The following is a 57,671-nucleotide window of genomic DNA, read 5'->3' on the forward strand; positions in this document are numbered from 1 at the left end:
GCGCGTGAAAGTCTGAATCTCTACAAATACTTGATTCTCAGCCGGTTATTTCGTCGATTTTTGACTCAGTAGTACTAGCTCGGGGCCTGACGGAGTTACTTATGGGCAGAACACGTAGGGAGGATTAGCGGAGCATCATACGCGATTCCACCCGACAAAACGCGGCGGCTTACGCTGGCGGCTAAGCCGCCCGACAGACCCTCGAGCAAGCGGCCCGTCCGCGTAGCCCAGATGAGCGCAGCGACATCTGGTGTCGCACAAGCTTTAGACATTGAACCCGGATATCGCTGCGCTCATCCGAGCTGCGACCGCTGGCGTCCGTTCTCACGACAAGCGAGACGACGTCTGGTTACTAGTTGTACGTTGCCTTTGCTCGCGCGCGTTGCGGTCGCTCACTTCCAGAGCGCGTGATACATGATGCCGCCAAGGATACTAACAGTGCTGGCTACGCCAAAGTATCCCGGCCGAGCCTTAATGACCGTTACTACGACTACGAGAGCGCCCAGGTAAGGCCCGAACGCTTGGCGACACGCGTGAGCGTGGGCGAGAATCTGGCTCAACTCGGATTCACCCAGCGGAGGCTTCTTCGGTTTAGGTACAGTTTCGCTGCTCATGCTTCACCGGGACGGGGCCGAACTTGCGGCTTCATTGCAAGGCGCTGAGTTCGCGAACTTCCTGGCGGCCAACTCTCAGCAGATGAGGCCTCGCGATTTGGTCATAATAGCGGCCACGCCCGCGTCATCCAAGAGGATATTACGCTATGAACAATTTTTACGCGATAAGTTTCTTGAAGGATAACATTGACGATAACTAGAGATTACTGTAGGACGTTTGCCGTCACAGGAGGGGCCAATGGCCAAAGCGCGCAGTCCTCAGTATCCCGCTATCGGCTTAAAGGAAGCAATTGAGAGGGCTACTGAGGTTTATAATAATGATTATCAGAACCCCATCCCGCGCTCAGTGGCAGCTGCTCATATGGGATACCAGAGTTTGAACGGAAAATCCCTGGGCGTTCTCTCTGCGGTGCTCAAGTATGGATTGCTTGAGGGGCGCGGTGACCAAACTAGAGTATCTGATTTGGCTGTATCGATCATCGCTCACCCGCCCGGAAGTGGCGAGCGCGTTGGGTCGCTTCGCGAGGCTGCTTCGAATCCCGAGCTTTTTGCAGAACTTGATGCGCGGTTTCAAGGCGGCAAAGCGAGCGACCAAGCACTTCGCTCCTATCTCTTAACTCAAAAATTCATTCCAACTGCCGCTGATGCCGCTATTCGTTCCTATCGCGAAACAAAGCAGCTCTTAGAAGCGGAGTCTTCGGGTTACGATATCGCCGATATAGCCAGTTCGCCGGTTTCTGCGCCGAGTGGTGAAGAGGTTTCCCGTAGTATCCTCGTCGCCCAACCGACTCTCCCAAACGTTCCGACAACGCCAATCGTTGCAGGTACGTCTGGAAGGCAAGCCGTGACGATAAGTTGGGTTGGAGAGAAGGGGGTAAGCGAATCCTCGATTGCGATAAAGGATGATCGTTTAGAACTCGCTGCACTACTGTACGATCAGGCCGGAGTACAAAAGGTGATTGACAGACTTTCTGCGATGAAAGCCCTACTTCCGGAGAAGACTCCGGATGCTAAAGAGGAGGCCGCCGATTGAGGCGGCCTCTAGTGATCTCAGTCTTGGGAGAGGAGCGCTCTGGTCTTGGTCGCTTCAATTTCTTCAACTTCGGTCATTTGAATAACAATCTGACCTAGCAGTTCGGCTGGCAACTCAATTTTACCCTCGAGGACTAAGCTACCAAGCTTACGTTTTGCAATTCCGAGCTCATACTCTGCACGGTTGCGGAGCTTTTGCTCCAATCTTGTCAGCTCTCGCGCTTCTCTTAGCCACTGCCGTAGTTCATTTTTTGTTGGTTGGATCATTGGCGCGCCGGATCGGCCCCATGGGTTAGACATTTACCTTCTCCTGTATGTCAGAACCCCCAGCCGTTCCAAAATGGGAACTTTTTCCTATGGCGAAAGGGCTGCAATCCAATTTTTCAAGTTTTCGTTGCAGGAGAGAGCTTGGGGTCTAAGCTCACGTGATAGCCGCTATAATCACGGACGTCGGTTTTGATAAGCATACAAAGAATTCCGAAAAACAAAAATCCTCTTGCCCTCTACCCCAAATCACCCGTATCCTCCACCCGTTCCGTACCGCTGAGGGAGCGTATCGCGATCGTCACGGACGCGGGTTGCGGAATGCGATGGATGCGGGCGGCCGCAAGCGGGGTTTGGGCCTCGCCGACGAACGGCTGACTGCGGACAGGAAATCGTGTCGTCCTGGCCTCCCGGTGCCGAGGTCAAGCTGGTGGTGATGATCCGCCGGCGACGGGGTCAATGAGCCGGTCCCCGGGGAGAACTCGTATAAATGTTAAAACCATCGCGCAGGGAAGGCCGGGTGCGTTCGGCCAGACCTGTGGTGACTGCCGCCTGCTTTTTTGTTTGCAGGCGGGCCACGGGCGCGGCCAGCGCCCGGCCTTCCCTGTGCCCTCTGCTTAAGAGGGTGCGAGTTGATGGGCATAACTCGGGCGCGGGATGCGTCGCGAGAATGTGGAGGCTCGGGTTGGTGTCGGGTCGCTCCGGCCGCTGTTAGTTCTCTCCAAGGGCTGTTTGACAATGTGGATCGGGATGTTGCCTCGCGTGTCGTCGCCAGCAAAGCGCGCTACGCTCGCAATATCGCAGCTTGTTGGAGGCGTGGCATTCGACAAACACAGTGTCGTCCCGGCGAACGCCGGGACCCATACCCCCAGGGAGCGGTTTGAGGCAGGCTGGCCATTGGCTTTTTCGCCCCACAAGACGGCTGCGGCGTATGGGTCCCGGATCGGCGCCGTGCCGCGCTTTGCGCGTCACGGCTTGTCCGGGACGACGGCGGTGGGGGCGGCGGCTTGCGCCACCGGGGCAGGGCGGTGAAGCCGCATGTCGCTTCCGCCTTCGCCCTTCAAGTCGCTCATGCGGGTACGGGGGCGGTCGCTGTGGGGCCGGTGAAGGGCGGCGGGTTACGCCTGCGGCTCACCCGCGTACGGGAGTTCATACTTCTGGATGGCGGGCCACAAAGATGGTCAGCCTTGGGGCAAAGGAGGCTCCAGCAACCCATTGCCCGTACACGCCTTTTCCCACTCACTCCACCACCTGCGCCATTCTGCCGCAGTCTTCGTGTCCATCCATTACAGAAGTTTAACGCCGCAGCCAGCACGCCGTAAGGCGGCAAGTCCCATGTTCACTGGCGAACGGGGCGAACAGCCCGGGACACACGTTTAGACCTTGACCAAAATCACTTGCGGAGAAAACCGTATGACCGACCGTCCGATCGACCTGTCCTCTCTTCCGTCCTATCGCAAGTCCCGGCCCGGGCTGTTCTCGGCGCGCAAGTTTGCGCTGATGGCCTCCGTGGTCGCGGGCCTCGGCATCGCCGGATATGGCCTGTCGCCGCAGGGCGCGCCGCTCGATCTGTTCTCGACCGCGGCGCATGCGCAGGTCGCCAACGAGGTCAGCAAGGTCGCGCGTCCCGTCGGCTTTGCCGACATCGTGGAGCGGGTCAAGCCGTCGGTGATTTCGGTCAAGGTCAACATCGCCGAGAAGGTGGCCAAGAACGACAATGACGACGACACGCCGTTCCAGCCGGGCTCGCCGATGGAGCGCTTCTTCCGCCGCTTCGGCGGTGAGAACGGCATTCCCGGCATGCCGGGCCGCGGCGGCCGTGGTGGCGGTCGCGCGGTGACGGGGCAGGGCTCCGGCTTCTTTATTTCCGCCGACGGCTATGCCGTGACCAACAACCACGTGGTCGACGGCGCCGACAAGGTCGAGGTGACGACCGACGACGGCAAGACCTACAGCGCCAAGGTGATCGGCACCGATCCGCGCACCGACCTCGCGCTGATCAAGGTCGAGGGCGCCTCGAACCTGCCGTTCGCCAAACTCGCCGACGGCAAGCCGCGCATCGGCGACTGGGTGCTGGCGGTCGGCAATCCCTTCGGCCTCGGCGGCACCGTGACCGCGGGCATCGTCTCGGCGGTCGGCCGCGACATCGGCAATGGCCCGTATGACGACTTCATCCAGATCGACGCGCCCGTGAACAAGGGCAATTCGGGCGGCCCGGCGTTCGATGTCGACGGCAACGTCGTCGGTGTGAACACCGCGATCTATTCGCCGTCCGGCGGCAGCGTCGGCATCGCGTTCTCGATCCCCGCCTCGACGGTGAAGAGTGTGGTCGCGCAGCTGAAGGACAACGGCTCGGTCAGCCGCGGCTGGATCGGCGTGCAGATCCAGCCGGTGACGCAGGACATCGCCGACAGCCTCGGCATGAAGAAGGCGGAAGGCGCGCTGGTCGCCGAGCCGCAGGCCAACGGCCCGGCGGCGAAGGCGGGCATTCTGTCCGGCGACGTCATCACCGCGGTGAATGGCGAGCCGGTGAAGGACGCGCGTGAGCTCGCCCGCACCATCGGCGGCATTTCGCCGGGCTCGGCCGTGAAGCTGAACGTGCTGTCGAAGGGCCAGGAGAAGACCGTCAATCTGACGCTCGGCAAGCTGCCGAACACCGTCGAGGCCAAGGCCGACACCGGTGGCGACAGCGACAGCGGCAACTCCACCCGCGGCGCCGACGTGCCGAAGCTCGGCATGACCGTCGCTCCGGCGTCGAGCGTGGCCGGCGCCGGCAAGGACGGCGTCATCGTCACCCAGGTCGACCCGAAGAGCGCCGCGGCCGATCGCGGCTTCAAGGAAGGCGACGTGATCCTCGAAGTCGCCGGCAAGTCGGTGACCTCGGCCGGTGACGTGCGGGAAGCGATCAACGCCGCCCGCAACGACAACAAGAACAGCGTGCTGATGCGGGTGAAGAGCGGCGGCCAGTCGCGCTTCGTCGCGGTGCCGCTGGCCAAGGGCTAAAGGCTCTTACGAGATGGGAGACCGCCGGCATGTTGCCCCCGCGCCGGCGGCTCTTCCTGGGGGCGGGCTTCAAGTTCCGCTCCCATCAACCTTCCGTCAGGACAACGCCCCCCTCCGTCGGAAGGAACTCGGGCGGTGAGGTCCCCCAGCCTCACCGCCCACTTTCCTGTCGATCACCCCTGCGCCGATGCCGCCTTGCACGGAAACGGCAGCCGGGCCATGTAGATGGACATCGAACCGTGAGTGTCGCCCCCGTTTCCGCAATGCGCCTGCTGATCATCGAAGACGACCGCGAGTCCGCCGACTATCTGGTCAAGGCGTTCCGCGAAGTCGGCCACGTCGCCGATCTCGCCGGCGACGGCGAGGAGGGCCTCGCCATGGCCGAGAGCGGCGATTACGACGTGCTGGTGGTCGACCGCATGCTGCCCAAGCGCGACGGCCTGTCGATGATCGGCGCGTTGCGCGACAAGGGCAACCGGACACCGGTGCTGATCCTGTCCGCGCTCGGCCAGGTCGACGACCGCATCAAGGGCCTGCGCGCCGGCGGCGACGATTACCTCCCGAAACCTTACGCTTTTGCCGAACTGCTCGCCCGCGTCGAGGTGCTGTCGCGCCGCCATGGCGGGCCGGCCGAGGAGACGACCTACAAGGTCGGCGACCTCGAGCTCGACCGGCTGTCGCACCGGGTGGCCCGCGGCAAGGACGAGCTGACCCTGCAGCCGCGCGAGTTCCGGCTGCTCGAATATCTGATGAAGCATGCCGGGCAGGTGGTGACGCGCACCATGCTCCTGGAGAACGTCTGGGACTATCACTTCGATCCGCAGACCAACGTGATCGACGTCCATATCTCGCGGCTGCGCTCCAAGATCGACAAGGGTTTTGACCGTCCCTTGCTCCATACCATCCGCGGCGCGGGGTACATGATCCGTGACGGCCTTCGGTAAGCTGATCCGCACCACGGCGTTCCGGCTGACGCTGGTCTATCTGCTGCTGTTTGCGCTGTTTGCCGCCTCGCTGCTCGGCTATTTCGCCTGGAACACCCGCCGCCTCATCACCGAGCAGATCTCCACCACGGTCACCTCTGAGATCAGCGAGATGACCGACATCTTCTCCCGCTGGGGCCTCCGCGGCATCGTCGGCGCGATCGAGAGCCGCGCGTTGCGGCCCGGCGCCAATCTCTATCTGATCACGACGCCGACCGGGCAGGCCATCGCCGGCAATGTCGGCTCGCTCGCGCCCGGCGTGATGGGCTCGTCCGGATGGTCGGAGACGTTCTATCGCCGGCTCGACGACACCAGCGAGCAGAACCATCGCGCGCTGGTCTATGTCACCCAGCTCTCCAGTGGCTTTCGCTTGCTGATCGGCCGCGACCTCGAAGAGCGCCGCCGCCTGTTCGGCATCGTCGCCAAGGCGGCGCAATGGTCGGTGCTGGTGGTGGTCGTGCTCGGCATCGGCGGCGGCATCTTCGTGTCGCGACGCGTGCTGGTCCGGATCGATGCGATGACCGGCACCACGCGGCGGATCATGGATGGCGATCTCTCCGGCCGGTTGCCGGTCGGGCGCAGCGGCGACGAGCTCGATCGTCTGGCGGAAAATCTCAACGCGATGCTGGAGCGCATCGAGGCGCTGATGACCGGCCTCAAGGAGGTCTCGGACAACATCGCCCATGATCTGAAGACGCCGCTGACGCGGTTGCGCAACCGCGCCGAGGAGGCGCTGGCGATGTCGCGCTCCGAGGACGAATATCGCGCGGCGCTGGAACGCACGATCGAGGAATCCGATGGCCTGATCCGGACCTTCAATGCGCTCTTGATGATCGCGCGGGCGGAGTCCGGACAGGCGCGCGGCGACATGGTCGAGTTCGATGCGGCCGAGGTCGCCGGCGGCATCCACGAGCTGTACGAGCCGCTCGCCGAGGACAATGAGATGACCCTGCGGGTCAAGGCGGCGGCCGCGCCGGTGCATGGCAATCGCGAGCTGATCAGTCAGGCGCTCGCCAATCTCGTCGAGAACGCGATCAAATACGGCAAGCCCGCGGCGCTGCCGCTCGATTCCGCGGCGGCCGCGGCCAGCCGCGAGATCCTGATCGAGGCGCGGCGCGAGGGCGGCCAGGTGCTGCTCAGCGTCACCGATCATGGCGAGGGGATTCCTGAGGCCGAGCGCAAGCACGCGGTCGAGCGGTTCGTGCGGCTGGAAGCATCGCGCACCCTGCCGGGTTCCGGCCTCGGCCTGAGCCTCGCCTCGGCGGTGGCGACGTTGCACGGCGGCGAACTCCGGCTCGGCGACGCGAAACCCGGATTGATCGCGACGCTGGTGCTGCCGGCCGGCGCGGGCCTGCCCGCGAAGCTTGCGGCGCCGACACAGGATGTGCCACAGAAGGCCGCATGACCTCATCCGCGCCGGGAAACGCGGACGGGCAGAATCTGGCCGGGCGTTTCGTTGCCGGCCCGCATGTCCGTGCGCCCGACAAAGCCGAACAATTCTTGCAAGACTGGCTCGCCGAGCTCGAGCCCGCCCAGGCCGCCAGCCTCGCGGCCCTGCTGGGAGACGGCTGGGCCAGGACGATCCTGCTCGGCATCGCCGAATGCTCGCCCTATCTGTTCGATCTGATCCGCGCCGACGCCTCTCGCCTCGACCGCCTCCTGCGTTGCGAGCCGCAGGCGCATCTCGACGACCTGATCGCCCGCACCTCGCACGAGGTCTTCGCCGCCACCAGCGAAGCCGACGTGATGAGGTTGCTGCGCCAGCTCAAGGCCGAAGCGGCGCTGTTGATCGCGCTGTGTGACATCGGCGGCGTCTGGCCCGTCATGCAGGTGACGGCGGGACTGACCGATATCGCGGTATCCTCGGTGCAGATGGCGCTGCGCTATTTGTTGCGGCAGGAGGCCGCGCGCGGCCGTCTCTCGCCGCCCGATGCCGAGCAGCCGGAGCAGGGCTCGGGCCTGTTCGTGCTCGCGATGGGCAAGATGGGTGCGGGCGAACTGAACTATTCGAGCGACATCGATCTGATCGTGTTCTTCGATCCCGAGAGCCATTCGCTCGCGCGGGACATCGAGCCGCAGCCGTTCTTCGTCCGCGTCACCCAGGCCATGGCGCGGCTGCTGCAGAGCCGCACGGCCGACGGCTACGTGTTCCGCGTCGACCTCCGGCTGCGGCCGGACCCGGCCTCGACACAGGTGGCGATGTCGACCGAGGCCGCGCTGCATTACTACGAGCGGGAGGGACGCACCTGGGAGCGCGCCGCGATGATCAAGGCGCGGGTCTGCGCCGGTGATGTCGCCGCAGGCGAAGCGCTGCTGGCCGAGCTGTCGCCCTTCGTCTGGCGCAAGCATCTCGACTTCCAGGCGCTGACCGACGTTCACGACATGAAGCGGCAGATGCAGGTCTATCGCGGCCACAGCGAGATCGCGGTCGAAGGCCACAACGTCAAGGTCGGGCGGGGCGGCATCCGCGAAATCGAGTTCTTCGCCCAGACCCAGCAGCTCATCGCCGGCGGCCGCCATCCCGAATTGCGCGTGCGTCCGACCCTGCAGGCGCTCGACGTGCTCACCGCGAGCAAGTGGATCACCGAGCAGGCGCGCGATGAGCTCACCATCGCCTACGAGTTTCTGCGCCGCGTCGAACACCGGCTGCAGATGATGGCCGACGAGCAGATCCACAGCCTTCCCGACGACGTCGAAGGCGTGGCTCGCTTCGCCTGCTTCTTCGGCTACGACAGCCGCGAAAGCTTCGCGACGGACCTGCTGTTCCACCTGAATATCGTGCAAGGCCATTATGCGCGCCTGTTCGAGGGCGATCCGACCGGCACCGTCAGCCTGCCCGCGGTGAACTACGCGGCCGGTCCCGACGATGCGCGGCTGATGGAGCATCTTGCCGGGCTTGGCTTCCGCGATCCGGTGATGGTGGCCAAGACCCTGCAGCAATGGCTCGCGGGCGAGTATCGCGTGTTCCGTGCGGAGGCGACGCGCTCCGCCTTCAGCGATTTCCTGCCGGCGCTGATCGATGGTCTCGCGCATGCCGACGAACCGGATCGCGCCGTCGTCGCGTTCGACCGCTTCCTGCAGGCGCTGCAGCTCGGTGGCCGGCTGATCACCTTGCTCGGCCAGAACCGCGATCTCGTCGCGCTGGTCGCGCTCGTGCTCGGCACCGCACCGCGGCTCGGCGACATGCTGGCGCGGCAGCCGCGGCTGATGGACGGCTTGATCGACCCGCGCTTCTTCGGTGCGATCCCCGACAAGCGCGAGCTGTCGGAGCGGTTGGCAACGACGCTGCATGATGCAGGGACCTATGAGGAGTTTCTTGATCGTCTCCGGCTGTTCGGCCAGGAGAGCCTGTTCCTGATCGGCACGCGCATTCTCTCCGGCACCGTCTCCGCGCAGCAGGCCGGCACGGCGTTCGCCGACGTCGCCGAGGGCATCGTGCACACGGTGCACGGCCTGGTCACCGACCGTTTTGCTGCCCAGCACGGCCGCATCGCGGGGCAGGAGACGGCGATCGTCGCGATGGGCCGGCTGGGCGCGCGCGAGATGACGGCGTCCTCCGATCTCGACCTGATCTTGCTGTACGACTTCGATGCCGATGAGCCGGACTCGGACGGCGAGCGTTCTCTGCAGGGCGCGCACTATTTTGCCCGCTTCACGCAGCGGCTGATCTCGGCATTCACGTCGCGCACCAACTACGGCGTGCTCTACGACATCGACATGCGGCTGCGGCCGTCGGGCCGAGCCGGCCCGCTCGCCTCGCACATCGACTCCTTTGCGCATTATCAGGAGCAGGAGGCGTGGACCTGGGAGCACATGGCGCTGACGCGCGCGCGGGTGATCTCGGCGTCGCCCGCGTTCCGAGCGCGCATCGAGGCCATCATTCAGACCGCGCTGCGGCGCGCGCGCGACGCCGCGGCGATCGCGCGCGACGTCGCCGACATGCGCCGCGCGATTGCGGCGGAGAAGGGCGAGGCGGATCTGTGGGATCTCAAGCACGCCGCCGGCGGCATGGTCGACATCGACTTCGTCGCGCAATATCTGCAACTCGTGCACGCCGCGACCCGACCGGAGATCCTCGACGTCAGCTCGCTCGCGGTGCTCGACAATGCCGAGCGTCTCGGCGTGCTGCCGCGCGCGGAGGCCGTGATCCTGCGCCAGGCGGCGCGGCTCTATCACGACCTGACGCAGATCCTGCGCCTGTGCGTCAGCGACAAGTTCAAGCCCGACCAGGCCGGCGACGATCTGTTGCGGGTGCTGGCGCGAGCCGGGGATGCGCCGGATTTCTCGGCGCTTGAGGCGCGGGTGCGCGAGACGCAGAGCGAGGTGCGCCGCGTATTCACGACGCTACTGGAGGAATGATCTGCTCAAGCAGCGCGATGAGGAGTGACGAGTTACGCCTTTTCCTTCGCGACCGCGTCTTGCTTGAGCTTGCCGATCGCGTCCTTCACGGCCGGATCGAGGCCTTCGCCGCCGGCGTCGTGGTGGGCGTAGATGGTCTTGAGCATGCGCGGGTCCCAGAACTTCTTGATGTGTTCGGCGACGCCGGCGACCTCTTTCTCGCGGCCCTGGCTCTGGAAGAACTTGCCGATCTGGTTCGCCATGTAGACGAGGCGGTCTTGGGTGCTATGCGACATGGGGCTTGTCCGTCTGAGGTGATTGCGCGCGCGGCTCGGCGCCCGCGACGATGCGGTCGGGGTGGGTGAAGATTTCGAAGCCGTCGTTGCGGGCCACCGCAATCAGCGTGATGCCCGCAGCCTCGGCCATGCGAATGGCAAGCGCGGTCGGAGCGGAGACCGCGACCAGCACCGGGGCGCCCATCGCGGCGGCTTTCTGCACCAGCTCGACGGAAACGCGGCTGGTCATGATCACCACGCCTTCGCTCGCGGCGCTCCCCACCTGCGCGAGATGGCCGGCGAGCTTGTCGAGCGCATTATGGCGGCCGACATCCTCGCGCAAGCCGACGATGCCGCGGGCCGGCGTCCAGAACGCCGCGGCGTGCACCGCGCGTGTCTCATGATTGAGCTTCTGCAGCGGTTCGATCGCGGCCAGGGCGGCCATGATGTCGCGCGGTGTGAAGCGGCGGCCGTGGGGTACATGCGCCGCCGGCCGCACAGCTTCGGCAAGGGAATCGATGCCGCACAGGCCGCAGCCAGTGGGCCCGGCGATGTTGCGGCGGCGCTCGGCGAGGCGTTCGGCGAGCGCATCGGGCAGCCACATCCGCAGCTCGATGCCGTCGTCTAGTTCGACGACGTCGAGCGAGACGATCTCGTCGCCGCTCGTGATCAGTCCTTCGTTGAGGCTGAAGCCGATGGCGAAGTCGCGCAGGTCCTGCGGCGTCGCCATCATGACGGCCTGGGTGCCGCCATTGTAGGTCAGCGCGACCGCGGTCTCCTCCGGCACGCGGCGGTGGCCCTCGGTGAGGGCTCCGTCGCGCCAGACCAGACGATCCGCGATGCGCACTGCATCTGGCATGCTACTCCGCCGCCTCCACGATCGGGGCGATGCGGCGCGAGTTGCGGGCCTGCTCGTCATAGGCCTTCTGCCAGTCCGACGGTCCGTTGGACTGCGAAACCTGCACCGCGGTGACCTTGTACTCGGGGCAGTTGGTCGCCCAGTCCGAGTAGTCCGTGGTGATGACGTTGGCCTGCGTGAGCGGGTGATGGAACGTGGTGTAAACCACGCCCGGCGCCACGCGCTCGGAGATCAGAGCATGCAGCGTCGTCTCGCCGGCGCGGCTGGTCAACCGCACCCAGTCGCCGTCACGAATGCCGCGCTGCTCGGCGTCGTGCGGATGGATCTCCAGCACGTCCTCGCCATGCCACACCACATTGTCGGTGCGCCGGGTCTGGGCGCCGACATTGTACTGCGACAGGATGCGTCCCGTGGTGAGCAGGAGCGGGAAGCGTGGGCCGGTGCGCTCGTCGGTCGCGACGTACTCGGTGACCACGAACTTGCCCTTGCCGCGGACGAAGCCGTCGACATGCATGATCGGCGAGCCCTCGGGGAACTTCTCGTTGCAGGGCCACTGCACCGAGCCCATCTCCTCGAGCTTCTGGTAGGAGACGCCGGTGAAGGTCGGCGTCAGCGCCGCGATCTCGTCCATGATCTCGGACGGGTGATTGTACTTCATCTCGAAGCCCATCGCCTTGGCGAGGCCGATCGTGACCTCCCAGTCGGCCAAGCCGTTGCGCGGGCTCATCACCTTGCGGACGCGCTGGATGCGGCGCTCGGCGTTGGTGAAGGTGCCGTCCTTCTCCAGGAAGGTCGAGCCGGGCAGGAAGACGTGGGCGTAGTTGGCGGTCTCGTTCAGGAAGAGGTCCTGCACGATGACGCATTCCATCGACGACAGCGCCTGCACGACATGCGTGGTGTTGGGATCGGACTGCAGGATGTCCTCGCCCTGCACGTAAAGGCCCTTGAAGGTGCCGTCGATCGCGGAGTCGAACATGTTGGGGATGCGCAGGCCCGGCTCAGGGTTGAGCTTGACGTTCCACATCGCCTCGAACTGGTCGCGCACCGCGTCGCCCGAGATGTGCCGGTAGCCCGGCAGCTCGTGCGGGAACGAACCCATGTCGCAGGAGCCCTGCACGTTGTTCTGGCCGCGCAGCGGGTTCACGCCGACGCCGCGACGGCCGATATTGCCGGTCGCCATCGCGAGGTTGGCGATCGCGATCACCGTGGTCGAGCCCTGGCTGTGCTCGGTGACACCAAGGCCGTAATAGATCGCGCCGTTGCCGCCCTTGGCGTAGAGCCGGGCCGCGCCGCGGATCGCTTCCGGATCGACGCCGGAAATGCCGGCGATCGCTTCGGGACTGTTCTTCTCCAGGGCCACGAACTCGGCCCAGTCCTGGAACTCGCTCCAGTCGCAGCGCTCGCGCACGAAGGTCTCGTTGACCAGGCCCTCGGTGACGATGACATGCGCCAGCGCGGTCAGAATCGCGACGTTGGTGCCCGGCAGCAGCGGCAGGTGATAGTCCGCCTTGATGTGCGCCGACTTCACCAGATCGATCTTGCGCGGATCGACGACGATCAGCTTGGCGCCCTGGCGCAGCCGCTTCTTCATGCGCGAGCCGAACACCGGATGCGCGTCGGTCGGATTGGCGCCGATCACCATGATCACGTCGCTGTCCTCGACCGAGTCGAAGTCCTGCGTGCCGGCCGAGGTGCCGAAGGTGGTGGCGAGGCCGTAGCCGGTCGGCGAGTGGCAGACGCGGGCGCAGGTGTCGACATTGTTGTTGCCGAAGCCGGCCCGGATCAGCTTCTGCACCAGATAGGTTTCTTCGTTGGTGCAGCGGGACGAGGTGATGCCGCCGATGGAGTCGCGGCCATGCTTGGCCTGAATGCCGCGGAGCCTCTCGGCGGCGAAGGTGAAGGCCTCGTCATAGGAGACCTCGCGCCAGGGCTGGTCGATGGTCTCGCGGATCATCGGCTTGAGAATGCGCTCCTTGTGGGTCGCATAGCCATAGGCGAAGCGGCCCTTGACGCAGGAATGGCCGCGATTGGCCTTGCCGTCCTTGTAGGGCACCATGCGCACGACTTCCTCGCCGCGCATCTCCGCCTTGAAGGCGCAGCCGACGCCGCAATAGGCGCAGGTGGTGACCGCCGAATGCTCGGGCTGGCCGATCTCGATCACGCTCTTCTCGGTCAGGGTCGCGGTCGGGCAGGCCTGCACGCAGGCGCCGCAGGACACACACTCCGAGCCGAGGAAGCTCTCGCTCATGCCCGGCGATACCCGGCTGTCGAAGCCGCGGCCGGAGATGGTCAGGGCGAACGTGCCTTGCACCTCCTCGCAGGCGCGGACGCAGCGCGAGCAGACGATACACTTCGAGGGATCGTAGGTGAAATAGGGGTTGGACTCGTCCTTCGGCAGCCAGGCCGGATTGGCCTCGCCACAGGCGTCGGCGAACACGTGGTTCTCACCCTGGTTGCCGTAGCGCACGTCGCGCAGGCCGACTGCGCCGGCCATGTCCTGCAGCTCGCAATCGCCATTGGCGGCGCAGGTCAGACAGTCGAGCGGATGGTCGGAGATGTAGAGCTCCATCACGCCCTTGCGCAGCTTCTTCAGCCGCTCGGTCTGGGTGTGGACGACGAGGCCCGCGGCGACCGGCGTGGTGCACGAGGCCGGCGTGCCGGCGCGGCCTTCCACCTCGACGAGGCAGAGGCGGCAGGAGCCGAACGCGTCGACCATGTCGGTCGCGCACAGCTTCGGGATCTGCGTGCCGGCCTCCATGGCCGCGCGCATGATCGAGGTGCCCTCGGGAACGGTGATGCTCTGGCCGTCGATGGTGAGCGTGACCATCTTCTCGGACTTGGAGAGCGGGGTGCCGTAATCGGTTTCGTGGATGAGCGACATGGCCGTGTCCTTGTTCCCGAATGTCTATTCCGCAGCCTGCAGGCGCGGTTGCTGAGGACCGAAATCCTCGCGGAAGTGTTTGAGCGCCGAGAGCACAGGGTAGGGCGTGAAGCCGCCGAGAGCACAGAGCGATCCAAGCTTCATAGTGCCGCAGAGGTCCTCGACCAGAGCGATGTTTTCCGCGACGCGCTCGCCGCGGCGGATCTTGTCGATGGTCTCGGCGCCGCGCGTCGAGCCGATGCGGCAGGGCGTGCACTTGCCGCAGGATTCGATGGCGCAGAACTCCATCGCGAAGCGCGCCTGCTTCGACATGTCGACGCTGTCGTCGAACACGACGATGCCGCCATGGCCGATCAGGCCCTCCTTGGCGGCGAACGCCTCGTAGTCGAACGGGGTGTCGAACAGCGCGCGGGGGAAGTAGGCGCCGAGCGGGCCACCGACCTGCACCGCGCGCACCGGGCGGCCGGTGAAGGTGCCGCCGGCGATGTCGTCGACGAGCTCACCAAGCGTGATGCCGAACGCGGTCTCGAACAGGCCGCCGAACTTGACGTTCCCCGCGATCTGGATCGGCATCGTGCCGCGCGAGCGTCCCATGCCGAAATCGGCATAGGCCTTGGCGCCTTCATCGAGGATGAAGGGGATGGCGGCGAACGACAGCAGATTGTTGACCACCGTCGGCTTGCCGAACAGGCCGTGATGCGCGGGCAGCGGCGGCTTGGCACGGACGATGCCGCGCTTGCCTTCGAGGCTCTCCATCAGCGCGGTCTCTTCGCCGCAGACATAGGCGCCGGCGCCGGTGCGGACTTCGAGATCGAATGTGTAGTTCGAGCCCGAGATCTTGTCGCCGAGCAGGCCGGCCTTTTTGGCGATGTCGATCGCCTTGGTCATGGTCGCGATCGCGTGCGGATATTCCGAGCGCGTGTAGATGTAGCCCTTGGTGGCGCCCACCGCGATGCCGCAGATGGTCATGCCTTCGATCAGCACGAAGGGATCGCCTTCCATCAGCATGCGATCGGCGAAGGTGCCGCTGTCGCCTTCGTCGGCGTTGCAGATGACGTATTTGCGATCGGCCGCGGTCTGCGACACCGTCTTCCACTTGATGCCGGTCGGGAAGCCCGCGCCGCCGCGGCCGCGCAGGCCCGACGTCGTGACCTCGGCAATGACGGCATCCGGCGACAAGGTCAGCGCGCGCGTGAGACCCTTGTAGCCGCCATGGGCGCGGTAGTCCTCGAGCGACAAGGGATCGACGATGCCGCAGCGGGCGAAGGTCAGGCGGGTCTGCCGCTTCAGCCACGGGATCTCCTCGGTCAGGCCGAGCGAGAGCTTGTGCGACTTGTCGTCGATGATGGCGTCGAGCAGCGACGGCACGTCGTCGGCGGTGACGGGGCCGAAGCCGAAGCGGCCCTGCGCCGTCTCCAGCTCGACCAGCGGCTCCAGCCAGTACAACCCACGCGAGCCGTTGCGTACGATTTCAATATCGACCTTGCGCTCGAGCGCCGCCTTGTGCAGCGCGTGGGCGACCTCATCGGCGCCGACGGCGAGGGCGCCGGCATCACACGGGACAAAAAGACGCACGCTCATCGCTGGGCCTCCGAGACGAGAGCATCGATCCGGGCCTCATCGAGCCGGCCGACCAGCCGGCCGTCGATCATCGCCGAGGGCGCGGTCGCGCACAGGCCGAGGCAGTAGATCGGCTCGAGCGTGACGCGCTCATCCGATGTGGTGTTGCCCATGGCGATCCCAAGCTTGGCCTCGGCGCGCGCGGCGAGCGCATCGCCGCCGGCGGCCTGGCAGGCCTCGGCGCGGCACAGCTTCAGCACGTGACGGCCGGCCTTCTTGGCACGGAAATCATGGTAGAACGTGAACACGCCGTAAACCTCGGCGCGTGACAGGTTCAGGGCGGATGCGATCATCGGAATGGCATCCTCGGGGACATAGCCGAACGTCTCCTGCAACGCATGGAGGATGGGCAGGGTTGCTCCCTCCATCTGGCTATGTTCGGCGATGATTTCGGCGCCGCGCGCCGCGTCCCAACTTTCGTACATCGTCGTCATCTTGGGCGTCATCCTGATCCCGATTCTGCGTTGCAAGCGTTTCGCATATCAGAATTGGAATTCCTCCAGATATCAATAAAGCTGTCCCGTGCTGCGATTGCGAAACGCTATCGTAACATAGCTAGAAGTTGACGAAAAACCGGCGTTCGCGTGACCCGACTGCGGCGTGTTTTACCGTGTCCGGGACCCCTTCGCCGTGATAGGATTTCGCCCTGTCCGGAGGCGCTCAAAACGTGCGGAACCGGGCCATTCAACCGCTGGAAGGCCGCTCTCTTGATCGACAAGCTTGAACTGCTGCTGGCGCTGGCCAAGGAGCGTCATTTCGGCCGCGCGGCCGAGGCCTGTGGCGTCACCCAGCCGACGATGTCGACCAGCATCAAGCAGCTTGAGGAGATCCTCGGCGTCATGCTCGTGCAGCGCGGCTCCCGGTTCCAGGGGTTTACGCCCGAAGGCGAGCGCACGCTGGACTGGGCGCGCCGCATCGTCGGCGACTTCCGCGCGATGCGCCAGGAGATCAACGGCCTCAAGGACAAGCTCTCTGGCGAGATCCGCATCGCGGCGGTGCCGACGGTGCTCGGCATGGTGGCGTCGCTGACGACCCCGTTTCGCGCCAAGCATCCGGAGGTGAGGTTCCGCATCATGTCGTGCACGTCGGCCGACGTGCTCGGCCTGCTGGAGAACCTCGAAGTTGATGCCGGCCTGACCTACATCGAGAACGAGCCGATTGGCCGCGTCCGCACCATCCCGCTCTACAACGAGAGCTACCGCCTGCTGACCGCGCCCGATGCGATGTTCGGCGATCGCGAACAGGTGACGTGGCAGGAGGTCGGGCAGGTGCCGCTGTGCCTGCTGACGCCGGACATGCAGAATCGCCGCATCATCGACCGCGCGCTGAAGGCCGCCGGCAACGAGGTGACGCCGACCCTGACCTCGAATTCGCTGCTGGTGCTGTACACCCATGTGAAGACGGGGCGTTGGGCCAGCGTGATGCCGGCCAAGCTCGCCGAGACGCTCGGCCTCGCCGACAAGGTGCGCTCGATCCCGATCGTCGATCCCGTGATCAACTACCAGATCGGCCTCGTCATCCCCCAACGCGACCCGATGACCCCGCTGATCGCCTCGCTGGTCCAGATCGCCCGCGAGGTCGCGCCGAGCCTGCAGGCGTAGGCGCGCGGCGGCGTTCTCCGAGTAGGGTAGGCAAAGGCGCGCCCGAGCGGCCAGCCGTATCCTCGAACTCTCGCCCGCGCCGTGCCCACCATCCGCGTCCGCCGCTCTGCCGAACGACGGTGGGCACGCGCCGCCTGCGGCGTCGCTATCCCCAGCCTAGGTTTCGCGTGTTGCTGCTGGCTCAGCCCGCTGCCATCGATGGCACCCGGACGTGGTAATGCACGGACTGCGCGTCATAGCGACTGAGCAGCGCCTGCGCCGCTGCCGGCACGACGGCCTGCTCATGCGCGGCTCCTGCGAAGCGCTTGACGGCGTTGTCGTCGCCGAACGTCATGATGGTCATGAACTCGACCTCCGCCTCCAGCGGCCGCCGCAGCAGCTCGATGGTGATGAACCCGGGGATGGCCCGATCCTCGATCCCCGGAAAGATCGTGGACCGCAGCAACTCCTCATAGGCATCGGCATTCGCCGGCGTGGTCCAGCCGTGCCAGATACGCTTGAGCATGATTGATCCCTTCAGGTGCGCCAGTGGCCCCTGGAATCGCACAGCCTGCGATTTTGGACTTGCTCAAAATTGCGATTCTGAGTTTTGAATCTTAAAGCGACGCGTCGCAGAGCAAGGCACGCCAGGCTGCGATCAATACGCCGCGAATGTCTCGTGCATGATCTTCTCCTCCTGCCGGATGCGCAGCGTCAGCGGCACGGCATAGATGATCAGTCCGATCACCAGCGTCACATAGGCGTGCAGGGTCAGCGCGTAGCCGATCAGTTCGGGCAGGATGTTGAGGAAGTAATTCGGATGGCGGACGATCCGGAACAGCGGGTGCGTCACCAGGGCATGGTCGCGGGCGATCATCAGCTTGACCGTCCAGAGCCGTCCCAGCAATTGCGACACCACCAGCAGCATCACCGCGCCGAACAGGTAGATGACGAAGCCGGTGATGCTGATGGCGTCGAACGGAGCATCGCGGACGAGGCCTTCGGCCGTCGCGGCGAGATAGAAGGCGACATGGGCAATCGCGAGCCAGCGCGACACCGAGGCGCCGTATTCGGTCGCGCCGTCGGCGCGCAGCCGCTTCTCGTTGCGGATGGAGACCGCGAGCATGGCGAAGCGGTAGACGAAGGCGACGACGATGAAGGCGATGATCACACCCGGCACTCCCGTTTTCGGAGCGCTTGCCTTAGTTGGCGATCAACGGGTGCGTCAATACCTTCAGCGTGAGTGTCTCCATTCGCAGGCCTGCGACGACGCTTATCGGCACAAATGTCCGACGTAGCCGCCCTCACGCCGCGACCGAAATGCTCACCGTGGCCTTGTAAGCGTCGCGGGGCAGGGTGACGCGGACGACGGTGCCGTGTTCGAGGCGGGAGCGCAGACGCATCGAGCCGCCGTGGAGCTGGGCCAGCGAGCGGGCGATGGCGAGGCCAAGGCCGGAGCCGTGATAGGTCTTGGTCATCTGGCTCTCGACCTGCTCGAACGGACGGCCGAGCCGCGCCAGCGACTGGGCGGGGATGCCGATGCCGGTGTCGGCGATGATCAGCACCACCTTGTCCTCGAACACCCGGCTGCGCATCGTGACGCGGCCGCCCTCGGGGGTGAACTTCACCGCGTTGGACAGCAGATTGACCATGATCTGCTTGGTGGCGCGGCGGTCGGCGATGACAGGGATGCTGCCCTCGATGTCGGCGTCGAGCACCAGGCTCTTGTCCTGGGCCCGGCCGGAGACGACGCGGAGCGACTCCGCGAGCGTCTTGGCGAGGTCGAGCGGCTCCATGTCGAGCTTCATGCGGCCGGCCTCGATCTTCGACATGTCGAGGATGTCGTTGATCACCTCCAGCAGGTACTGACCGGAGGTCAGGATGTCGTGGCAGTATTCCTGGTACTTTTCCGAGCCGAGCGAGCCGAACATGCCCGAGCCCATGATCTCGGAGAAGCCGATGATGGCGTTGAGCGGCGTGCGCAGCTCGTGGCTCATATTGGCGAGGAACTTCGACTTGGTCTGGTTGGCTTCCTCGGCGCGGGTCTTCTCCTGCGAGTATTTCTCGGCGAGGTCGGCGAGCTCGATCGCCTGGCGCTCCAGCGCCGTCTGCGAGCGCTGCAGGTCGATGACGGTGGCGCGCAGGCGCAGGTCGTTGTCGACGAGCTTCTGCTCGTGCTCCTTGATGCGGGTGATGTCGGTGCCGACCGAGACATAGCCGCCGTCCTTCGTTCGGCGCTCCGAGATGTGCAGCCAGCTGCCGTCGTCGAGCTGCGCCTCGAAGGTGCGGCCGCCCGGCGACTGCGGGCTGTGGTCGTGCAGCCGGGTGCGGATCTCCGGCATCTTGCCGACCTCGATGACGGTCTCGTAGGAGGTGCCGGGGATGACGGCGGAATCCGGCAGCTTGTGTAGCTTCTGGAAGTGCGAGTTGCACAGCACCAGGCGATTGTTCGAATCCCACAGCACGAAGGCTTCCGAGATCGTCTCGATCGCGTCGCGCAGCCGCAGGTCGGCCTCGACGGTCTTCTCGACCAGGCTCTTCTGCTCGGTGACGTCGACCGCGATACCGATCAGGTGCAGGCCGGAGTCCGTGGTGCCCTGGCTCAGTTCGCAGCGGACGCGGAGCCAGATCCAGTGGCCTTCGGTGTGGCGCATGCGGAAGCTCTGGTCGATCTGGTGGATGTCGCCGGCGACGAGTTGGTCGGCGATCGCGAACAGGTCGATGTCATCCGAGTTCACCAGCGCGTTGACCTCGCCGAAGGTGAGCAGGTCGGTGCGGTTCTCGAGGCCGAGCATCGCGAACATCGAGTTCGACCAGAAGATCCGGCCGCGCGACAGGTCCCAGTCCCACAGCCCGCAGCGGCCGCGGTTCAGCGCGGTGTCGATGCGGCCGCGCACGGCGTCGTTGATCAGGTCGCCCTCGCGGGCGCGGGTCGACTGCCAGTGGAAGGCGAAGCCGAGGATCAGCACCACGAAGCCGGTGGTCGCCGACAAGGTCACCGACAGCGCGGCGTCGGATCCCCAGATCGGGTCGAGCTTCTCCTGGATGATGACGACGCGGCCGGGCAGGGCCTTGATGAGCTGCGACACAGCGAAGGCCGGGCGGCCGTTCGGCAGGGTGATCTCGGTGACCGCGCCCTGCAGGCCCGGCGTCGCCAGCAGCTGCGCGGTCGAGATCAGGTCGAGGATGCGGTCATTCTCGCCGAGCGCGGCGTCGACGGGCACGCGGGCCAGGATGCGGTGGTCGGCGCCGGTGACGATGACGTGGCGGCCGGCGGCGGCCCCCCAGCTCGGGATCAGGTCCGGCAGCAGGCTCTGCAGATGCTCGATATTGGCAATGCGGTCGGCGCGCATCGCCAGGTAGCCGATGCGATCGGCGAGCAGGTCGGAGATCGCCGCGAGGTCGCGCTTGGTGGCGGCCCGCTTCTGCCGGCTCTGGTCGAGCACCTGGACGAAGGCGCCGAGGCAGATGGTGACGAGAAAGGCGATGATCAAAGTGGGGACAGCACGACGCAATACCGGCTCAGCAGTCAGCAGCCTTTGATAGGCCGGTTTCGCGATCGATTGCGCCAACCCCTTGATGGAATCAGAAGATTGGACGCACGCGTTCGCGGCATGCGCACGCGCCATGCTGTAGACCCCCGAAACTTCTTGGATTACCCGAATTTCGAAAGAGCCCCAGCCGCTTCCGAATCAAGTCAATTTGAATCCAGATTTGTGGGGCTGTCGAGAGTCAACGAATTGGCAAAAGCTAATAATTCTTATCCAATGCGATTTTGCCATGGCAAAAAACCGGCAGGATGAGTCCGAAGCGAGAACGGAGCGTGACGTCCGGGCTTCAGCCGTGCGGCGGCTCGGCGTGACTGATGACGCGCTTCACCGTCGGGAAGGCGCGCCGTACCCCGCGCTCGATGTGGTCGACATTGTCGTGCACCTTGAGCACGCTCATCGACGGCGCCGCGCGGCAGTGGAAGTTGACGATCTCGCCGGCCTCGGTGTTGCGGACGCGGACATTGTGCACGTCGTACATGTCGGTCTCGGCGGCGAAGCGCTGCAGGGCCTCGGCGATCACGGCGACGCGCTCGTGTGGCGCGTCGATGCCGAACGGCAGCTCGGGCTCGAGCGGCTCGATGTGGGTGTCGACTTCGACATCGGCGCCGAACTCGTCGCGAATCGAGCGTTCGAGCTCGTGAGCGATCGCGTGCGCGGCGAAAAGGCTCATGTCGCCGTCGACTTCCAGATCGATCGCGACGATCAGGCGGCCGCCGATGTCGTGCACGGTGACGTGGTGGATGGCGAGGCCGGAATTGCGCGCGATCACCATGATGCGCTCGCGCACGCTCTCATTGCTCAGGGCCACCGGCACCGTTGTGAAGGTGACGTCGGCGTCTGACAGCGCCTTGCCGACGGCGGCCTGGGCCTGTCGCTTGATCTCGTCGACGCGGTCGATCGGGTAGGTGCGCGGCACCTGCACGGTGGCATCGACGAAATGCGTGGCGCCGACGAGCCGCACGCGCAGACGTTCGACATCGACGACGCCGGCGACCGAGCGGATCGCGGCATCGGCCTTTTCCGCCGCGCCGTCGGGGGCGCGGTCGAGCAGTGTTTCTACGGTAGAGCGCGCGAGCCGCAGGCCGAGCACCGAGATCATCAAGGCGACCGCGACGGCGGCCGCGGAATCGCCCCACCAGAAGCCGAGCGCGGTGAGCACGAGGCCGCCGATGACGGCGACCGAGCCGAGCACGTCGGAGGCGAAATGCAGTGCGTCCGCGGCGAGCGCCTGGCTGTGGGTTTCGTGCGCGGCCCGGTGCAGCGCGCGGGCGCGCCAGAAGTTGACGGCGATGTCGACCAGCAGCACGACGAAGGGAATGGCCGAGAGCGATGGCGGCGGCGCCGCCTCGCGCAGCCGGCTGACGGACTCGACCAGCACGCCGCCGGCCAGCACATAGAGCAGGGCGATGACGCCGAGCGCCGACAGGCTCTCCAGCTTGCCATGGCCGTAATGGTGCTCGTCGTCGGCCGGACGGTCCGATACCCGAACGACCATCCAGGTGATGATCGTGGCCACGACGTCGACGGCGCTGTGCAGCGCTTCGGAGACCAGCGCGAGACTGCCGATCAGCACGCCGACGATGAACTTCGCCGCCGCCATGCTCGCGCTCGCCGCGATCGAGATCGCGGCGACACGGGCTTTTCCGGAATCGACATGGGAAGCGGCGTCGGTCATGGCCGCGGATGTAGCAGCCGAGGCTCCGCGGTGAAAGCCGGGATCGCGCGGGCCATGTGCATGGCATGCTGGCTTGCTGTCTTGGCCCGCGCGCGGTTTCGATTGCTTCTAAATCTCAGGAGATTGCGTTCACAAGGTCACCACGATCTTGCCGAGATGCTTGTTCGCTTCCATGTGCGCGAACGCCGCGCCGATGTCGTCGAAGGCGAAGACGCGGTCGATCGGAAGCTGCAGGGTTCGCTGCTCGACGGCGCTCCAGATGTCCTGCTTCACCTCGTTGAAGATCGCGCGGATCTCCTCGATCGAACGGGTGCGGAAGGTGACACCGACATAGGTGATACGGCGCGCGGCGTGCAGGTCGAAGTTGAAGTCCGCGTGGGTGCCGCCGAGCCGGCCGACATTGACGATGCGGCCGAGCACCTTGGTCGCGGCGAGGTTCTGGTTGGCGACCGGACCCGACACCTGGTCGATGATCAGGTCGACGCCCTGGCCGTCGGTCGCCTGCAGCACCTGGTCGACCCAGGCCGGATCGCTCGAATCGATGGCGAGGTCGGCGCCGAACTCCTTGAGCCGGCCGCGACGCATGGCGTCGGTGGAGGAGCCGATCACGAGCTTGGCGCCCTTCAGCTTGGCGATCTGCATCGCCATCAGGCCGACACCGGAGCTTGCGCCTTGCACGAGCACGGTCTGCCCTGGCTGCAGCGCGCCGTTGGTGACGACGGCGTTGTGCATGGTGGTCAGCGCGATCGACAGCGTCGCGGCCTCGTCGAAATTCATGTTCGACGGGGCGTGGAACAGCCGGCCGTGATCGGCGAGGGTGTATTCGGCGAAGGCGGCGGCGCCCGAGCCCATCACGCGCTCGCCGACCTTGAGGCCCTTGGCGTCCGGTCCGAGCTCGGCGACCTCGCCAGCCCATTCCATGCCGAGCACGGTGCCGACACCGCCGGCGGCGCCATGCACATGGCCCTTGGTCATGCCGAGATCGGCGCGGTTGAGGCCGCAGGCGCGCACGCGGACCAGCACCTGCGTGCCCTTCGGCACGGGCTTGGCGACATCGGTGATCGCGGCGCCCTGGGCGCCATAGACATAGGCTTTCATCGCGAGGAATCCTGTCGGGCTGCGAGCGGCGTGGTCACTGTGCCGCTCTTCTCGGCGCACCGCCTAACAGGCGGCGAGCCGATCCGACAAGACTCTGGTCGCGACGATACGGTTCCGCCAGCGACGCGCGCGTCAGGCGGCGACGGAGGCTTCCGCCTCGTCGAACGCCGAGGAGATGTCGCGCATGCTGATGACGCCGGCGAGCGCGAAGTCGACGATGACGGGCAGATGGCGGATGTGGTGCACGTTCATGAGGTGGCGGACATGCTCGAGCGTGTCCTCGGTGCTGCAGGAGATCAGCCGCTGCGGCGAGATCAGCTGCGAGACCTTCATGCTGACGCCGGCGGCGCCGTGCTCGGCAATGGCGCGAACGACGTCGCGTTCGGTGAACATGCCCGCGGCGGTATTGCCCTCCGTGCGGACGACGTCCTTGACGACGAGGGCGCTGACATTGCTCGAGCGCATCAGCTGCGCCGCGACGCCGACGGTCTCGTTCATCCGCACCGTGATCACGCGCGCCGTCTTGTTGCGCAGGATGTCTCCGACTTTCATGGCACCCTCCCGTTGGTTGTTAATGAACGATCCAAGTCTGGTATACGTTATGCCAGAAGTCAATCGGGAGATGGCGATTTCGTGTGCGGCGTCGTGTTTTTTGCTCCACCGCAAATGAGCAGGTGATGTCTCCCGGCAACGACGGTGCGCTCCCTCCCCCCTTGTGGGGGAGGGTTGGGGAGGGGGGGGTAGCCCAGGGGTCGGTGGGTGTGGCACCCCCCTCCCTAACCCTCCCCCACAAGGGGGGGACGGAACATAGCTTTTGCGTTGAAGCAGCGCGCCTCATTGCAAGAGCCGCAAGCCTCGCTCATCGGCGCAAGTGACCCCCCTGTAAACAAAAGAGGCGCACCGGGATGCGCCTCGAAGTCACGGGAAGAACAGAAGAGAGGTCAGGTCAGGCGGTGCGGACGTCCTGCCGCGCGGGTTCGGTGACGGCGGGGTCCTTGCCGAGAATGAAGGCGCGGCGCAGCGGCTTGATGACGAACAGCGCGAGCAGCGCCGCGGTCGCGTTGAGGCCGACGCCGATCACGAACACCGCCTGCCAGCCATACTTGGCCGAGACGAGGCTCGCGAGCGGCACGAGCAGCGACGCGGTGCCCTTCGCGGTGTAGAGCATGCCGTTGTTGGTCGCGGCATATTTGCTGCCAAAGGTGTCGCCCGACGTGGCCGGGAACAGGCTGTAGATCTCGCCGAACACGCCGAAATAGACGGCGGTGGCGAGCACGAACACGATCGGATTGTGCCCGTAGGTCGACAGCGTCAGCAGCATCACCGCGGCCGTGCCGAAGGCGATGAACATGGTGTGCTCGCGGCCGATCGTATCCGAGATCCAGCCGAACACCGGCCGGCCGAAGCCGTCGAAGATGCGGTCGAGCGAGATCGCGAACGTCAGCGCCGCCATCTGGAAGCCGGCGAGCGTGACCGGCTCGTTGGCGATCTTGAAATCATGCGCGATTGGGGCGATCTGGGCCGCGGTCATCAGACCGCCGGAAGCGACCATCACGAACACCAGGTACATGATCCAGAAGATCGGCGTGCGCAGCACCTGCGGCGGCGTGTAGTCGATCTTGCTCTGCGGCAGGTTGAGCTGCTTCTTGCGGGCGGGCGCCGCGTGGGTCGGCGGCCGCAGGAAGATGGCGAGCACGAACACGATCAGGCCCTGGCCGATGCCGAAGGTGAAGAACGCGGACTGATAGCCGCTCGAGGCGATCATGCTGGCGATCGGCACGACCGTCAGCGCCGCACCCGCGCCGAAGCCGGCGGCGGTGGCGCCGGCGGCAAGGCCGCGACGATCGGGAAACCATTTCAGCGCGTTGCCGACGCAGGTGCCGTAGACAGCGCCCGCACCGATGCCGCCGACGACGGCGCCGGCATAGAGCAGAGTGAGCGAGTCGGCATAGGAGTTGAGCACCCAGGCCAGCGCGATCATCACGCCGCCGAACATGATGACGATGCGTGGACCATATTTGTCGACGAACCAGGCCTCGACCGGCACCAGCCAGGTCTCGGTCACGACGAAGATCGTGAAGGCAAGCTGGATCGCGGTGCGGCCCCAGTGATACTTCGCATCGATCGGATCGACGAACAGCGTCCAGCCGTACTGGAGGTTGGCGATCATCGCCATGCAGACGATGCCCATCGCGAGCTGCAGCCAGCGGAAGCCGCTGGACTGGGCCTGGACGGGCGGTGATGCCTCTGTGCTGGAAACCATGGATCCTCCCAAGATCACGCTGTGTCCGGCGATTTGTTGCAGCCGGTACCGCTGTCGCATGTATGCCTGGGAATTCTGGTATAATATATTCCAGTCGGCAATATGGCTCGTGGCGTTGCGATGACGATGCTGCGCTGCAATCGATGGCAGCGCGACGTCCAAGCAAAAGAAAACGCTCGGCTATTCGCCGAGCGTCTCTTGCGTGGAATCATTCTATTTTATTTTCGCTGCAGCGCGAGATGATGCCTCAGAGCATCGATTTCTCGACAACCACCTTGCGCCAGGGCTTCAGCACCGCAATCGACAGGATCGAGGCGAGGATGTTGGCGCCGGCGGCGATCATGAACACCGTGTCCCAGTTGCCTGACGACTGCTGCATGTAGTTGGCGATTGGCACCAGCAGTGCCGCGGTGCCCTTTGCAGTGTAGAGCAGGCCGGCATTGGTGGTCGCGAACTTGGTGCCGAACGTGTCGGTGCAGGTCGACGGGAACAGCGAGTAGATCTCACCCCAGGCGAAGAACACAAAGCCGGAGAGGATCACGAACCACACGGGATCATGGCCCAGCATGTAGAGCGCCCAGATGCCGATGCCTTCCATGCCGAAGGCGATGAACATCGTGTTCTCGCGGCCGATATTGTCGGAGATCCAGCCGAAGAACGGACGCGTCAGGCCGTTGAGCACGCGGTCGATGGTGGCCGCGAAGGTCACCGCGGTCATGGTCATGCCGATCAAGGTCACCGGGATGTTGTCGACCTTCCAGTCGCCGGCGATCGGCTTCAAGTTGGCGGTGACCATCAGGCCGCCGGCGCCGACGATCACGAACATGAAGTACATCAGCCAGAAGATCGGTTGGCGGATCACCTCCGTTGGATTGTAGTTGCGGCGGCTCTGCACCAGGTTGGCGTTCTGCGTGACCGCGGGAACCTGGCCTTCCTTCGGTGCGAACAGGAAGAAGGCGAGGATGACGATGATGATGCCTTGTCCGAGACCGAAATACAGGAAGGTGGTCTGGAAGCCGGAGTCGCGGATCATGGCCTGGATCGGGGCGACGGTCAGCGCCGAGCCCGCGCCGAAACCGGCCGCGGTGATGCCGGCCGCGAGGCCGCGCTTGTCTGGGAACCACTTCAGCGCGTTGCCGACGCAGGTGCCGTAGACGCCGCCGGCGCCGATGCCCGCGATGATCATGCCGAGATAATAGCCGTTCAGCGTGGTGGCGTAGGAGTTGATCATCCAGCCGATGGCGCAAAGGATGCCGCCGACGAGGACGACGATGCGCGGGCCGTATTTGTCGACGAACCAGCCCTCGACCGGCACCAGCCAGGTCTCGAACAGCACGAACAGCGTGAAGGCCCACTGGATCGACGCGCGATCCCAGCCGAAGGTCTTTGCAATATCGGGAACGAAGAAGGTCCAGCCGTACTGGTAGTTGGCGATCATCACCATCGCCAAGACGCCGACGACGAGCTGTGTCCAGCGATAGGCGTCACTTACTCTTGCAGATGCGGGGGCCCCCGCGTGAGCCAAGTCCGTCATGTTTCCTCCAGGCTGTCTATTTTTGTCCTAACAGCTATGCGGAGTTTGGTATAACATATGCCAATAGACAAGCGGATTTCCGCGGAGCTTCGGCTGTTGCGTTGCGAAGCCGGCCGAAAAAGACCAGAGATAGCAAGGCAAATCGCTGCAGCGACAATACGACGCGGCAGGGGAAAATTGTAGATCAACTATCGGATTAACGTCCGGTTTAAGCGGTTGCCGCGCGCAACCGGCTCCATCCGCCCTGGATCGCGGACCAGAACAGCGCGATCAGCCCGAGCACCATGATGGTGCCGACCAGCCCGTTCGAGAAGAACACGGCCAGGGATCCCTGGGATCCCAGAAGCGATTGGCGGAAGGCTTCCTCGGCCTTGTCGCCGAGCACGATCGCGAGCACGAGCGGCGCGAGCGGATAGCCGCACTTCTTGAACAGGTAGCCGAGCACGCCGAACACCAGCATCAGCACGACATCGAACGTGCTGCTATGCACCGAATAGGCGCCGATCGCGCAGAGCACCAGGATGAGGGGGGCGATGATGCTGAAGGGAATGCGCAGGATGGCCGCGAAGATCGGCACGCAGGTCAGCACGACCAGCAGGCCGGCGAGGTTGCCGAGATACATCGAGGCGATCAGGCCCCAGACGAATTCCTTCTGCTCGACGAACAGCATCGGGCCGGGCTGCAGACCCCAGATCAAGAGGCCGCCGAGCAGCACAGCCGCGGTCGGCGAACCGGGAACTCCGAGCGAGAGCATCGGCAGCAATGCTGCGGTGCCCGCGGCGTGGGCCGCGGTTTCCGGCGCGACGACGCCCTCGATCTCGCCATGGCCGAAAGCCTTGCCGCGCTTGGAGAGCCGCTTGGCGATGCCGTAGCTCATGAACGACGCGGGCGTGGCGCCGGCCGGCGTGATGCCCATCCAGCAGCCGATCAGGCAGGAGCGCAGCGAGGTCAGCCAATAGGCCGGCATCTCCTTCCAGGTGTGCAGCACGACCCGCAGATTGATCTTGGCGTTGCCGCCGCGGAAGCTGAGACCTTCCTCCATGGTCAGCAGGATCTCGCCGATGCCGAACAGACCGATCACGGCGATGAGAAAGTCGAAGCCGTTGAGCAGCTCGGTGATGCCGAAGGTCAGCCGGAGCTGGCCGGTGATGGAATCGAGCCCGACGGCCGCCAGCGCAAAGCCGATCATCATCGCCGCGATGGTCTTGAACGGCGGCTCCTTGCTGAGGCCCACGAAGCTGCAGAAGGCGAGGAAGTAGACGGCGAACTTTTCGGCCGGGCCGAATTGCAGCGCGAAGCTCGCCACCAGCGGCGCGACCAGCGTGATCATCAGCACCGCGAACAGCGCGCCGACGAAGGACGAGGTGAAGGCGGCCGTCAGCGCCTCGCCGGCCTTGCCCTGCTGCGCCATCGGGTAGCCGTCGAAGGTGGTCGCCACCGACCATGGCTCGCCGGGGATGTTGAATAGAATGGATGTGATGGCGCCGCCGAACAATGCGCCCCAATAGATGCAGGACAGCATGATGATCGCCGAGGTCGGCGGCATGCTGAAGGTGAGCGGCAGCAGGATCGCGACGCCGTTGGCGCCGCCGAGCCCCGGCAGCACGCCGATGATCACGCCCAGCACGATGCCGAGGATCATCACCATGATGTTGAAGGGCTGCAGCGCAACGGCGAAGCCGTGAAACAGATTGGCGAGTTCTTCCATGCCGGCCTAGTCCTGCAACCCGTGAGCCGATGATTGTTGTTGTTAGAGCCCGAGCCATTCCTCGACCGGTCCCTTCGGCAAGGGGACCATGAACCAGCGCTCGAAGATCAGATAGGTGACCACGGGCATCCCGATCGCCACCGCCGCGACCGTGAGCCAGCCATATTTGCCGAGCCAGCGCATGAACCAGGCGATGAAGATCATGGAGGCGAGATAGAGACCGGTGAAGGGCAGGGCGCCGACATAGATCGCGGTCGGCACCACCACGCTCATGACCTGGCGAAGCTGCGTCCATTCGGCGAACAGCCCGCCATCATCCTCGCGCAGCGTGTTGCGGACATTCATCGCGCTCGACACGACGATGAACAGGCCGACATAGAACGGGAAGAAGCCGGCGCGCGGCCCTTCCGCACCCCAATTGATTCCCGCCTTCACGCTGCCGATGATCACGACGACGCCGAACAGCGCGATGGCGAGCGTGACGCCGAGCTCGACCGCCTTGTGGCTCGGGCCGGCGGATCGTCCCTGACTGCTCATGCGCGCCGCTCAGTTCGAGGCCAGGAAGCCGGCGTCCTTCATCAGGGTCTCGTGCCGCTTCTCCTCGGTCTCGACCCATTTGGCGTAGTCGGCGCCGGTCATGAAGGTGGTGTTGAAGGCGCCGGTCTTCATGAACTCCTGCCAGTCCGGCGTCTCCCGCACCTTCTTGAACAGCTCGACATAATACTCGACCTGGTCCTTGGTGGCGCGCGGCGACATGAAGATGCCGCGCAGCATCAGATACTCGATGTCGAGGCCCTGCGACTTGCAGGTCGGAATGTCCTTCCAGGCCTTGCCGTCGGTGATTGGCTCCTCGTAGCTCATCGGCTTGGCGTCGAACACGCAGAGCGGCCGGACCTTGCCGCCGCGCCATTGCGCCACCGCCTCGATCGGATTGTTCACGGTGGAGTCGACGTGATTGCCGACGAGCTGCACCGCGACCTCGCCGCCGCCCTTGTAGGGGATGTAGGTGAACTTCGCACCGGTCGCCTTCTCCATGGCCACCGTGATGATCTGGTCTTCCTGCTTCGAGCCGGTGCCGCCCATCTTCAAGGTGCCGCCGGCCTGCTTGACCGCGTCGATGTAGTCCTTGGCCGTCGCATAGGGCTTGTCGGCATTGACCCAGAGCACGAACTCGTCGAGCGCGAGCATCGCGACCGGGGTGAGATCCTTCCAGCTGAAGGGGATGCCGGTGGCGAGCGGCGTCGTGAACAGGTTCGACAGCGTGATGATGATCTTGTGCGGGTTGCCGGCCGAGGCCTTGACGTCGAGGAAGCCTTCGCCGCCGGCGCCGCCGGACTTGTTGATCACCACCAGTGGCTGCTTCATCAGATTGTGCTTGGTGACGATGCCCTGGATCGTCCGCGCCATTTGGTCGGCGCCGCCGCCGGTGCCGGCGGGAACGATGAACTCGACCGGCCGGACCGGCTCCCATCCCGCGACCGCCGCAATGTTGCCGGCGACCAAGGCCACGCCAGCCGCGCAGGCCACGCGCACAAAACGCTTCATCGACGCTGTCTCCCCTTCATTGCCTGGACCTCGTCGGCTTCTTCCGGCCGCTGCGTCCGATCGTGCCACTTACGCTGTGATGATTCTGGTGATGATCCTGGTCCGTCTCGTTGTGTCGTCTTCAGCGATCGCTCGCTTCGAGGTCGTCGCGAGGCATACAATTCTCGTCCGGGCGCTGCGCATCCCATGGTTGCGTGGGCGGGCAGAGACGCGCAAGAGAAAGCTTACCAATCGTAAATCGACCGATTTGATTTTGGTATGAGAAGGTGACCGGCCGCAATTGATGAGATGGGCTGGGATGCCTGCGGAGCCAATTTGTCGCAGTCGGCGGGCGGGTCCTGAACAGCAAAAAGCCCCGGGAACCGGGGCTTTTGACGGGGCAGTGCTCGGAGTCGGCGCGGCGGGCGCCGGCCGGCTCAGAGGCCGAAATAGGGCAGGTCGCCGTTACGGTTGGCGGCGCGAGCGCTGACCATCAGCACGCGATCGAGAGCGGCGAGGAAGCGGCCGAACAGGGACACGGGCTGAACGAGGGGGAGGGCGACGGTCTTGGCCATGGTTTGTCTCCTTCAGTGAGGCGGTAGGACGTTCTGACTGAGGAGAATTTACGTATACCAGATGCCAGGGACAATGGCGGATATTGCATAGCGGCATGAAGTTTTTGCGCTGCGGTAGCTATGTCACAATTTGGATTTCTTATTGAAGCCGGCGTTCTCATATGGAAAGTGCCGCCCAACCGGGGGCCTGGAACCGGTGCGCGCCAGGAATCGAACCGCGCCCGGCCAGAACCCTGGCCGCGCGCAGCCTGTCGCGACATTCGTCGGATGCCGTCACATGATCGATCGGCGCATCAGGCCAGCCCGGCCGACACAGATTCGGTGCACTTAACTCGGTGATCCCGGGGGCGGTGATCCCGGGCGTCGCCGATGGCGCGGCACGCCCTATGCTCCTGTTTCGAGGCGAAGGAGTTCTGTGCACTGTCACCGTATCCGATCGGCGGACCAATGCATCGCGTGGTGGGCGGGATCTTCGGCAGGGAGGCCGTCTGACCGCGGAGGATAAGACCCCCCAGGGCGATCTCGTTGGGCGACGGCTCCAACGATCTGGCACATTGATCATGCAAACCCGGGCTGTCATCGTCCGCGAAAGCGGACGCTCCAGTACGCCGTGACGTCTCGGGCCAATCTCTTGTGCCGCGGAGTACTGGATGCACCGCTTTCGCGGAGCATGACAACAGTTGAGACGGCGAGCGCTCACCCCGGAGTCCGTGCACCGCTGCATTCGCGAAAGTTGGAGCCGGATATGGACGCCGCGAAAAGACAGCTCATTTGGGACCTCTCGCAAGGAGTTGTTTCGGAGGACGCCTTCATCGCGCGATTCGGTGCCGATCCTCGGACGGCGCCTGAACGAGTTGCCTCCGAGCTCGAGCAGAGTTTCGCCGAGAGATCGGCGGATGATCTGAGAAGTGCATTGACCCTTGCATTTCGCTTTGGCCTCTCACGGCAATGGGCTCCGCTGCTCTGCAAGCTCATGGAAGTAGACTGGCACGACAGTCATGAAGACATTGCTCAAGCCCTCCAGGATCTGAGCATGCCGTCCACGATCGACTGCCTCTACCGCACCGCGCTGCGCAAGCATGACTATCTCGCCTACAACAACAACGAGTCCTTGGCGATCAAGTGCATCTGGGCGCTCCACGATATCGGAACATCCGAGGCGATCGAGAAGCTGCAACTGCTGTCGCAATCTGATTTGTCCGCGTCTGTTCGCGACAGGGCTCTCAAGCGAATATCGGAGCTTGCGGCAAGACGTCCCGACGACCCCAAGCCAGCCTATCGTCGCGCAAGAGACGGAAGGGTGCGGCCCGACTGAGATTTTGCCGTCAGGTGCAACCGGTTGCCAGCTCGATGCGCAATGAAGTCCACGTAGTGATCTCGTTAGCGAATAATCGATATCGGCGAGAGTTCAGGGAGCGACCGTTAGATGCGCAGCAGTGGGACTCTGTTGAAGCGATATCTGGCGGGTGAGTTCGATCAGGTCTGGCGAGAGATCCGGGCCTATCCGCGCATCGATGGTGAGTTTCGCGACGAAGTGATGGAGGTCGCCGATGCGACCATGCGACGGGTCGCGCAAAACGCCGACCTTGTCGCCTCCCGCTTGCAAGCTATTGGCTGGCAGGCCCTCTCATCCGAATATCAGGGTCTTCGAACACCTCCGACACGGACGGATGAGGCCGTTTTCGCTCGTATCGTCGAGATCTCCGGAGCACAGATCCCGCCGACGCTGTTGGCATTCTGGCGCGTCGTGGGTGGGATCAACTGGGTATGGGACTACAACTCCAAGGATCATCCACCGGATCTTGGGTTCGATTTGCCGTCTGAGGAACACGATGCCCTGTGCGTAGATGCGCCCTCTTTGGTGACCGATCTGTTCGACGAGTGGATCTATCAGAAGGCAAGCATCGGTCCGGATGCTGAGCATCAGCTGCAAATCCACTTGGCGCCCGACTATCTTCACAAGGCAAACATCAGCGGAGGCAGCCCGTATTGCATCGTGGTGCCATTCTTCGGTGCCGACCCTCTGTTCTCTGACGAGCGGCATGGGTTGCCGTTTCTCGACTATCTGCGTTTGGCATTCCGCTGGGCCGGCTTTCCCGGACTCGACCGACATGCAGCGCGCGGCGATGTGCAGGATTTCGTCGCCAGCTTCGGAAAAGATCTCATTCCCTTCTGAACCCGTTTCAGGCCGCGCAACGACCAATGGGCGTCTGGGTATGTCCGCGGCACGGCGAGGCAGTTGCGTCGTCAGTGTGCATGGATTGGTTTCCTGCAGGACGGAGTTGTGTCGTGCGTGTTTTGTTTTTTCTGGTTGTCCTTGCCGCGACGTCGCCAGCGCTGGGCAGGTACATTGCCGTGGAAGTAGAGCAGGTCCCGGTCGCCAGGCTGATTGAAAACCTGAAGAAGATCGCCACGGACAATCCTTCCAGCGTCGAGGCATGGCTGAACCTCGGTCGCGCGCATGGCATGGCCTACGCCCAGAAGGCCGACCCGTTGACGGTGCCGAAGGCCTACCATGGCATGGCGCCGCCGATTGTTCCTTTTGGCGTGGTCACGTCTGCCGCGGGTCCCGCTTTGGGGGCAGCCTCCTGGGTGCATCTGCAAGCCGCGTTGACAGCGTACAAGCACGCGCTCGAGCTGGACAAGGACAACCTCGTCATCCAGCTCGGTATCGCCTGGCTGACCGAGCAGGCCGGCAATAGGGACGATGCGGTGAAGCAGTATCGAAGGATAGCAGCGGCGGCTTGGGAAAAGGAAAAAAGCCTGACGTGGCTTGGTCTCGGCGGGCAGACGTTGACCGGCGAGGTCGTCTCCTACCTCATCCCACTTCTCAGCGCAGTGTGGGACAAGCGCGAGATCGAAACCTTGAAGGAACGCGTCGCGACCTTGGGTAAGCTGCCCTACGTCGTCACCCCGATCGTGGTGCCGTTGGCCGATGGGCTCGCTCCCGCCGACCTCGAAGCACCTGAGGCGCAAGTGACATTCGACGTCGACGGCAGCGGGCTCGGTCGCGAATGGAGCTGGATTTCGCCCAAGGCGGCCTGGCTGGTGAGCGACTCTATGCGGGATGGCAAGATCACCAGCGGCCGGCAATTGTTCGGCAGCGTGACGTTCTGGATGTTCTGGAGCAACGGATACGCGCCGTTGGCCGCGCTCGATGACAACCGCGACGGCGTGTTGAGCGGCGACGAACTGGCCGGCCTCGCGCTCTGGCACGATGCCAACGGGAATGGTGTCGCAGACCCGGGCGAGGTCAAACCAGTCTCGGCCTACGGGATCGTTGCTCTGTCCTGTAAGTGGCAGACGCTCGACGGCAACGCCGACAAGATCGCCTTCAGTCCGGACGGCGTCGTGTTCCAGGATGGAAAGACCCGCCCGAGCTTTGATCTGGTCTTGAAGTCGAAACCGCCGGCCTCAAGGCTGTGGGAGACACGCGGATGAAAGTGGTGAAGACGCTCGAGCCTGTCCAGACGATGTCCGCTGAAGGTAACTCGAAGCAGCGTCGTATCGCCATCCTTCAACGGGATGACCGATATTTTACGTTCGCCGAAGAGTATTATTTCAAATCGGAATATGAGGGAGAACTCATTTCTGAGGGCTGGGCTCAACTTCCGAGTGAAGGCATTTTTGAAACCATGGAGTTGGCTGAGGAGGCGGGTCAGACGGCCTTCCGGAAGCGACACAACGTCCAGCCCTGATCATGGCTTTGAACTGCAAGGTCTCCTGCGATGCGACAGCCCGGGGGGGAGCACATTGGTCGTCCGAAAAGGGAAAACTAACAAGCCGCCGGACGACGCCGGCGGCTTGATCTCGGTTGGGGACTGTTCGGGCGGCGATAGCCGCGCATCTCGTCTCTGACGCGCTGCTTACTCCGCCGCTTCCTTGCGCGGCGGATCTAGTGCGCCGGAGTCGTGGATTTCCGCGACCTGGTGGTCGCTGAAGCCGAGGACCTGGCGGAGGATCTCGTCGGTGTGCTCGCCGAGCAGGGGAGAGCGGGTGACGTCGGCCGGGCTGTCCGACAGCTTGATCGGGTTGCCGACCGAGAGGTACTTGCCGCGGGTCGGGTGGTCGACCTCGACCAGGGTGCCAGTCTTGCGCAGCGACTCGTCCTCGGCGATCTCCTTCATCGACAGGATCGGGCCGCAGGGGATGTCGAACTCGTTCAGGATGTCCATGGCCTCGAACTTGGTCTTGGTCATGGTCCACTGCTCGATGCGGCCGAAGATCTCGTTCAGGCGCGGCAGGCGGGCGGCGGGCTTGGCGTAGTTCGGGTCGGTCTTCCAGGTCGGCTCGCCGATGACGTCGCAGATCTTCTCCCAGACCGGGGCCTGGGTGATGAAGTAGATGTAGGCGTTCGGATCGGTCTCCCAGCCCTTGCACTTCAGGATGCGGCCGGGCTGGCCGCCGCCGGAATCGTTACCGGCGCGCGGCACGGCGTCGCCGAACGGCACGCCCTCGCCGAACTGGCTGTATTCCTTCAGCGGACCGTGATCGAGGCGCTGCTGGTCGCGCAGCTTGACGCGGCAGAGGTTGAGCACGCCGTCCTGCATCGCGGCGGTGACGCGCTGGCCGCGGCCCGTGTGGGTGCGCTGATAGAGCGCGGTGACGATGCCGAGGGCCAGATGCAGGCCGGTGCCGGAATCGCCGATCTGCGCGCCGGTGACCAGCGGCAGGCCGTCACGGAAGCCGGTGGTCGAGGCCGCGCCGCCGGTGCACTGCGCGACGTTCTCGTAGACCTTGCAGTCCTCGTAGGGGCCGGGGCCAAAGCCCTTGATCGAGGCGACGATCATCTTCGGGTTGATCGCCTGGATCTTCTCCCAGGGGAAGCCCATGCGATCGAGCACGCCGGGGCCGAAATTCTCGACCAGCACGTCGCACTTCTTGATCAGCTCGGTCAGAACCTCCTTGCCCTTCGGGTTCTTGGTGTCGAGCGTGATCGACCGCTTGTTGTGGTTCAGCATCGTGAAATAGAGGCTGTCCACGTTCGGAATGTCCTGCAGCTGGCCGCGGGTGATGTCACCCACGCCCGGACGCTCGACCTTGATCACGTCGGCGCCGAACCAGGCCAGCAGCTGCGTGCAGGTCGGTCCGGACTGGACGTGGGTGAAGTCGAGAATGCGAACGCCCTCGAGCGCCTTGGTCATGTTGTTCCTCTCCGTATCGAATGGTCATCCCGCATCGGCGGGCAGGTGATGTGGGTGGCCTTACTTCTTCTTGGTCAGCACGCTCTGCGGATTGAGGTTGCCGATGCGGCCGCTCTCCGAACCCGCAGCGGGATCGATCACGGCGTTGATCAGGGTCGGCTTGCCGGAATCCATCGCCTCATTGACGGCGCGCTTCAGCTCGTCCGGCGAGGTCGCGTTGACGCCGACGCCGCCGAAGGCCTCCATCATCTTGTCGTAGCGCGCGCCCTTGACGAACACGGTGGTCGCCGGATCTGACCCCGCGGAGTTCTGGTCGGTGCCGCGATAGATGCCGTCATTGTTGAAGATGACGACGCAGATCGGCAGATTGTAGCGGCAGATGGTCTCGACTTCCATGCCGGAGAAGCCGAAGGCCGAGTCGCCCTCGATCGCCAGCACCGGCTTACCGGTCTCGACGGCGGCGGCGATCGCCGAGCCCATGCCGATGCCCATGACGCCCCAGGTGCCGACGTCGAGCCGCTTGCGCGGCTGATACATGTCGATCACGCCGCGGGCGAGGTCGAGCGTGTTGGCGCCCTCGTTGACCAGGATCGCGTCGGGACGCTCCTTGATGATGGTGCGGAGTACGCCGAGCGCGCCGTGATAGTCCATCGGCGAGTTGTTGTTCATCAGCCGCGGCGCCATCTTGGCGACGTTGTCCTCGCGCTTCTTCTGCACCGCGCTGAGCCATTCGGCCGGCGCCTTAGGCCAGCTGCTGCCCATCGCGTCGGAGAAGGCGGTGACGACCGAGCCGATGTCGCCGACCACGGGGGCCGCGATCTCGACGTTGGAGTCCATCTCCTTCGGCTCGATGTCGACCTGGATGAACTTCTTCGGCGCATCGCCCCAGCTCTTGCCCTTGCCGTGCGACAGCAGCCAGTTGAGGCGGGCGCCGATCAGCATGACGACGTCGGAATCCTTCAGCACTGTCGAGCGCGCCGCGCCCGCGCATTGCGGATGCAGGTCGGGCAGCAGGCCCTTGGCCATGCTCATCGGCAGGAACGGCACGCCGCTCTTCTCGACGAAATTCTTGATGGCCTCGTCGGCCTGCGCGTAGGCCGCGCCCTTGCCGAGGATGATCAGCGGACGCTTGGCGCTCTTCAGAACGTCCAGCGCGCGCTTGACGGAGTCGGGGGAGGGGATCTGCGCCGGCGCCGGATCGATCACCTTCACCAGCGAAGCGCTGCCTGCCTGCGCGTTCATCACCTGGCCGAACAGTTTGGCCGGCAGATCGAGATAGACGCCGCCGGGACGGCCCGAGACGGCGGCGCGGATCGCGCGGGCGAAGCCGATGCCGATATCCTGGGCGTGCAGCACGCGGAAGGCCGCCTTGCACAGCGGCTTGGCGATCGCGAGCTGATCCATCTCCTCATAGTCGCCCTGCTGCAGGTCGACGATCTCGCGCTCCGAGGAGCCCGAGACCAGGATCATCGGGAAGCAGTTGGTGGTCGCATGCGCCAGAGCCGTGAGGCCGTTGAGGAAGCCGGGAGCCGAGACGGTGAGGCAGACGCCCGGCTTCTTGGTCAGGAAGCCGGCGATCGCGGCGGCATAGCCGGCGTTCTGCTCGTGGCGGAAGGAGAGCACGCGGATGCCTTCAGCCTGCGCCATGCGGCCGAGGTCAGTGATCGGAATCCCCGGAACGTTGTAGATCGTGTCGATCCCGTTCAGCTTCATCGCGTCGATGACGAGATGGAAGCCGTCCGTCAGCTCCTCGTGGGTGTCCGCCTCGGTCTTCATGGCTGTCTGCGGCATGCGCCTCTCCCTGGTCGTCTATGAAGGCGCATTCCGCGTCTTCTGTTTGAAACTCAGCTGAACAGTTCCTGGCCGTGCGTCTCGACGTAAGTCGCGAGGCCCAGCGTGTGATCACGGGCGCGCTTCTCGGCGAGCTCGGTGTTGCGTTCCTCCAGCGCCTCGATGATCGCGAGGTGCTCGGGCAGGGACGCCGCGATACGGTCGGTGCGGCCGATCGTGAGCTGGCGATAGCCGCGCACATGGAGCAGAATGTCGTTGGTCATGTCGACCAGCACCGGCGACTCCGACAGCGAGATCAGCGCCTGATGAAACGCGATGTTCGCCTTCGAATATTCCTCGATGTGCTCCTGCGGCGGGCGGTCCTTGCCGAAATCCTTGAAGTAGTCGCGCAGCGCCGTGATGTCCTTCTTGCGCGCGATCGTGGTGATGAGCCGCGCGGCCATGCTCTCCAGCGCCGCCCAGGCGCGGATCATGTCGACGATCTCGCTCTTGGTCCGGCGCACCACGACGATGCCCCGGCGCGGCACGGTTTTCACGAAGCCGTCCTGCTCGAGCATCGCGATCGCTTCGCGGATCGGCGTGCGGCTGACACCGAGGCGTTCGGAAAGCGCGCGCTCGTCGAGCATGACAGGCTCGGGCGAGGCGTAGATGTCCATCTTCAGAATCGCTTCTTTCAAGGCCTCATAGGCCTTATTCTTGAAGCTCGTCTCCGGGGCGATGCGAGCGATCGCGATGTCAGCCTCGGCCATGATGGGCAATGCCTTGTTCGTTTTCTCTGTCGACACGACCGATCTCCTCTCCTTGGGAGATCACTGTGTACAGCATTTTGCGTCCAATATTTTTGGCATACCAGATGCCAGACTGTCAAGATGACCGATTTTTCCGCGTTTCCACATCTTCGATGCGCTTGACAAAGTTTGCTTCTGGCATACCAAATGCCATAAACCACGAGCAATCCCCCAGGAGGAAGCCCCAATGTCTGACGCCATCCCGAACGCCAAGGCCACGATCCGAGACGTGCTCGATCGTGTGAAGGCGGATAAACGCACCAGCCTCACCGCGCCTGAAGGCAAGATCGTCTGCGACGCCTACGGCATTCCGGTGCCGAAGGAGGGGCTGGCGAAGTCGGCGGCCGAGGCAGCCAAGCTCGCGGGCGATATGGGTTTTCCGGTCGTGATGAAGATCGTCTCGCCGGACATTCTGCACAAGACCGAAGCGGGCGGCGTCATCGTCGGCGTGAAGACCGCCGATGACGCGCAGAAGGCCTACGACACCATTCTCGCGAATGCGAAGAAGTACAAGGCCGACGCCAAGATCGAAGGCATCCAGGTGCAGCAGATGCTGACCGGCGGTACCGAGGTGATCGTCGGCTCGATCACCGACGGCTCGTTCGGCAAGCTGGTGGCCTTCGGCCTCGGCGGCGTGCTGGTCGAGGTGCTGAAGGATGTGACATTCCGTCTCGCCCCCGCGACCAAGGACGACGCCCTGTCGATGCTCGACGGCATCCAGGCGCATGAGATGCTGAAGGGCGTGCGCGGTGGCGATGCCGTCAGCCGCGAGGCGCTGGCGGACGTCATCGTCAAGGTGTCGAAGCTGGTCAGCGATTTCCCTGAGATCGTCGAGCTCGACCTCAACCCGGTGTTCGCGACCAAGAACGGCGCCATTGCCGCCGACGTCCGCATCGTCGTCGATTTCGACTACAAGCCCCGTCCGGCGCCGCGCTCGAACGAGGAAATCGTCACCGCGATGAACCGCATCATGAAGCCCCAGGCGGTCGCCGTGATCGGCGCCTCCGCCGAGGACGGCAAGATCGGCAACTCCGTGATGAAGAACCTGATCAATGGCGGCTACAAGGGCCAGATCTATCCGATCCACCCGAAGGCCTCCGAGATTCTCGGCTACAAGGCGTATAAGAGCGTCAAGGACGTGCCGGGCGTGATCGACACCGCGGTGTTCGCGATCCCCGCCAAGTTCGTCGCCGGCGCGCTGACCGAATGCGGCGAGAAGCAGATCCCGGGCGCGGTGCTGATCCCCTCGGGCTTCGCCGAAGCCAACGAGCCGGAGCTGCAGGCCGAGATCGTCGAGATCGGCAAGAAGTACAATGTCCGCCTGATGGGGCCAAACATCTACGGCTTCTACTACACGCCGGCCAATCTGTGCGCGACCTTCTGCACCGCCTATGACGTCAAGGGCCACGCGGCGCTGTCGTCGCAGTCGGGCGGCATCGGCATGGCCATCATCGGCTTCTCGCGCTCGGCGAAGATGGGCGTGTCCGCGATCGTCGGCCTCGGCAACAAGTCCGATATCGACGAGGACGATCTGCTCGCCTTCTTCGAGCAGGATCCCAACACCAATTTGATCGCGCAGCACTGCGAGGACCTCAAGGACGGCCGCGCCTTCGCGGAAGCCGCCAAGCGCGTCTCCAAGAAGAAGCCGGTCATCGTGCTCAAGGCCGGCCGAACGTCGGCCGGCGCCAAGGCGGCCTCGTCGCACACCGGCGCGCTCGCCGGCAACGACAAGATCTATGAGGACGTGCTGAAGCAGTCCGGCGTCATTCGCGCCCGCTCGCTGCGCCAGCTGCTCGAGTTCGCCCGCGGCGTGCCGGTGCTGCCGACGCCGAAGGGTGAGAACGTCCTCATCATCACCGGCGCCGGCGGTTCGGGCGTGCTGCTGTCGGATGCCGTCGTCGACAACGGCCTGTCGCTGATGACGATGCCGCCGGATCTCGATGCCGCGTTCCGCAAGTTCATCCCGCCGTTCGGTGCCGCCGGCAACCCTGTCGACATCACCGGTGGCGAGCCGCCGATCACTTACGTGAACACGGTCAAGCTCGGCCTGTCGGATGAGCGCATCCATGCGCTGATCCTCGGCTACTGGCACACGATCGTGACCCCGCCGATGGTGTTCGCGCGCAACATGGTCGAGGTGAAGAAGGAGATGGAGGCCAAGGGCTTCGTCAAGCCGATGGTCGCCTCGCTCGCCGGCGACGTCGAGGTCGAGGAAGCCGCCGAATATCTCTACCAGAACGGCATCCCGGCCTACGCCTATTCGACCGAGCTGCCGGTCGAGGTGCTCGGCGCCAAGTACAAGTGGGCGCGCGGCGCGGGCCTGCTCTAAGTCATAGTGACGCGAATGCCGCTCCGGCCCTGGGCCGGGGCGGCACTTTATTTGATAGCGTGACGAAGCAAGATCCGTCCGTCCTGCAACGACGCCGCCTTAAGATGGCCGCGCAGAGAGGCGCCACGTGATCCGTCGCAAGACGATTGAGCCACGCGCGGATGCCGCGGCCGAGCCCCGCGACGGCGGTGTGCAATCCGTCGGCCGCGCGCTGCAGATCCTGGAAATTCTCGCCGAGGACGACGAAGGCTATCGCCTGAGCGATCTCGCCGTGCGTGCCGGGCTCTCGACGTCCACCGTCCATCGCCTGCTGACCACGCTGGAGAAGCGCCGCTTCGTCCAGTTCGACCGGATGGAATCGAAATGGCACGTCGGCGCGCAGAGCTTCGCCGTCGGCGCCACCTTCACCCGCCGGCGCAACTTCGTCGCGCTGGCGATTCCCTATCTGCGCCGCCTGCGCGACCAGTCGCGCGAGACCGCCAATCTCGCCGTCGTCGACGATGAATCGCTGATGGTGCTGCTGCGGCTCGACAGCCGCGAGATCATGCGCTCGCTGACCAAGGTGGGCGGCCGCCTGTCGATGGTCACCTCCGGCATGGGCAAGGCGGTGCTCGCGACCTATTCCGACGACGACGTCAACGGCATCATCCACCGCCAGGGCATGCCGCGCCTGACCGAAAAATCCATCATCCGCGCCAGCGACCTGTTCCGCGAGTTGGAGACCATCCGCCGCCAGGGCTACGCCGTCGACGACGAGGAAGCCCGCCTCGGCCTGCGCTGCATCGCCGCCGTCGTCCACGATTCCTGCCGCGAGCCGCTCGCCGCGATTTCGGTCTCGGGCTTGGCGAGCCGGCTGACGGAGGAGCGGGTGCCGGTGGTGGGGGGCATGGTGCGGGACATCGCGGCGGAGCTGACGGCGGCGCTGGGCGGGGTGGGGCCGGCCGCCGGCGATAGCGATGGGCAGGCCGATTGACGGCAGTGCCGCCAGCGCCGACAATCCCGTTCGAGGTGAGTGGCCGAGCCAGCACAACCGCGCTGCTTCCACGGAGTCATGCCAATGTCCATCAGCGACGCCGAGATCTTCGATCGATGGCTCAACAAGGCCGGCGAGTACGGCGGGATCGTCCCGCCTCGCGTCGCATCGAAACTGATGGCGGGGGGACGGCTCGTGATGAGGTCTCTTCCAACCGAAACCTGCACGCGGACGATCGTCCGGCGAATGGCTCCCGACAAGGCGCTCGCGTTAGGGACATCCGCGCTTGCGAAGCTCGGCGAGCTGATGCCCGAGGACGACATCGCGCCACCCCGGCGTGTCCTCAAGGCGGCCATCGGCGCTGGCTTCTTGAACATGAACCCCGCAATCGTGCGGCTCGAAATCGTCGATCGCGAGTCCGGCGAATGCGAGTTCAGGATCAGCACGCGGGCGAAAGAGGGCTTCGTCCTCAAGCAGAACACCGCGCCGAAGGCGCTTGAGCGCGTCACCGCGGAGCTGCGGACACTGATCGGCCTCTATCCATAGGCCGAACGACCGGATCCCAGTCGCGATGACTGCCGTACAACGATCGAGGCGACCAGGCTAGAACGCCCGCATCGCCAGCATCGTCTTGATCACGAGGGCGTAGGCCGCGAGCGTGAGTCCATAGGCGACCGCCAGCGCGACGCCGCCCCGGAGCGAGAGTGGCTTCAACTGGATCGCCTGATGTCCGGTCAGATAGCGCTGCAGCGCGAACAGCAGGAACGGGATGCCGATCAGCCAGGAGTGGAAATGCAGCGCCAGGACGAGGCCGGTCACGACGCCGATCCAGCCGGCGAGCAGGGCGGCCTTGCGGCTGGCCGAGCCGATCAGCGCGTTGAGAACGAGGCCGCCGTCGAGCGGATAGATCGGCAGCAGGTTGGCCGCGTTGATCACCGCGAACATCTCCATCGCCAGGCGCGGGTCGGATTTGCCGGCCGGCATGATCGCGAATAGCGCGAGCGTCGGGATCAGGCTCATCGCCGGCCCCATCAGCGCGATGAAGCCGAGCCGGCCTTCGCTGCCATAGGCGGTCTTCGGCACGATGGCGCCGCCGAAGAAGGGGACGAGGTAGACGGCGTGGATGCCTACGCCGGCCATCAGCATCGCTGCGGCGTGACCCGCCTCGTGGATGGCGAGGACGATCGCCAGCAGCACCGCCTCCTTCAGGCTGAACATGTACCAGAAGCTGGCCAGCGCCAGCGCCGAGAGCACCAGACCATGATTGGCGATGTCGGCGAGACGGCTGTGCGTGCCGGCCTCCCGCTCGCATTCGGCCTTGATCAGTTGCGTCAGCCTGCGCACGCTGAGCGGATAGATGATGCGGTCGCGAAAGCTGCGGATCGTCAGCTCGTTGAAAATGGTCAGCAGCGTCCCTTGCGCGGTGGCGGTGATGCTCACGCCCGCCTGCGCATCGCGTCCGCCCTCCGGCGGCACGCTCAGCTCATGCGCCACGTTCTGGGACCGGATGATCCCGTTGGCATCGTCGCGCTCGATCTCGCGGTAGACGCCTTGTGTTCGCGGCTGTCCGCTCACGGCGACGCGGCCGAGCCAGAGGTCGGGGCTTCCGGGCAGGGGTTCGCGGGTGATCTCGAGCACCGGTGGCCCGTTCAGCACCATCCGCTCGGCGACGTTGAAGCGCCACACCGCGTCGCGAGGGGCGTTGATCAGGATCTGGGCCTCGTAGCGCTGCCGTTTGCGGCCCCTGACGGCATCGACCATCGCCTGCATGACGCAGATGACAAGACGCAGCAACTCGATCGGCACAGCCAGCAACCTGAGCATGGGATCCTTCACAGGTGACGTATTCGTGATCTCTCGCCCCTAGGGTGCGCAGCCGATGTCGTCAAGATCGGGGACGGTGAAGGAGCCCCCACTGCCCAAGGCGTAATCAAATCCGCCGCCCTATTTGGGCTTGCCGTCGCCTGCATCGCGCGCAACGATCGTGGCGGATCACCTGAACACGTCCAGCGAGTTGTGCCATGTCCAAACTCACCCGCTTCTCGGTCGCTCCCCTGCACAGCATGACGCGGCGGCTCGCCGATGTCGCGTCGGGCCGGGTCGCGCCCGATCTCGTCATCACCGGGGCGCGGGTGCTGTCGACCTATTCGGAGCGCATCCTGACGGGCCGCGAGCTGTGGATCTCCGGCGGACGCGTGGCCGCGGTGAAGCCGGCGGGCGCGCACAAGGCGCTCGCGAGCGGCTTCGCGATCTACGACGCCGCAGGCGGCATCATCGCGCCCGGCCTCGTCGATCCGCACATCCATATCGAATCCTCGATGGTGACCGCCTGCGCCTATGCGGAAGCCGCACTGCTCAACGGCACCACGACGATCTTTTGCGACAGCCACGAGATCGGCAACGTGATGGATGTCGCCGGCGTCGAGGCGATGCTGGAGGATGCGCGGCAGGCGCCGCTGTCGATCTTCCTCACCGTGCCCTCGACGGTGCCGGCCACGTCGGCGGCGCTGGAGACCGCCGGCGGCGATCTCACGCCGGACAAGATCGCCGGCCTGTTCGACCGCTGGCCGGAGGCGGTGGCGCTCGGCGAGAAGATGGATTTCGTGCCGGTCTGCATGGGCGACGAGCGCAGCCACGCCATTCTCGCAGCCGCGCTGCAACGCGGGCGGCCGGTGTCGGGCCACGTCTATGGCCGCGAGTTCGTCGCGGCCTATGCCGCGAGCGGCGTCACCGACACGCATGAGGCGATCGACCGCGACATCGCCGACGACCTGCTCGATGCCGGCGTCTGGATCTTCCTGCGCGGCGGGCCGCCGACGACGCCGTGGCACAGCCTGCCGCAGGCGATCCGCACCATCACCGAGCTCGGCGCCTCGCACAAGCGCACCGCCGTCTGCACCGACGATCGCGACGCCGACGATCTCATGCTGTTCGGCTTGGACTGGGTGGTGCGCGAGGCGGTCAAGGCGGGGATGTCGCCGGAGCAGGCGTGGTCGATGGGCTCGCTGCACGGCGCGACGCGCTTTGCGATGGACGGCGAGATCGGCGGCCTCGGCGGCGGCCGCCGCGCCGATCTGGTGCTGCTCGACGATGGCCTCAAGCCGCAGTCCACCTGGTATGGCGGCGAGCTGGTCGTCGACAAGGGCAGGATCACCGCGCTTTTCGATCAGGCGCTGTCGCAACGCTATCAGTATCCGAAGGCGGCCTATGCCACGGTGAAGCTGCCCGCGCAGGTGAAGCTGACGCCGGAGCTGCCGGCCAAGGCCTGCACCGTCAACGCGATCAAGACCGCGCTGCCGGGCATCACGCTGATCCATGAGAAGGTCGCGATCGAGCCGGCCAACGACTGGGACACGCTGTTCGCGCGCCACGGCCTGTGCTTCGTCGCCGTCATCGAGCGGCACGGCAAGTCGGCCGGCAACGTCGCGCATGGGCTTCTGAAGGATTTCGGCCTGAAGCGCGGTGCCGTCGCCTCCAGTGTCGGCCATGACAGCCACAACATCATCGTCGCCGGCACCAACGAGGCGGACATGCAGGCGGCCGTCGCCGCGATCGGCGCGCAGCAGGGCGGCGTCTGCCTCGTGGCCGACGGCCAGGTACGGGCGATGGTTCCGTTGCCGATCGCCGGCCTGCTGTCGGACAAGCGCGTCACGGAGGTCGCCGATGAGGTGAAGCTCTTGAAGACAGAATGGGCCGAGGCCGGCTGCACCATTCCCTACATGGGCTTCAATCTGATTCCCTTATCGGTCATTCCGGAAATTCGTATCACCGACCAGGGCCTCGTGCTGGTGCCGCAGATGGAGCTCGCGTCGCTGTTCGAATAGCAGGATCGCGCTGCCAAGCTGTTAGGACATGTCAGCTGTTTGTCGCCATAACTAACTGAGCCATCCGCTGTTTTGCCGGACGTGCCGCATCGTGGGAAAAATCGACGACTGAATTGAGATGACCGCCCGCAGCAGCGATCCTCGCGCATCAACCAAACGGGAGACGCGAGATGGCGAAGATGCGGGCGATCGATGCTGCGGTGCGGATCTTGGAGAAGGAGGGCGTCGCCTGCGCCTTCGGCGTCCCCGGTGCGGCGATCAACCCGCTCTATTCCGCGCTGCAACGGCGCGGCTCGATCCGCCACATCCTCGCCCGCCATGTCGAGGGCGCCTCGCACATGGCCGAGGGCTACACCCGCGCCAAGGCCGGCAATATCGGCGTGTGCATCGGCACATCAGGCCCGGCCGGTACCGACATGATCACCGGGCTCTATTCGGCGATCGCGGACTCCATTCCGATCCTCTGCATCACCGGCCAGGCGCCGCGCGCGCGGCTGTACAAGGAGGATTTCCAGGCCGTCGACATCGAGCAGATCGCCAAGCCCGTGACCAAATGGGCGGTGACGGTGCGCGAGCCCGGCCTGGTGCCGCGGGTGTTCAGCCAGGCCTTCCACATCATGCGCTCGGGCCGCCCGGGCCCGGTGCTGATCGACCTGCCGCTCGACGTGCAACTCGCCGAGATCGAGTTCGACGACGAGACCTATGCGCCGCTGCCGGTCTACAAGCCCGCGGCGAGCCGCAAGCAGGTCGAGAAGGCGATGGAGATGCTCAACGCCGCGGAGCGTCCGCTGATCGTCGCCGGCGGCGGCATCATCAACGCCGATGCCAGTGATCTGCTCGTCACCTTCGCCGAGATCGTCAACGTGCCGGTCGTGCCGACCCTGATGGGGTGGGGCGCCATTCCCGATGATCACGTGCTGATGGCCGGGATGGTCGGCCTGCAGACCAGCCACCGCTACGGCAACGCCAACTTCCTGGAGTCCGATTTCGTCCTCGGCATCGGCAACCGCTGGGCCAACCGCCACACCGGCTCCTTGGAGACCTACACCAAGGGCCGCACCTTCGTGCATGTCGACATCGAGCCGACCCAGATCGGCCGCGTCTTCAATCCCGAGCTCGGCATCGTGTCCGATGCCAAGGCGGCGCTCGAGATGTTCATCAGTGTCGCGCGCGAATGGCGCAAGGCGGGCCGGCTGCGCGAGCGGCAGGCGTGGCCGGCGGCTTGCCAGGACCGCAAGCGCACGATGCTCCGGCGCAGCGATTTCGACCAGGTGCCGATCAAGCCGCAGCGCGTCTATCACGAGATGAACAAGGCGTTCGGCCGCGACACCTGCTATGTCAGCGTCATCGGCCTGTCGCAGATCGGCGGCGCGCAATTCCTCCGCGTCAACCATCCGCGCCACTGGATCAATGCGGGGCAGGCGGGCCCGCTCGGCTGGACGCTGCCGGCCGCGCTCGGCGTCCGCGCCGCCGATCCCAAGCGCGAGATCGTCGCGCTCTCCGGCGACTACGACTTCCAGTTCCTGATCGAGGAGCTCGCGGTCGGCGCCCAGTTCAATCTGCCCTACATCCACGTCGTCGTGAACAACGCCTATCTCGGCCTGATCCGCCAGGCGCAGCGTGGCTTCTCGATGGACTATCAGGTGCAGCTGTCGTTCGAGAACATCAACGCGCCGGAGGTCGGCGGCTACGGCGTCGACCACGTCGCGGTCGCGCAGGGGCTCGGCTGCAAGGCGATCCGCGTCACCGATCCGCGCGACGCGCAGGCGGCGTTCGCGACCGCGCGCGAATGGATGGCGGAGTACCAGGTGCCGGTCGTCGTCGAGTTCGTGCTCGAGCGCGTCACCAACATCGCGATGGGGACGGAGATCGACAACGTCGTCGAGTTCGAGGAGGTGCTCGATCTGTCGGTGGACGAGACGCCGGCCGAGCCCCAGCGCACGCTGCAGCCCGCCTGAACACATCCGCCGCTCTCATCCGAGGATCATCACATGCCGCGCTTTGCCGCCAACCTCACGATGCTGTTCAACGAGCTGCCGTTCATCGAGCGCTTCGCCGCCGCCAAGGCGGCCGGCTTCAGCGGCGTCGAATATCTGTTTCCCTACGAGTTCGACAAGGCGGAGCTGCGCGAGCAGCTCGGCCGCCACGGCCTGACCCAGGTGCTGCACAATCTGCCGGCCGGCGACTGGGCCGCCGGCGAGCGCGGCATCGCCATCCTGCCGGACCGCGTCGACGACTTCCGCGACGGCGTCCGCCGCGGCATCGAATACGCCCGGGCGCTGGACTGCCGCCGGCTCAACTGCCTCGTCGGCATCGCGCCCGATGATGCCGATCCGCGCGAGCTCAACCAGACGCTGGTGCGCAACCTGCGCTTTGCCGCCACCGCGCTGAAGGCGCAGGGCATCAGGCTGCTGATCGAGCCGATCAACACGCTCGACATGCCCGGCTTCTTCTTGAGCCGCACCGCCCAGGCGCTGCAACTGATCTCGGAGGTCGAGTCCGACAATCTGTTCGTCCAATACGACATCTACCACATGCAGATCATGGAGGGCGATCTCGCCCGCACCCTGCAGAAGCACCTCGCCCGCATCGCCCATATCCAGCTCGCCGACAATCCCGGCCGCCACGAGCCGGGGACGGGCGAGATCAACTACGCGTATCTGTTCCGCCACCTCGACGCCATCGGCTATGCCGGCTGGGTGGGCTGCGAGTACAAGCCGTTGACGACCACGGAGGAGGGGCTGACGTGGCTGGCCGGGACAAGTCCGGCCATGACGATGTAGAAGCAGACTTGCGCAACTGTGCGGAGCGCCGTATGCGAAGAGTCGAGCCGGTATCGGTGACCGTGCATGAAAAATCTGCCCATCGCGACGCTGTTGCGGAGTTGAGTGCGCTGTCACAACAAGCCGATGGCTTCCCCGCGGCCGTGAGGTCGCCGGCAAGGTGGGGCTGTCGTCGCCGCACGCCGGCTCGAAGGCGTAGGGAGGATGCGATGACGTGCACGGACATGCTAAGGGCGCTTGGGATGGCTGTGTGTCTGGTCGCGCCAGGCGTGTCTTGGGCCGAGGAGGATGTGGTCGCGTCGGCACGGCGGCTCGCGGATGCTCATCTCGAGGCGACGTCCGATGCCCTGCTGCACGGCTTCGAGAAAGCGCATTCCAGACGATATGGTCGCTATATCGCGTTCGCCTACGTCGAAGATATCGATCTTGGCGACGGCTGGAGGGGCGGACGCGGAGGTCCGACCGTCTTCGTTGATGCCGGGACAATGTCGGTGGCCGGGATCCTGCGGCCGACCCAACCGGGACGTCCTATCTCCGTCGGCGACCTGGGGCAGCGGCTGGCAGGTAATGTGACGGCGTATTTTCGCAAGGCGGTGCCGCAATTCGACATCGCAAATTATGATTTCAGCATCGACGATATTGGCGGCGTCTCGTATTTGAGCGTCACTAGAAAGTTTCGCGACCGGGACCTGTACAAATCCGATTGCGCGCTCGTGGTCGACAGCAGCACAAGCGAAATTCTCGGCAGCGAATTCAGGTACGATCATGTTTGGCTCGCCCCCGGGACAGGACGATCTTCTCTCCCCGACTGGTCCTCTCCCTGAACACGCCTCTCAGTGTGTTCAAGGTCAATGTGCAGGATCACGTTGGGTGCCAAGACCTCATGGTGAGGAGCGCCGCCCTTGCGGCGCGTCTCGAACCATGAGTCCACGATGGAGCCTCGCCCTTCGAGACGACCGCCATAGGGGCGGGCCTAATGGTGACAGTGCACGAAATCTGAAGCGGGAAAAGCCCGGCGAGTCGATCGACGAGGTGCGATCCTTCGCGGAAGCTTATGCTTTGGGTATCGACACGTCCGTGCCGGTGCAGACAGTCACGCTTTAGCTGCTCGGTGGACCGAACCTCACCGCCGATGGCATCCTATCCGAGCTGAAGCTCGACAATCCAAGTTGCAACTCACGAGGTGCTGATGACAACCGATTTTGATCCTGCGAGGCTCGAGAGCGCCTGGGCGCGCTACACGGCGAAGGCCACCGAGGCGCATGCGCCCTTCATCAGCTACTTCAACGAGGGCGCCACGACGGCCCAGATCGAGTCGGCCGAGCGAGAGGTCGGTTGCGGGTTTCCTCCGGACCTCCGCCGATTGTTGAGCCTCCACAATGGAAGCGGCGATCATCAGGTCCTGCCTGGATGGGAGCTGTTCTCGGCCGAGCGCATCGCTGAGGAGTGGAAGATCTGGGCCGACCTTTATCGCACGCAGTTCAAGCCCGAGAACTACAGCTGTGACCCGAGCGGGCCGATCAAGGGCGATGAATGGTGGCGCTTGCGCTGGATTCCGTTCTGCGGAGACGGCGGCGGCAACCATCTCTGCGTCGACATGGAGCCGGCCGAGGGCGGCAGCAGCGGCCAGGTCATCACGATGTGGCACGACGATGCCCGCCGCGACCTCATCGCGGGCTCGCTGACCGAGTTCATCGAGATCATCGCCGACGACTTCGAGCGAGGCGCGCTGACCTGGGATGACGAGTGGGGCGGGGTGTACGAGTCCAACCAGGCGTGAACACAGATCGTGACATGCGTGTGTTCGGCGCCAGCCCGGCCTATCGCCGCGAGGCGAGGGTCGGACCTGATGACGACCATGATGGATCGGCGGCGCCGCTCTGCAGCGCCGCGCGCCGTTCGGCCAGGGCATGATTGAACAAGTCGAGAACCAGGCCGAATGCAGTCAGGTCCTCCTGTTCGACGGCGCCGTCGTCATAGCCTTTCAGGGTCTCGGCGATGATCCCGTCGATCTCCCGTTGCAAGGTCAGCAGATCCTGCTCGGACGCGGCATTGCGCGCCTCGGACACTGCGGCCAGAATGCGGTTGCGGCCGCTGGTGTCGTCGTCCGCTTCATCCCGGTTCAGATAGCGGCGTAGCCATTCCGCGGCCGAACCGATGCCGGACAGAACGAGCAGGGCGAACCAGAAGTAGTCGCTATACTTGTCCAGGAAGGTCCGCTCGGTGCCGTTGATCACCGCCGCGGCGCCGCGATGCACGGACGGTTCGGTCTCCTTCTCGGTGTCGGGCTTGATGATGTGCGTCGCGCCGGCGAGGCCTTGCGTGATCGTGTCGCGGACCGCGAACAGCTGCCGGAAGAAGGCGGCCGCCTTGGCTTCGGACAGCTCCTTCTTGGCCAGGATCAAATGATTGACGCTGATCGTGTCGACCTTGTCCTCCGGCCAGGCCGGCTTGGCGCTGAAGACGCTGGCGGGGATTTCCTCGGCCTCGTAGCGCGGATGCTTCAGGGCGATGGCCTCCGACGTATCGATCGGAAGAAAAGTGGGAGCGCCGCGTACCCGCGAGGTTGCGGTGATCGCATCCACCGTGATCTTGCTGTCGAGCGGACCGACCGCGAGATACGCGTCGATGGTGGGGTCCTGCGCCAGTTTCTCGATCTCGTCCGTCCCGAATTGAGCGGTGGCGACCTTGTCGGGTGTCACGCCGGAGCCCTCCAGAATGGCCTGGAGCACAGCCAGATTGGCTCCGGTCTTCCCGATGATGCCGACCTTGTGACCCGCCAGATGGGCGATATCCGCGATCTTGCCGCCGGCCTTTGGCTTGGTGGCGTTGCCGCGACGCCCGGAGGCCGACCACAGCACGACATAGTTCTTGCGCAGGACGGCCAGCGTCTGCGCATCGGGCGGCATGCTGAGGTCGCCGCGGCCGACTGCCAGATCGGCTTTGTCGGCGGCCAGCAAAGCGAGGGATTCAGCCGCTCCCGCGGTCGTGATCGGCGCGAGCCGGACGGTCCTGCTTTCTTCGCTGAACGCGTCGGCCATCGCCTGGACCACCTTCTGGTCGTCGCTCCCTGCGGGTCCGACGGCGATCCGGAGCGTCTCGGGCTGCAACACGTAGACCAGACCGGCCGCAGCGGCGCCAAAGGCGATAAATCCCAGGGCAAGCACGATCAGCAACCGTCGTTGACGGCGATCATGAGCACTCCTGGCCACATCGGACGACGACATCAGCGGACCCCTCGAGAAAACGCGTGCTGGCACCAAACGCGCTGGAACTTGGGCGAACCGGTGTCCGTCCGGAATGTTCCGCCGCGGTTCATCGAGTTCGGGACACAGGAGGCCTCTTCGATGATCGCCGGTCCGAAAAACAGACCGCCGACGAGAGGCCACCTCTCGGAATCACGGCAAGTGCCTGATCACCAGTGCGACAACGCCTATGAACAGAGCCACAACGAGGACCGCGCTGACCACGACCTTGTGCATTTTATCGCTTACAAAGTGAACACCAATCCACGAAGCGAAAAACCTCGGCGTACATGACACATGGAGCCCAGAGGCGGCGTGGGCAGCAAAGATGATCCGAGATCGCAAGGCTCTTCGGATTGCGCAGGACTATTTGAACCCAAAGACGTTCCCTGCATATCCGGAGATCGTCCGCGGGAAGTCTTCTGCAATGACCAGCCGCTCCTCGGGACGGTCGGAGGCCGCCAGGGACACCTTCCCGATCGGGGCCAGGCAGCCATGTTCTCCATAGCCGGGGTCGTCACACTTGAACTTGCCGCCCGCGGTTGATGTCCACCGCGCCGGGTGCAGCGACCATGAATCGGGCTGGCCCGGTGCATGATGGCAGCTGAACATGATGATGCGGCCATCCGGCGCATAGTAGGTGCCCTGCGTGGGGCAGGCGTGGACGTGACCAAGTGCGTCGGTTGCCGTTTCGGCCGACATGAATGTATTGCCGATCAGCAAGGCCATGGCGCGGTCTCCGGTCACCGGCACCGTCGTGCCGTTGCCAGACCCGTGACCGGGCGTTTCGATCTCCCGGGGAAAATCCGCCGATTTCACCCTCATGAGCTCACCCACGCCCTCGGGGCGTTCGATCAGCGGGGCGATCGTCGCATTTGCCTTGACCACGGCGTAGACGTTCGCGTTGAAGGTCAAGTAGCGGCCGATGACGCCAGTCCGTTTGTCGGGCCGAGGAGCCGCAAAAAGCCGAGGCGCACTATAAGACCTGTAGGTTGGATCGTCGCATCTCCAGGGTATCTCAAAACAGATCATCGGCCCGTCGACCGTCCAATGACTGATCCAGCAGTCGCTGCCAACGCATTGATAGGCGGTGTGACGGTCCTTGAAATAAAAGCTCATGTCGCTCACGGACGATCGAAGGTACGGCGCCGAATCCGACTTCCTGATCAAGACGGAGTTGCCGATCAGGAAGTTGATCGCATCGTCTCCGGAGAGCGCGACGTAGCCGCGCTTCAGCAAGTCCTTCGTCCTGTCCGGCAGATGCGGCACCTTCTTACGCTGCTGCGCATGGGCGCTGGCTCCAACGGGTGGACATGCCGTCCCGAGAACGCCTGCTGTCATCGCGATCGCGAAACCTAAACGTCGGCAGGCTCGCTTCAGGGAGCCAGTCCAAGCCATCATCACCGTCAACCTCCGCGGGAATGCACGGTGTCTTAGTCTCATCGTCTGGTGAAGTCAGCCGACGCTCAGGGGATGGTTAACGATGCAAAAAGAGCCCCCGGTGCCCAGCGTACAGCCCGCTCGGACTGCCGATAACGGCGAAAGTGTAAAAACCTTGAGCATAAAAATTGCACTGTCACCGTTATGCCTGATAGCGCCACTCGCGGATGGTGCTGACGACGCGAGTTTCCATGCTCGCATGGTGCGGCGGATCACTGCCTCGTAAGAGCTCTATCAGTCGTATTGAAAAAATAAGTCGTGCGATTGGGGGTCAAAATTGAAGCGAACTGATCTGTCAATGGGGCTACAATTGTCAGCGACGACTCTGACCAATAGCTCAAAAGAAGCGGCCGGAGCGTTGTTCCCAAACATGTGAACATAATGGTTTGGCATCCAGGAGACACCAAGCCACAAAGTATGTGCTCCAGGCATCAAGTCGAGTGAAGCCAGATTCAGGTAAAAAAAGGCGCTTGGGGGAATGCTGCGCGGACTGGAAGGGCTACCGTTGGACCACTCGAGCTCCAGGACCTCTTCCTGCACGTCGGTATTCATACCATTCGCTGAGTGCTGAATTCCAATTATGTAGCCTTTGCAGTTATGCACCGTAGACCGGCCTTGATTTTGGATGATTAAACGCAGGAACTTGGCGTCATGTGTAGGGACTGGATTGCCCCGTGCGGTGGTTACATAGCAACCTTTACCTTGGATCAGGTGCGCGCTTAGAATTGGGCGAGACCACCAACTACGAATCCAAGTTAGGAGCGAAGCCATTACACTCCCTCCGAGGAATCCAATCAACACACTGGGTATCCACGTCACATCCGCCCCCTGCTGATCTGAGTACAAAAACGGCAATCCAAGAAACAGCCATAGTGCAACGGCGGCCAATGAGCTGACCACGATCACATCTTCGGTGTCAGGTCGATTAGATAGTGCCACAGAAAATGCCACGTTTATACCCCAGCGAATTTAGCTCCCCGAGCGCGCGAAACGTTGACGGAAATCGAGTGCGTCTACAAGGAGAGTGAGCACTGAACAAATCGATCAGTGTCATTCATTTCGAAGCGAGTTGGAATATCAGCTTTGGGCAAAAGCAGGCTTCCGTCATTCCTATGGCTTGCTTCCGGTTGATCGCCAAAGCGGTCCTCCGGCAGTCAATGATTTGCTTCCGGTTGTGGCTGAAGGCGGACGTCTCAACGTCGATCTGAAGGTCGGGACTGAGTCGGGCGTGTGCCCGACGGGCAAATCAGTTCCTGACCTTTGCGCACTTCCGGTTCGGACCGCAAGCACGAGAGGCGTAACGTGCTGTGTCGCATCAATCGAATTCGCTTTCTTGATCAACTTGTTGTCGCGCTCGCGGGCGACATTCAAAGAAAACAGTTTCGTTTTCTCAGAAATCATGCATGATGCACCCATCCTGCCTCGTTGAGAGGGACGTTGCGCGCGATCGTCACGACACGTGAGGCGGGGATGCGGTGGCCGTGAGGTGTCGCAGCGTGCGCTTGCGCATGTGGACGAACGACACATCACGGACGCGAAGTCGTGTGGTCCTGGCCTCCCGGTGCCGAGGTCAAGGCCGTGTCGAGGGCTCATGTCCTCGCGCGGACGACGGGGTCAAATCAGCCGGTCCCCGGGGAGAGCACGAAGGAAGCGTTAAGACCGCCGCGCAGGGAATGCCGGTTGACCGGCTTTGCCTGTGGTACCTGCCGCCTGCATTTTTTTCCGCAGGCGGGCCATGGGTGGGGCCTTCACCCGGCATTCCCTGCGCCCTCTCGATCTCATCGAAGGGCGACCGATCCCAGAACTCGGGCGTGATCCGCCGCGAGGTCGCTCATGCGCGCCGCTGTTTGAAACGTGGATAGACCTTGAACCCTCTTTGTCATCTCCAGGTGCGGATCCTCGCTGTCCGTTCCTGGGAAAATGATGAAGTTTCGGCCATCTGGAACCGGAACCGCGAGCGAGCCCTCGGTGTTGAGCGGGCACCTTGAACACACTGGAGGAGAGAATGATGAGGACCCGTCTTGCCGTTTCGCTGATCGCCACGTCGCTGCTGGCCTCGACCGCCGCGTTCGCCCAGTCCACCACCGTCGAAGGCGCCGCCAATGGCGCGGCCGCAGGTGGTGCCGTCGCCGGTCCGGTCGGCGCGATGGTCGGCGGCACGGTGGGCGCGGCTGTCGGCGCTGCCGTGGAAATTCCGAACGCCGTGATCACCTCGATCGATGCGGAGCGTGCGCCGTCGGTCGTCGTGCGCGAGCGCGTCGTGGTCGGCGAGCCGCTGCCCGACACCGTCGAGCTGCGCCCGGTGCCGCGCTACACCGAGTATCGCTACGCCGTCGTGAACGATCGCCGCGTCATCGTCGATCCGCGCACCCGCCGCGTCATCAAGATCATCGAGTGATCTGACGCGACCCACGCCACGAGGGCCTCGCTGCGACAGCGGCGGGGCCCTTCGCGCATCAGGTGGTTTGCGGACGGAATTGCCGCGCGAGCCAATCCAGCACGGCCGCCAGGCCGAAGCCGATACAGGCGGTCGCCGCATCGACGACGAAATCCTCCAGCCGCGCGTGGCGCCCGGGCGCCAGGAACTGCGCGAGCTCGAGAGCGCCGATCAGGATCACGGCGATGGCGGCGGTTCGCAAACGGTGACTGCTGTAAGCGAGGCCGAAGGCCAGCCCGATCAGGACGAAAGCGAGCGCGTGCTCGCCATCCTGTCCGAGATGCGAATGAGGCCGAGAACTTGGCGGGCCGAGGGTTGCAAAAGCGACGGCTGCGGCAAGCAGCCAGGCAGACCATTTAAAAGCCAGTTTCATGTATCCTGCTTAGCACGTTCCGGGCCACAAGCCGGGCTCACAGCCGCTTGAGGCGTCGGTGTAGTTAACGGCGACAGGCCAGGGCCGTTTCCCAGGACCGGCGCGCCCGTCAGATCGGCTGCCGAACGCCCAGTCCCTGCATGAAGCGCTCGCGGATCTGCGAGGGATCGCGCCGGGTGGCGCCGACGCCGGGCGTGTCGTCGATCCGGGCCCCGATCAGCATCGGGCCGTCCGTGGTCAGTGCGACGTCGACCAGTCTCTCGAAATCCTCCTCGTCGGCGGCCCAGTGGCTGGCGGCAATGCCGCAGCCGGACGCGATGGCCACGATGTCGGCTTGCCGCGCGGGAGTCGGCTGGCCGCCGGTGATCTGGTAGATGCCATTGTCCATGACGATGATGGCCAAATTGTTCGGGGCCAGCGTCGCAATCGTGGTCAGGCAGCCCAGCTGCATCAGCAGCGAGCCATCGCCTTCGAGCGCGAACACGCGGCGTTGCGGCTGCGCCAGCGCGACGCCGAGCGCGATCGGGCAGGCCAGTCCCATGCTGCCGAGCATGTAGAAATTCTGCGGCCGCGACCCCGCCGTCCACAGGTCGAAATTGGTGTTGCCGATGCCGCCGATCACGGCTTCCTCATGCGTCAGCCTGGCCACCAGCCGGCATGTGAGGTCGAAGCGATTCATGATCCCAGTGTTGCGGGTGCGGTCGCTCATGCGAACACCTTTCCGCCGGTCAGCAGCGGCGACAGGATCAGCGCCACCGGCGCCTGGGTGGCGACCGCCTGCTTGATCGAGCGGTCGACGATGAAGTCGAGCTCGTCGAGCCGCGTCATGGTGTGATGCTCGATCGCCAGTGCATCGAGCACCGGGCGCATCGTCCGGCACACCAGCGACTGGCCGACATTGAACTCGCCGAGCGTGCCGCGCTCGGAGACGATCATGATCATCGGGATCTGGCAGGGCACGACCAGCGAGGCGAGCACGTTGGGCAGGGTCGCGAAGCCGGATGTCTGCATCAACAGCGCGCCGCGCCGTCCGCCCATCCAGGCACCGGCGAGTATGCCGACCGCTTCCTCCTCGCGCGCGGTGGCAAAGGTGGTGAACGAGGAGTCGTCGTGCAGGCCCTGGATCAGCGGCGTGAGGACGCGGTCGGGAACATAGGGGACGAGGCT

At 64.6% G+C, this 57,671-nt stretch carries 46 protein-coding genes (1 of these 46 running past the window's edge); 19 read left to right on the forward strand and 27 right to left on the reverse strand.

All coding sequences use genetic code 11. The features are described 5' to 3' along the window. Positions 1 to 852: 852 nt before the first annotated feature. Positions 853 to 1,647, forward strand: a complete 795-nt coding sequence (locus ACQR1L_RS31970; protein WP_434861893.1) for a hypothetical protein — start codon at positions 853 to 855, stop codon at positions 1,645 to 1,647. A gap of 17 nt (positions 1,648 to 1,664) precedes the next feature. Here ACQR1L_RS31970 and ACQR1L_RS31975 read toward each other — a convergent pair whose 3' ends face one another. Further along, positions 1,665 to 1,946: a hypothetical protein gene (locus ACQR1L_RS31975; RefSeq protein ID WP_434861894.1), complete on the reverse strand. Its 282-nt coding sequence runs from the start codon at positions 1,944 to 1,946 to the stop codon at positions 1,665 to 1,667. A 1,377-nt stretch (positions 1,947 to 3,323) separates the two neighbouring features. Here ACQR1L_RS31975 and ACQR1L_RS31980 point away from each other — a divergent pair. The 4 genes from ACQR1L_RS31980 to ACQR1L_RS31995 all read left to right on the forward strand — a co-directional run bounded on the left by ACQR1L_RS31980 (position 3,324) and on the right by ACQR1L_RS31995 (position 10,255). After that, positions 3,324 to 4,913, forward strand: coding sequence for a Do family serine endopeptidase (locus tag ACQR1L_RS31980; protein WP_434861895.1), 1,590 nt, complete (start codon positions 3,324 to 3,326; stop codon positions 4,911 to 4,913). A gap of 263 nt (positions 4,914 to 5,176) precedes the next feature. Further along, positions 5,177 to 5,857: a winged helix-turn-helix domain-containing protein gene (locus ACQR1L_RS31985; protein WP_434861969.1), complete on the forward strand. Its 681-nt coding sequence runs from the start codon at positions 5,177 to 5,179 to the stop codon at positions 5,855 to 5,857. After that, complete coding sequence (locus ACQR1L_RS31990) at positions 5,841 to 7,301, forward strand: ATP-binding protein (protein WP_434861896.1); 1,461 nt, start codon at positions 5,841 to 5,843, stop codon at positions 7,299 to 7,301. Before ACQR1L_RS31985 ends, ACQR1L_RS31990 begins: the two co-directional genes overlap by 17 nt. Beyond that, positions 7,298 to 10,255, forward strand: a complete 2,958-nt coding sequence (locus ACQR1L_RS31995; protein WP_434861897.1) for a bifunctional [glutamine synthetase] adenylyltransferase/[glutamine synthetase]-adenylyl-L-tyrosine phosphorylase — start codon at positions 7,298 to 7,300, stop codon at positions 10,253 to 10,255. The genes ACQR1L_RS31990 and ACQR1L_RS31995 overlap by 4 nt, the downstream gene beginning before the upstream one ends. A 32-nt stretch (positions 10,256 to 10,287) precedes the next feature. On the opposite strand, the gene ACQR1L_RS32000 is transcribed toward ACQR1L_RS31995, so the two are convergent. The 5 genes from ACQR1L_RS32000 to ACQR1L_RS32020 are packed head-to-tail and all read right to left on the reverse strand — an operon-like array spanning position 10,288 to position 16,303. Continuing rightward, positions 10,288 to 10,530, reverse strand: coding sequence for a formate dehydrogenase subunit delta (locus tag ACQR1L_RS32000; RefSeq protein ID WP_434861898.1), 243 nt, complete (start codon positions 10,528 to 10,530; stop codon positions 10,288 to 10,290). Continuing rightward, positions 10,520 to 11,356 (reverse strand): formate dehydrogenase accessory sulfurtransferase FdhD, encoded by an 837-nt coding sequence (fdhD, locus tag ACQR1L_RS32005; RefSeq protein ID WP_434861970.1) that lies wholly within the window; start codon positions 11,354 to 11,356, stop codon positions 10,520 to 10,522. Before fdhD ends, ACQR1L_RS32000 begins: the two co-directional genes overlap by 11 nt. 13 nt (positions 11,357 to 11,369) lie before the next feature. Continuing rightward, the gene (fdhF, locus tag ACQR1L_RS32010; protein WP_434861899.1) at positions 11,370 to 14,249 is read right to left on the reverse strand and encodes a formate dehydrogenase subunit alpha; all 2,880 of its coding nucleotides are present in this window, start codon (positions 14,247 to 14,249) and stop codon (positions 11,370 to 11,372) included. A gap of 24 nt (positions 14,250 to 14,273) precedes the next feature. Then, positions 14,274 to 15,830: a formate dehydrogenase beta subunit gene (locus ACQR1L_RS32015; RefSeq protein ID WP_434861900.1), complete on the reverse strand. Its 1,557-nt coding sequence runs from the start codon at positions 15,828 to 15,830 to the stop codon at positions 14,274 to 14,276. After that, positions 15,827 to 16,303, reverse strand: coding sequence for a formate dehydrogenase subunit gamma (locus ACQR1L_RS32020; protein WP_434861901.1), 477 nt, complete (start codon positions 16,301 to 16,303; stop codon positions 15,827 to 15,829). Before ACQR1L_RS32020 ends, ACQR1L_RS32015 begins: the two co-directional genes overlap by 4 nt. Before the next feature lie 273 nt (positions 16,304 to 16,576). Between ACQR1L_RS32020 and ACQR1L_RS32025 the strand changes: the two genes are divergently transcribed. After that, entirely contained in the window at positions 16,577 to 17,470 is an 894-nt protein-coding gene (locus tag ACQR1L_RS32025) for a LysR family transcriptional regulator (RefSeq protein ID WP_434861902.1), read from the forward strand. Between the two features lie 181 nt (positions 17,471 to 17,651). Here the strand turns inward: ACQR1L_RS32025 and ACQR1L_RS32030 are convergent, their stop codons facing one another. From ACQR1L_RS32030 to ACQR1L_RS32085, 12 genes are all read right to left on the reverse strand, one after another. After that, entirely contained in the window at positions 17,652 to 17,975 is a 324-nt protein-coding gene (locus ACQR1L_RS32030; protein ID WP_434861903.1) for an antibiotic biosynthesis monooxygenase, read from the reverse strand. Positions 17,976 to 18,107: 132 nt separating this feature from the next. Continuing rightward, entirely contained in the window at positions 18,108 to 18,620 is a 513-nt protein-coding gene (locus tag ACQR1L_RS32035; protein ID WP_434861904.1) for an isoprenylcysteine carboxyl methyltransferase family protein, read from the reverse strand. Between the two features lie 133 nt (positions 18,621 to 18,753). Continuing rightward, the gene (locus tag ACQR1L_RS32040) at positions 18,754 to 21,078 is read right to left on the reverse strand and encodes an ATP-binding protein (protein WP_434861905.1); all 2,325 of its coding nucleotides are present in this window, start codon (positions 21,076 to 21,078) and stop codon (positions 18,754 to 18,756) included. A 208-nt stretch (positions 21,079 to 21,286) separates the two neighbouring features. Next, a complete protein-coding gene (locus tag ACQR1L_RS32045; RefSeq protein ID WP_434861906.1) occupies positions 21,287 to 22,675 on the reverse strand; it encodes a cation diffusion facilitator family transporter in 1,389 nt (462 codons plus the stop codon). Positions 22,676 to 22,804: 129 nt separating this feature from the next. Beyond that, positions 22,805 to 23,773 (reverse strand): quinone oxidoreductase family protein, encoded by a 969-nt coding sequence (locus ACQR1L_RS32050; RefSeq protein ID WP_434861907.1) that lies wholly within the window; start codon positions 23,771 to 23,773, stop codon positions 22,805 to 22,807. Between the two features lie 132 nt (positions 23,774 to 23,905). Beyond that, entirely contained in the window at positions 23,906 to 24,325 is a 420-nt protein-coding gene (locus ACQR1L_RS32055; RefSeq protein WP_434861908.1) for a CBS domain-containing protein, read from the reverse strand. A gap of 394 nt (positions 24,326 to 24,719) precedes the next feature. Further along, positions 24,720 to 26,036: an oxalate/formate MFS antiporter gene (oxlT, locus tag ACQR1L_RS32060; RefSeq protein WP_434861909.1), complete on the reverse strand. Its 1,317-nt coding sequence runs from the start codon at positions 26,034 to 26,036 to the stop codon at positions 24,720 to 24,722. A gap of 247 nt (positions 26,037 to 26,283) precedes the next feature. Beyond that, entirely contained in the window at positions 26,284 to 27,570 is a 1,287-nt protein-coding gene (gene oxlT / locus ACQR1L_RS32065) for an oxalate/formate MFS antiporter (protein ID WP_434861910.1), read from the reverse strand. Between the two features lie 208 nt (positions 27,571 to 27,778). Next, positions 27,779 to 29,278: a tripartite tricarboxylate transporter permease gene (locus tag ACQR1L_RS32070; protein WP_434861911.1), complete on the reverse strand. Its 1,500-nt coding sequence runs from the start codon at positions 29,276 to 29,278 to the stop codon at positions 27,779 to 27,781. A 42-nt stretch (positions 29,279 to 29,320) separates the two neighbouring features. Further along, on the reverse strand, positions 29,321 to 29,815 hold the full coding sequence (locus tag ACQR1L_RS32075; RefSeq protein WP_434861912.1) for a tripartite tricarboxylate transporter TctB family protein: 495 nt from the start codon (positions 29,813 to 29,815) through the stop codon (positions 29,321 to 29,323). Positions 29,816 to 29,824: 9 nt separating this feature from the next. Then, a complete protein-coding gene (locus ACQR1L_RS32080) occupies positions 29,825 to 30,823 on the reverse strand; it encodes a Bug family tripartite tricarboxylate transporter substrate binding protein (RefSeq protein WP_434861913.1) in 999 nt (332 codons plus the stop codon). A gap of 416 nt (positions 30,824 to 31,239) precedes the next feature. Beyond that, complete coding sequence (locus ACQR1L_RS32085) at positions 31,240 to 31,377, reverse strand: hypothetical protein (protein WP_175345309.1); 138 nt, start codon at positions 31,375 to 31,377, stop codon at positions 31,240 to 31,242. Positions 31,378 to 32,122: 745 nt separating this feature from the next. On the opposite strand from ACQR1L_RS32085, the gene ACQR1L_RS32090 reads away from it, so the two are divergent. The 4 genes from ACQR1L_RS32090 (at position 32,123) to ACQR1L_RS32105 (ending at position 35,075) form a co-directional block, all read left to right on the forward strand. Beyond that, entirely contained in the window at positions 32,123 to 32,692 is a 570-nt protein-coding gene (locus ACQR1L_RS32090; protein WP_434861914.1) for a hypothetical protein, read from the forward strand. Between the two features lie 111 nt (positions 32,693 to 32,803). Further along, positions 32,804 to 33,553 carry a hypothetical protein gene (locus ACQR1L_RS32095; protein ID WP_434861915.1) on the forward strand — a complete coding sequence of 250 codons (750 nt, stop codon included), beginning with the start codon at positions 32,804 to 32,806 and terminating at the stop codon, positions 33,551 to 33,553. A gap of 113 nt (positions 33,554 to 33,666) precedes the next feature. Then, on the forward strand, positions 33,667 to 34,818 hold the full coding sequence (locus tag ACQR1L_RS32100; protein WP_434861916.1) for a hypothetical protein: 1,152 nt from the start codon (positions 33,667 to 33,669) through the stop codon (positions 34,816 to 34,818). Then, on the forward strand, positions 34,815 to 35,075 hold the full coding sequence (locus tag ACQR1L_RS32105) for a hypothetical protein (RefSeq protein ID WP_434861917.1): 261 nt from the start codon (positions 34,815 to 34,817) through the stop codon (positions 35,073 to 35,075). The genes ACQR1L_RS32100 and ACQR1L_RS32105 overlap by 4 nt, the downstream gene beginning before the upstream one ends. A 168-nt stretch (positions 35,076 to 35,243) precedes the next feature. On the opposite strand, the gene frc is transcribed toward ACQR1L_RS32105, so the two are convergent. From frc to ACQR1L_RS32120, 3 genes are read right to left on the reverse strand one after another with little or no spacing between them, the layout of a single operon-like run. Continuing rightward, positions 35,244 to 36,521 carry a formyl-CoA transferase gene (gene frc / locus ACQR1L_RS32110; RefSeq protein WP_011927755.1) on the reverse strand — a complete coding sequence of 426 codons (1,278 nt, stop codon included), beginning with the start codon at positions 36,519 to 36,521 and terminating at the stop codon, positions 35,244 to 35,246. Positions 36,522 to 36,581: 60 nt separating this feature from the next. Continuing rightward, a complete protein-coding gene (oxc, locus tag ACQR1L_RS32115; RefSeq protein ID WP_434861918.1) occupies positions 36,582 to 38,312 on the reverse strand; it encodes an oxalyl-CoA decarboxylase in 1,731 nt (576 codons plus the stop codon). 53 nt (positions 38,313 to 38,365) lie between these two features. Beyond that, entirely contained in the window at positions 38,366 to 39,097 is a 732-nt protein-coding gene (locus tag ACQR1L_RS32120; protein ID WP_006610670.1) for a GntR family transcriptional regulator, read from the reverse strand. A 190-nt stretch (positions 39,098 to 39,287) separates the two neighbouring features. Between ACQR1L_RS32120 and ACQR1L_RS32125 the strand changes: the two genes are divergently transcribed. The 3 genes from ACQR1L_RS32125 to ACQR1L_RS32135 all read left to right on the forward strand — a co-directional run bounded on the left by ACQR1L_RS32125 (position 39,288) and on the right by ACQR1L_RS32135 (position 42,948). Continuing rightward, complete coding sequence (locus tag ACQR1L_RS32125) at positions 39,288 to 41,429, forward strand: acetate--CoA ligase family protein (protein WP_434861919.1); 2,142 nt, start codon at positions 39,288 to 39,290, stop codon at positions 41,427 to 41,429. A gap of 127 nt (positions 41,430 to 41,556) precedes the next feature. After that, a complete protein-coding gene (locus ACQR1L_RS32130; RefSeq protein WP_434861920.1) occupies positions 41,557 to 42,402 on the forward strand; it encodes an IclR family transcriptional regulator in 846 nt (281 codons plus the stop codon). An 84-nt stretch (positions 42,403 to 42,486) separates the two neighbouring features. Then, a complete protein-coding gene (locus ACQR1L_RS32135) occupies positions 42,487 to 42,948 on the forward strand; it encodes a hypothetical protein (protein ID WP_434861921.1) in 462 nt (153 codons plus the stop codon). 57 nt (positions 42,949 to 43,005) lie between these two features. Here ACQR1L_RS32135 and ACQR1L_RS32140 read toward each other — a convergent pair whose 3' ends face one another. After that, positions 43,006 to 44,226: a metalloprotease gene (locus tag ACQR1L_RS32140; RefSeq protein WP_434861922.1), complete on the reverse strand. Its 1,221-nt coding sequence runs from the start codon at positions 44,224 to 44,226 to the stop codon at positions 43,006 to 43,008. 197 nt (positions 44,227 to 44,423) lie between these two features. On the opposite strand from ACQR1L_RS32140, the gene ACQR1L_RS32145 reads away from it, so the two are divergent. The 5 genes from ACQR1L_RS32145 (at position 44,424) to ACQR1L_RS32165 (ending at position 50,789) form a co-directional block, all read left to right on the forward strand. Next, complete coding sequence (locus ACQR1L_RS32145; RefSeq protein ID WP_434861923.1) at positions 44,424 to 46,226, forward strand: adenine deaminase; 1,803 nt, start codon at positions 44,424 to 44,426, stop codon at positions 46,224 to 46,226. A gap of 170 nt (positions 46,227 to 46,396) precedes the next feature. Next, a complete protein-coding gene (gene gcl / locus ACQR1L_RS32150; RefSeq protein ID WP_434861924.1) occupies positions 46,397 to 48,184 on the forward strand; it encodes a glyoxylate carboligase in 1,788 nt (595 codons plus the stop codon). A 33-nt stretch (positions 48,185 to 48,217) separates the two neighbouring features. Beyond that, entirely contained in the window at positions 48,218 to 49,009 is a 792-nt protein-coding gene (gene hyi / locus ACQR1L_RS32155) for a hydroxypyruvate isomerase (protein WP_434861925.1), read from the forward strand. Further along, a complete protein-coding gene (locus tag ACQR1L_RS32160) occupies positions 48,973 to 49,833 on the forward strand; it encodes a hypothetical protein (RefSeq protein ID WP_434861926.1) in 861 nt (286 codons plus the stop codon). Before hyi ends, ACQR1L_RS32160 begins: the two co-directional genes overlap by 37 nt. A 365-nt stretch (positions 49,834 to 50,198) precedes the next feature. After that, entirely contained in the window at positions 50,199 to 50,789 is a 591-nt protein-coding gene (locus ACQR1L_RS32165; protein WP_434861927.1) for an SMI1/KNR4 family protein, read from the forward strand. Between the two features lie 40 nt (positions 50,790 to 50,829). Here ACQR1L_RS32165 and ACQR1L_RS32170 read toward each other — a convergent pair whose 3' ends face one another. Together ACQR1L_RS32170 and ACQR1L_RS32175 are read right to left on the reverse strand one after the other, a co-directional pair. Next, complete coding sequence (locus ACQR1L_RS32170) at positions 50,830 to 52,236, reverse strand: TAXI family TRAP transporter solute-binding subunit (RefSeq protein WP_434861928.1); 1,407 nt, start codon at positions 52,234 to 52,236, stop codon at positions 50,830 to 50,832. A 384-nt stretch (positions 52,237 to 52,620) separates the two neighbouring features. Further along, the gene (locus tag ACQR1L_RS32175; protein ID WP_434861929.1) at positions 52,621 to 53,655 is read right to left on the reverse strand and encodes a hypothetical protein; all 1,035 of its coding nucleotides are present in this window, start codon (positions 53,653 to 53,655) and stop codon (positions 52,621 to 52,623) included. 2,047 nt (positions 53,656 to 55,702) lie between these two features. Here ACQR1L_RS32175 and ACQR1L_RS32180 point away from each other — a divergent pair. After that, entirely contained in the window at positions 55,703 to 56,092 is a 390-nt protein-coding gene (locus tag ACQR1L_RS32180; protein WP_015665892.1) for a DUF1236 domain-containing protein, read from the forward strand. 58 nt (positions 56,093 to 56,150) lie between these two features. Here the strand turns inward: ACQR1L_RS32180 and ACQR1L_RS32185 are convergent, their stop codons facing one another. From ACQR1L_RS32185 to ACQR1L_RS32195, 3 genes are all read right to left on the reverse strand, one after another. Next, entirely contained in the window at positions 56,151 to 56,504 is a 354-nt protein-coding gene (locus ACQR1L_RS32185) for a VanZ family protein (protein WP_434861930.1), read from the reverse strand. A 109-nt stretch (positions 56,505 to 56,613) separates the two neighbouring features. Beyond that, complete coding sequence (locus ACQR1L_RS32190) at positions 56,614 to 57,213, reverse strand: thiamine pyrophosphate-dependent enzyme (protein WP_434861931.1); 600 nt, start codon at positions 57,211 to 57,213, stop codon at positions 56,614 to 56,616. Then, on the reverse strand, positions 57,210 to 57,671 hold the 3' portion of the coding sequence (locus ACQR1L_RS32195; protein WP_434861971.1) for a thiamine pyrophosphate-binding protein. 87 nt of this gene lie beyond the right edge of the window; only the last 462 of its 549 coding nucleotides appear in the window; its start codon lies off the right edge, out of view; the stop codon is at positions 57,210 to 57,212. The genes ACQR1L_RS32190 and ACQR1L_RS32195 overlap by 4 nt, the downstream gene beginning before the upstream one ends.

The organism is Bradyrhizobium sp. HKCCYLR20261, assembly GCF_051168435.1.
Classification (GTDB): Bacteria; Pseudomonadota; Alphaproteobacteria; order Rhizobiales; family Xanthobacteraceae; genus Bradyrhizobium.

What these genes read in the sequence shown, in the direction of transcription:
- ACQR1L_RS31970 (WP_434861893.1), top strand. Translation starts at nt 853, where the DNA reads ATGGCCAAAGCGCGCAGTCCTCAGTATCCCGCTATCGGCTTAAAGGAA.
- ACQR1L_RS31975 (WP_434861894.1), bottom strand. Translation starts at nt 1,946, where the DNA reads ATGTCTAACCCATGGGGCCGATCCGGCGCGCCAATGATCCAACCAACA.
- ACQR1L_RS31980 (WP_434861895.1), top strand. Translation starts at nt 3,324, where the DNA reads ATGACCGACCGTCCGATCGACCTGTCCTCTCTTCCGTCCTATCGCAAG.
- ACQR1L_RS31985 (WP_434861969.1), top strand. Translation starts at nt 5,177, where the DNA reads ATGCGCCTGCTGATCATCGAAGACGACCGCGAGTCCGCCGACTATCTG.
- ACQR1L_RS31995 (WP_434861897.1), top strand. Translation starts at nt 7,298, where the DNA reads ATGACCTCATCCGCGCCGGGAAACGCGGACGGGCAGAATCTGGCCGGG.
- ACQR1L_RS32000 (WP_434861898.1), bottom strand. Translation starts at nt 10,530, where the DNA reads ATGTCGCATAGCACCCAAGACCGCCTCGTCTACATGGCGAACCAGATC.
- fdhF (WP_434861899.1), bottom strand. Translation starts at nt 14,249, where the DNA reads ATGTCGCTCATCCACGAAACCGATTACGGCACCCCGCTCTCCAAGTCC.
- ACQR1L_RS32015 (WP_434861900.1), bottom strand. Translation starts at nt 15,830, where the DNA reads ATGAGCGTGCGTCTTTTTGTCCCGTGTGATGCCGGCGCCCTCGCCGTC.
- ACQR1L_RS32020 (WP_434861901.1), bottom strand. Translation starts at nt 16,303, where the DNA reads ATGACGACGATGTACGAAAGTTGGGACGCGGCGCGCGGCGCCGAAATC.
- ACQR1L_RS32030 (WP_434861903.1), bottom strand. Translation starts at nt 17,975, where the DNA reads ATGCTCAAGCGTATCTGGCACGGCTGGACCACGCCGGCGAATGCCGAT.
- ACQR1L_RS32040 (WP_434861905.1), bottom strand. Translation starts at nt 21,078, where the DNA reads ATGGCGCGTGCGCATGCCGCGAACGCGTGCGTCCAATCTTCTGATTCC.
- ACQR1L_RS32045 (WP_434861906.1), bottom strand. Translation starts at nt 22,675, where the DNA reads ATGACCGACGCCGCTTCCCATGTCGATTCCGGAAAAGCCCGTGTCGCC.
- ACQR1L_RS32050 (WP_434861907.1), bottom strand. Translation starts at nt 23,773, where the DNA reads ATGAAAGCCTATGTCTATGGCGCCCAGGGCGCCGCGATCACCGATGTC.
- ACQR1L_RS32055 (WP_434861908.1), bottom strand. Translation starts at nt 24,325, where the DNA reads ATGAAAGTCGGAGACATCCTGCGCAACAAGACGGCGCGCGTGATCACG.
- oxlT (WP_434861909.1), bottom strand. Translation starts at nt 26,036, where the DNA reads ATGGTTTCCAGCACAGAGGCATCACCGCCCGTCCAGGCCCAGTCCAGC.
- oxlT (WP_434861910.1), bottom strand. Translation starts at nt 27,570, where the DNA reads ATGACGGACTTGGCTCACGCGGGGGCCCCCGCATCTGCAAGAGTAAGT.
- ACQR1L_RS32070 (WP_434861911.1), bottom strand. Translation starts at nt 29,278, where the DNA reads ATGGAAGAACTCGCCAATCTGTTTCACGGCTTCGCCGTTGCGCTGCAG.
- ACQR1L_RS32075 (WP_434861912.1), bottom strand. Translation starts at nt 29,815, where the DNA reads ATGAGCAGTCAGGGACGATCCGCCGGCCCGAGCCACAAGGCGGTCGAG.
- ACQR1L_RS32080 (WP_434861913.1), bottom strand. Translation starts at nt 30,823, where the DNA reads ATGAAGCGTTTTGTGCGCGTGGCCTGCGCGGCTGGCGTGGCCTTGGTC.
- ACQR1L_RS32085 (WP_175345309.1), bottom strand. Translation starts at nt 31,377, where the DNA reads ATGGCCAAGACCGTCGCCCTCCCCCTCGTTCAGCCCGTGTCCCTGTTC.
- ACQR1L_RS32090 (WP_434861914.1), top strand. Translation starts at nt 32,123, where the DNA reads ATGGACGCCGCGAAAAGACAGCTCATTTGGGACCTCTCGCAAGGAGTT.
- ACQR1L_RS32095 (WP_434861915.1), top strand. Translation starts at nt 32,804, where the DNA reads ATGCGCAGCAGTGGGACTCTGTTGAAGCGATATCTGGCGGGTGAGTTC.
- ACQR1L_RS32105 (WP_434861917.1), top strand. Translation starts at nt 34,815, where the DNA reads ATGAAAGTGGTGAAGACGCTCGAGCCTGTCCAGACGATGTCCGCTGAA.
- frc (WP_011927755.1), bottom strand. Translation starts at nt 36,521, where the DNA reads ATGACCAAGGCGCTCGAGGGCGTTCGCATTCTCGACTTCACCCACGTC.
- oxc (WP_434861918.1), bottom strand. Translation starts at nt 38,312, where the DNA reads ATGCCGCAGACAGCCATGAAGACCGAGGCGGACACCCACGAGGAGCTG.
- ACQR1L_RS32125 (WP_434861919.1), top strand. Translation starts at nt 39,288, where the DNA reads ATGTCTGACGCCATCCCGAACGCCAAGGCCACGATCCGAGACGTGCTC.
- ACQR1L_RS32135 (WP_434861921.1), top strand. Translation starts at nt 42,487, where the DNA reads ATGTCCATCAGCGACGCCGAGATCTTCGATCGATGGCTCAACAAGGCC.
- ACQR1L_RS32140 (WP_434861922.1), bottom strand. Translation starts at nt 44,226, where the DNA reads ATGCTCAGGTTGCTGGCTGTGCCGATCGAGTTGCTGCGTCTTGTCATC.
- ACQR1L_RS32145 (WP_434861923.1), top strand. Translation starts at nt 44,424, where the DNA reads ATGTCCAAACTCACCCGCTTCTCGGTCGCTCCCCTGCACAGCATGACG.
- gcl (WP_434861924.1), top strand. Translation starts at nt 46,397, where the DNA reads ATGGCGAAGATGCGGGCGATCGATGCTGCGGTGCGGATCTTGGAGAAG.
- hyi (WP_434861925.1), top strand. Translation starts at nt 48,218, where the DNA reads ATGCCGCGCTTTGCCGCCAACCTCACGATGCTGTTCAACGAGCTGCCG.
- ACQR1L_RS32165 (WP_434861927.1), top strand. Translation starts at nt 50,199, where the DNA reads ATGACAACCGATTTTGATCCTGCGAGGCTCGAGAGCGCCTGGGCGCGC.
- ACQR1L_RS32170 (WP_434861928.1), bottom strand. Translation starts at nt 52,236, where the DNA reads ATGTCGTCGTCCGATGTGGCCAGGAGTGCTCATGATCGCCGTCAACGA.
- ACQR1L_RS32175 (WP_434861929.1), bottom strand. Translation starts at nt 53,655, where the DNA reads ATGATGGCTTGGACTGGCTCCCTGAAGCGAGCCTGCCGACGTTTAGGT.
- ACQR1L_RS32180 (WP_015665892.1), top strand. Translation starts at nt 55,703, where the DNA reads ATGAGGACCCGTCTTGCCGTTTCGCTGATCGCCACGTCGCTGCTGGCC.
- ACQR1L_RS32185 (WP_434861930.1), bottom strand. Translation starts at nt 56,504, where the DNA reads ATGAAACTGGCTTTTAAATGGTCTGCCTGGCTGCTTGCCGCAGCCGTC.
- ACQR1L_RS32190 (WP_434861931.1), bottom strand. Translation starts at nt 57,213, where the DNA reads ATGAGCGACCGCACCCGCAACACTGGGATCATGAATCGCTTCGACCTC.